Raw genomic sequence first — 57,082 nt, 5'->3', positions numbered from 1 at the left:
GGGCGTCCCGGTCAAGCTCATCGGCCTCGGCGAGGGCGCGGACGACCTGGCGCCGTTCGAGCCGGAGGCGTTCGTTGACGCCCTCATCGGAGAATGACCCGCTCTTAACACCAGCGAGAAGCGCCCGCCCCCAGGTGCAGTGGGAGCGGGCGCTTCGCTGTGTACGGCCGTCTCGTACGGCTATGCGCGGGAGCGGTGTGCCACGTACGCCAGGGTGCCCAGCAGCAGCCGGGCCTCCGGGGGACGGGTGGCGGAGTCCAGGGCCGGGGGGCGCAGCCAGTGGACCGGGCCGAGGCCGCCGCGGTCGGAGGGCGGGGCCGTGACGTACGTACCGGGGCCGAGGCCGCGCAGGTCGAGGGCGGCCGGGTCGTCCCAGCCCATGCGGTAGAGGAGGCCGGTCAGTCCGGCGGCGGCGCCGGGGGCGACGAAGAACTGCGTGCGGCCCTCGGGGGTGGCGGTGACCGGACCGAGCGGCAGGCCCATGCGCTCCAGCCGGACCAGGGCGCGGCGCCCGGCGGGCCCGGCGACCTCGATCACGTCGAAGGCGCGCCCGACCGGCAGCATCACCGCGGCGCCCGGGAACTCCGCCCAGGCCCGTGTCACGTCGTCGAGGGTGGCGCCGGCCGGGACCGGGGCGGCGAACTCCAGGGGGTGGGCGCCGGGTGCGCGGCAGCCGGGGCGGCCGCAGGAGCAGACGCCGGCCGCGGCCCGGGCGCCCGGTACGACGTCCCAGCCCCACAGCCCTGTGAACTCGGCGACGGCGGTGCACTCGGACGAGCGACCGCGCCTGCGCGTGCCGGAGCGGATCTCGCGGATGCCGCCGATCGTGAAGCCCATGCCCCCTCCAACGGGTGTGCGGCGCCGGTGGTTACGTAACGGTCGCATGTCGTGACTCTGCGTGCTTTCGCTGCCCGTGGGCCGCCCGTCGCAGACGGCTTCCGGAAGCACGCCGGGTGGTGTGGTCGGCGACGCGCGCCCCTGAGTGCTTCCCTCCGCTCACCCCCACCCGTCCTGTGTCAAGTGAATCGCCTACGGGCCATCGGTAGTTCATTCGAAGGGGTGGCGAATGGTGGCGTTTCCGGGATCCTCGTGGCTGGGTCCGTGATCGTAGGATTACTTTGAGTGTGCGGGTCCTGGAGGCACATGCGTTTGCGGGTATGCCGGAGGCAAGTCGACTTTCCGTTCGAAGGGTGACAACTACCGGACGAGGGGCCGTATTTACCGGCATTCTGATAAGGCTTGGCGCACTCAGTGACAAGTGGTCTCAGGGATGGGGGCGTTCCAGTGAGCGGCAACGACGGAAGCGGGAGTAACGCTTCGCATGCGGACAAGCGCCCGAACGAGCTGCTCACCTCCTGGTTCGTGCGCAGCGGCTGGTCGAAGGGCGAACTGGCCCGGCAAGTCAACCGTCGTGCACGCCAGTTGGGCGCCAACCACATCTCCACGGACACCTCCCGCGTGCGCCGCTGGCTGGACGGCGAGAACCCCCGCGAGCCGATCCCCAGGATCCTCTCCGAGCTGTTCTCCGAGCGGTTCGGCTGTGTCGTCTCGATCGAGGACCTCGGTCTGCGCGCCACCCGCCAGGCACCCTCCGCGACCGGAGTCGACCTGCCCTGGACGGGACCGCAGGCGGTGGCCCTGCTCAGCGAGTTCTCGCGCAGCGACCTGATGCTGGCGCGGCGCGGCTTCCTCGGCACCTCGCTGGCGCTGTCCGCGGGCCCGTCCCTGATCGAGCCGATGCAGCGCTGGCTCGTCCCCACCCCGCCCGCCCCGCTCACGGAACCGGAGGCCGTGCCCACCAGCCGGGCCCGCGGCCGGCTCTCCAGGCCCGAGCTGGACCTGCTGGAGTCCACCACGGTGATGTTCCGCCAGTGGGACGCCCAGTGCGGCGGCGGACTGCGCCGCAAGGCCGTCGTCGGCCAGCTGCACGAGGTGACCGACCTCCTCCAGGAACCCCAGCCCGAGGCGACCTCCCGCAAGCTGTTCAAGGTCGCCGCCGAGCTGGCCGAACTCGCCGGCTGGATGAGCTACGACGTCGGGCTCCAGCCGACCGCCCAGAAGTACTTCGTGCTCGCCCTGCACGCCGCCAAGGAGGCCGGCGACCGGCCGCTCGGCTCGTACGTCCTGTCCAGCATGAGCCGCCAGATGATCCACCTGGGACGGCCCGAGGACGCGCTGGAGCTGATCCACCTCGCGCAGTACGGCAGCCGGGACTGCGCGAGCCCGCGCACCCAGTCCATGCTGTATGCGATGGAGGCCCGCGCCTACGCCAACATGGGCCAGCCGGGCCGGTGCAAACGGGCCGTGCGGATGGCCGAGGACACCTTCGCCGACGCCGACGACTGGGACGAGCCGGACCCCGACTGGATCCGCTTCTTCTCCGAGGCCGAGCTGTACGGCGAGAACAGCCACTCCTTCCGCGACCTCGCCTATGTCGCCGGCCGCAGCCCCGCCTACGCCTCCCTCGCCGAACCCCTGATGCAGAAGGCCGTACGCCTGTTCGCGGACGACGCCGACCACAAGCGGTCGTACGTGCTGAACCTCATCGGCATGGCCACCGTGCACCTGCTGCGCCAGGAGCCCGAGCAGAGCGCCACCCTGGCCGCCCAGGCCATGCAGGAGGCCAAGAAGGTCCGCTCCGAGCGGGTCAACACTCGTATTCGAAAGACCGTCGACAGCGCCGTCCGCGAGTTCGGCGACCTGACCGAGGTCGTGGACCTCACCGAGCGGCTCGCCATGGAGCTGCCGGAGACGGCCGAGGCCGTCTGACCCCCCGATCCACCCCTGATCCACCCCCCGAACCACTCGGCGAAACCCATGAACCCCGGCCGCGGCCGGCCTTCCCGAAGTGCCCGACTCGGCTCCCCCATGCCAGGTCATCGGAAGGCCGTCCGCGGCCGGTTTCCCTCCCCGAGGGAAGGTTGCGCCACGATAACGATCCGCTCGGCGAACATCAGCCAGTTCATCGACGCGTAACGCACCAGGCGCCTTCGTCACGGCGGCGAAACAACGAGGGGCTTCGACCGAAACCGCGCTGCGTCAATCTCATGGCGCATAACCGGCCCACCCCTCTTTTCCGCTCTGGCTTCCCGCACGGGGCCGTACTACCGACGAGGAGACGCCGATGGCACCAGCCATCACGCTTGCCGCAGACAAGCTGTCTGTGGCCAACACAGGTTTCATGCTCATCTGTTCCGCCCTGGTGCTGATCATGACCCCGGGCCTCGCCTTCTTCTACGGAGGCATGGTCCGCGTCAAGAGCACCCTCAACATGCTGATGATGAGCTTCATCAGCATGGGCATCGTCACGATCCTGTGGGTGCTGTACGGCTTCTCCATGGCGTTCGGTACGGACCACGGCTCGCTGATCGGCTGGGAGTCCGACTTCGTCGGATGGGCCGGCATCGACAAGGCGGACATCTGGTCCGGGTACACGATCCCGGTCTTCGCCTTCGCCGTCTTCCAGATGATGTTCGCGATCATCACCCCCGCCCTGATCAGCGGCGCCATCGCCGACCGCGTGAAGTTCTCCGCCTGGTCGATCTTCGTCGTCCTGTGGGCCACGGTCGTGTACTTCCCGGTCGCCCACTGGGTCTGGGGCACCGGCGGCTGGGCCTTCGACCTCGGCGTGATCGACTTCGCCGGTGGTACCGCGGTCCACATCAACGCGGGTGCCGCGGCGCTCGGCGTGATCCTGGTCATCGGCAAGCGCGTCGGCTTCAAGAAGGACCCGATGCGCCCGCACAGCCTCCCGCTGGTCATGCTCGGCGCCGGTCTGCTGTGGTTCGGCTGGTTCGGCTTCAACGCCGGCTCGTGGCTCGGCAACGACGACGGCGTCGGCTCCCTGATGTTCGTCAACACCCAGATCGCCACCGCCGCCGCCATGCTCGCCTGGCTCGTCTACGAGAAGATCCGCCACGGCGCGTTCACCACGCTGGGCGCCGCCTCCGGTGCGGTCGCCGGTCTGGTCGCCATCACCCCGTCCGGCGGCGCGGTCACCCCGATCGGCGCCATCGCGGTCGGCGCCGTCGCCGGTGTCCTGTGCGCCATGGCCGTCGGCCTGAAGTACAAGTTCGGCTACGACGACTCGCTCGACGTCGTCGGCGTCCACATGGTCGGCGGTGTCATCGGCTCCCTGCTGATCGGCTTCTTCGCCAGCGGCAAGGGCCAGTCCGACGTCAAGGGCCTCTTCTACGGCGGCGGCCTGGACCAGTTCTGGAAGCAGTGCGCCGGTGTCTTCGCCGTCCTCGCCTACTCCCTGATCGCCTCCGCGGTGCTCGCCTTCCTCCTCGACAAGACCATCGGCATGCGGGTCGACGAGGACGAGGAGATCTCCGGCATCGACCAGGCCGAGCACGCCGAGACCGCCTACGACTTCAGCGGTGCCGGTGGCGGTGCCGCCCGGGCCGCCGCGCCGACCGCCGTCGGTTCCGCGAGCAGCAAGAAGGTGGACGCATGAAGCTCATCACCGCCGTCGTCAAGCCCCACCGGCTCGACGAGATCAAGGAAGCCCTCCAGGCCTTCGGCGTGCACGGCCTGACGGTCACCGAGGCGAGCGGTTACGGTCGTCAGCGGGGACACACCGAGGTCTACCGCGGCGCCGAGTACACGGTCGACCTGGTCCCCAAGATCCGTATCGAGGTGCTGGCCGAGGACGACGACGCCGAGCAGCTGATCGACGTCATCGTCAAGGCGGCCCGCACCGGCAAGATCGGTGACGGCAAGGTCTGGTCCCTCCCGGTCGAGACGGCCGTCAGGGTCCGCACCGGCGAGCGCGGCCCGGACGCGCTCTGACCGCAGAACAGAACAGGAGTCGCTGGGTGACGGGCACGGACGTGCGAAACGAAACAGAGGACTCGGGACCCAGCGGCTATGCGGCGGCCCGGCTGCGCCTCCTCACCGAGGAGGCGCGGTCCGGGCCGCCGCGCCGTGCCGCCCTCTCCGCGCTCACGGACGACTGGCTGGCCGGACTGTTCACCGCGGCGGCCGAAGGGCTGGGCGGCGTCTCCCTGGTCGCCGTCGGCGGCTACGGCCGCGGCGAACTCTCCCCCCGCAGCGATCTCGACCTGCTGCTCCTGCACGACGGGAGCGACCCCAAGGCCGTCGCCGCCCTCGCCGACCGCCTCTGGTACCCGGTCTGGGACCTCGGCCTCGCCCTCGACCACTCGGTGCGCACCCCCGCCGAGGCCCGCAAGACCGCCGGGGAGGACCTCAAGGTCCACCTCGGTCTCCTCGACGCCCGCCATCTCGCCGGCGACCTCGCGCTGACCTCCGGACTGCGGACGACCGTCCTCGCCGACTGGCGCAACCAGGCCCCCAGACGCCTGCCCGAACTCCAGGAACTCTGCGCCGAGCGCGCCGAACGCCAGGGCGAGCTCCAGTACCTCCTGGAACCCGACCTCAAGGAGGCCCGCGGCGGCCTCAGGGACGCCACCGCGCTGCGTGCCGTCGCCGCCTCCTGGCTCGCCGACGCACCCCGCGAGGGCCTCGACGACGCCCGCAGCCGCCTCCTCGACGTCCGCGACGCCCTCCACCTGGCCACCGGCCGCGCCACCGACCGCCTCGCCCTCCAGGAACAGGACCAGGTCGCCGCCGGACTCGGCCTCCTCGACGCCGACACCCTCCTGCGGCAGGTCTACGAGGCCGCCCGCGTCATCTCGTACGCCAGCGACGTCACCTGGCGCGAAGTGGCTCGCGTGCTGCGCTCGCGCGCCGTACGGCCGCGGCTGCGCGCCATGCTCGGCGGCGGGAAGCCCGTCCCCGAGCGGTCCCCGCTAGCCGAGGGCGTCGTCGAACAGGACGGCGAGGTGGTGCTCGCCCGCGCCGCCCGCCCCGAACGCGACCCCGTCCTGCCGCTGCGCGCCGCGGCCGCCGCCGCCCAGGCCGGCCTCCCGCTCTCCCTGCACGCCGTACGGCGCCTCGCCGCCACCGTGCGCGCCCTGCCGACCCCCTGGCCGGCCGAGGCCCGCGAACAGCTGGTCACCCTGCTCGGCTCCGGCCGGCCCACCGTCGAGGTCTGGGAGGCGCTGGAGGCCGAGGGCCTGATCACCCGGCTGCTGCCCGACTGGGAGCGGGTGCGCTGCCGGCCGCAGCGCAACGCCGTACACATCTGGACCGTCGACCGGCACCTCATCGAGACCGCCGTCCGCGCCTCCGAGTTCACCCGCCGCGTCAGCCGCCCCGACCTCCTCCTGGTCTCCGCGCTGCTGCACGACATCGGCAAGGGCTGGCCCGGCGACCACTCGGTCGCGGGCGAGATCATCGTCAAGGACGTCGCCGCCCGCATCGGCTTCGACCGCGCGGACGTGGCCGTGCTCTCCTCCCTCGTACGGCACCACCTGCTGCTCGTGGAGACGGCGACCCGGCGCGACCTGGAGGACCCGGCCACGGTCCGCTCGGTCGCCGAGGCCGTCGGCACGCAGAGCACGCTCGAACTGCTGCACGCGCTCACCGAGGCGGACGCGCTGGCCACCGGGCCCGCCGCCTGGTCCTCCTGGCGGGGTTCGCTCGTGGCGGACCTGGTCAAGCGGGTCGGGGCGGTCCTCGCCGGGGACGAACCCGAGGAGCCGGACACCGCCGCGCCCACCGCCGAGCAGGAGCGGCTCGCCATCGAGGCGGTCGCCACCGGCAGCCCCGTACTGGCCCTGCGCGCCCAGACCGAACCGCCGGCCGACGCGGGGGAGCAGCCGGCCGGCGACCCCGAGCCGCTCGGCGTGGAACTGCTCATCGCCGTACCGGACCAGGAGGGCGTGCTGCCCGCGGTGGCCGGGGTGCTCGCCGTGCACCGGCTGACCGTGCGCACCGCCGAGCTGCGCGCCCTGGACCTGCCGGACGGCGTCGAGGGCTCCGTGCTGCTGCTGAACTGGCGGGTCGCCGCCGAGTACGGCTCGCTGCCCCAGGCCGCCCGGCTGCGCGCCGACCTCGTGCGCGCCCTCGACGGCTCCCTGGACATCGCGGGACGGCTCGCCGAGCGCGACGCGGCCTACCCCCGGCGCCGGGGCGTGGTCGCGCCACCGCCCCGGGTGACGGTCGCCCCGGCTGCCTCCCGGCACGCCACCGTCATCGAGGTCCGCGCCCAGGACGCGCCGGGACTGCTGTTCCGGATCGGCTCGGCCCTGGAGGACGCGGCGGTACGGGTGCGCAGCATGCACGTCAGCACCCTGGGCGCCAACGCCGTCGACGCCTTCTACGTCACCGGCGCGCAGGGGGCGCCGCTGCCGGTCGACGAGGCGGCGGCGGTGTCCCGCAAGCTGGAGGAGACCCTGCGGGGCTGACTCCGGCACACCCGCCGGACCGGGTCGCGGCACGACCGTGACCCGGTCTTGCCCGTCCGGGATACCCTTGAAGACGCTCCTACCGCCCCCGACCCCGAGGACCGACGCCGCCGTGTTCGATACTCTCTCCGATCGCCTCTCAGCGACTTTCAAGAACCTGCGCGGCAAGGGACGGCTCTCCGAGGCGGACATCGACGCCACCGCGCGCGAGATCCGCATCGCGCTCCTCGAGGCGGACGTGGCCCTCCCTGTCGTCCGCACCTTCATCAAGAACGTGAAGGAGCGCGCTCTCGAGGTCTCGGCCTCCCGGGCGCTGAACCCCGCCCAGCAGGTCCTGAAGATCGTCAACGAGGAACTCGTCACGATCCTCGGCGGGGAGACCCGACGGCTGCGCTTCGCCAAGCAGCCGCCCACCGTGATCATGCTGGCCGGTCTCCAGGGCGCCGGTAAGACCACTCTCGCGGGCAAGCTCGGCCGCTGGCTGAAGGAGCAGGGCCACTCGCCGCTGCTCGTCGCCTGCGACCTCCAGCGCCCCAACGCCGTCAACCAGCTCAGCGTCGTCGCCGAGCGCGCGGGCGTCGCGGTCTACGCGCCCCAGCCGGGCAACGGCGTCGGTGACCCCGTCCAGGTCGCCAAGGACTCCATCGAGTTCGCGAAGGCCAAGGTCCACGACATCGTGATCGTGGACACCGCCGGCCGCCTCGGCATCGACCAGGAGCTGATGCAGCAGGCCGCGGACATCCGCGACGCCGTCTCGCCCGACGAGATCCTCTTCGTCGTCGACGCGATGATCGGTCAGGACGCCGTCAACACCGCCGAGGCCTTCCGCGACGGCGTCGGCTTCGACGGCGTGGTGCTCTCCAAGCTCGACGGCGACGCCCGCGGCGGTGCGGCCCTGTCGATCCGCCAGGTCACCGGCAAGCCGATCATGTTCGCGTCGAACGGCGAGAAGCTCGACGACTTCGACGCCTTCCATCCGGACCGGATGGCCTCCCGCATCCTCGACATGGGTGACCTGCTCACCCTGATCGAGCAGGCGGAGAAGACGTTCAGTCAGGAAGAGGCCGAGAAGATGGCCTCCAAGCTGGCGTCGAAGAAGGGCCAGGACTTCACCCTGGACGACTTCCTGTCCCAGATGGAGCAGGTCAGGAAGATGGGCAGCATCAGCAAGCTGCTCGGCATGCTGCCCGGCATGGGGCAGATCAAGGACCAGATCAACAACCTCGACGAGCGGGACGTCGACCGCACCGCCGCGATCATCAAGTCGATGACCCCGGCCGAGCGCCAGGACCCCACGATCATCAACGGCTCGCGCCGCGCCCGTATCGCCAAGGGCTCCGGCGTCGAGGTCAGCGCGGTCAAGGGCCTGGTCGAGCGGTTCTTCGAGGCCCGCAAGATGATGTCCCGCATGGCCCAGGGCGGCGGTATGCCCGGCATGCCGGGGATCCCGGGCATGGGCGGCGGCCCCGGCCGGCAGAAGAAGCAGCCGAAGCAGGCCAAGGGCAAGCAGCGCTCCGGCAACCCGATGAAGCGCCGGCAGCAGGAGCTGGAGGAGGCCCAGCGCCGCGAGGCCCAGGCCCAGGGCGGCAACGCGTTCGGGGTGCCGCAGCAGGGCGCCCAGGACTTCGAGCTGCCCGACGAGTTCAAGAAGTTCATGGGCTGACGCCTTTCGGGTGTACGTCGCTGAGGGCGCCCTTCCGCCGGGAAGGGCGCCCTCACCGCATGCCGAGGTCCGGTGTCTGCCGTAACGTCCAGATATGAGCAATGCCGCTCCGCCGCGCAGGGCCCCCGACCAGCCATGGCGCTCCGAGGGCACCCCGGACGAGGGAACCCCGCCCCCCGGCGGCCCCGGTGGCAGACGCCCCCGGGGCCGCTGGTGGGGCCTCGCCGTCACCGCGGTGATCGTCTTCCTGATCGTCTACGTCGGACTGAACTACCTCGGCCAGGGCAACGAGCCGACCATCTCGTACACCGAGTTCAGCAAACAGGTCGACGAGGGCAACGTCGAGAAGATCTACTCCAAGGGCGACGCGATCCAGGGCGAGCTGAAGAAGGCCCGGGACAACCCCGACGACGACGGCACCTACACCCGGTTCAAGACACAGCGCCCCGCGTTCGCGGACGACGACCTCTGGCAGAACCTGAGCAGCCACGACGTCACGGTCACCGCCCGGCCGGTCGTGCAGCAGCGCAGTCTGCTCTCCAACCTGCTGATCTCGCTGATCCCGATCGTGCTGCTGGTCGCGGTGTGGGTCTTCTTCGCCCGCAGGTTCACCGGCGGCCTCGGCGGGGCCGGCGGCATGCTCGGCCGCAAGGCGCCGCCCAAACCCGTCGAGCTGCGGCCCGGCACCCAGCGCACCACCTTCGCCGACGTGGCCGGCATCGACGAGGTCAAGGGCGAGCTGGACGACGTCGTAGACTTCCTCGAACACCCGGACGCCTACCGCAGGATGGGCGCCAAGATGCCCCGAGGGGTGCTGCTCGCGGGCTCGCCCGGCACCGGCAAGACCCTGCTGGCCCGCGCGGTGGCCGGCGAGGCCGGGGTGCCGTTCTTCTCGGCCTCCGCGTCCGAGTTCATCGAGATGATCGTGGGCGTCGGCGCCTCCCGGGTCCGGGAACTGTTCGCCGAGGCCCGCAAGGTGGCCCCGTCGATCATCTTCATCGACGAGATCGACACCATCGGCCGGGTCCGCAGCGGCGGCGCGTCGGTGAGCGGTCACGACGAGCGCGAGCAGACGCTGAACCAGATCCTCACCGAGATGGACGGCTTCTCCGGTTCCGAGGGCGTGATCGTCATCGCGGCCACCAACCGCGCCGACATCCTGGACCCGGCGCTCACCCGGCCCGGCCGCTTCGACCGGGTCGTCAACGTCTCCCCGCCGGACCGCGGCGGACGCGAGGCGATCCTGCGCATCCACACCCGGGGGATCCCGCTCGCCCCGGACGTGGACCTGACCCAGGTGGCCCGCACCACCCCCGGTATGACAGGGGCGGATCTGGCCAATCTCGCCAACGAGGCCGCCCTCCTCGCCGTCAAGCGCAAACAGAGCCAGGTCACCCCGGCGCACCTGTCGGAAGCCCTGGAGAAGGTGCAGCTCGGAGCCGAACGCACCCTCGTGATGCCCGAGGAGGACCGCCGCCGCACCGCCTACCACGAGAGCGGCCACGCCCTCCTCGGCATGCTCCAGCCGGGCGCCGACCCGGTCCGCAAGGTCACCATCGTGCCGCGCGGCCGCGCCCTCGGCGTGACCATGTCGACCCCGGAGGTCGAGCGGTACGCGCACTCCGAGCAGTATCTGCGCGGCCGCATCATCGGCGCCCTCGGCGGGATGGCGGCCGAGGAGGTGATCTACGGGGTCGTCACGACCGGCGCCGAGAACGACCTCGAACAGGTCACCAACATCGCGCGCGGGATGGTCGCGCGCTGGGGCATGAGCGACCGGGTCGGCCGGCTCTCCGCCCTGCCCAGCGACGCGCAGCAGGCCTACGGCCTCGCCGCCGCACCCGCCACCCTCGACGTCATCGACGACGAGATGCGCCGGATCGTCGACGAGTGCTACGAGGAGGCGCTGACCAAACTCCGCGACCACCGCGGTCAGTTGGACGCCCTCGCCGAGGCGCTCCTGGAGCACGAGACCCTGGAGGAGGCCGACGCCTACCGCATCGCGGGGATCACCCGGCTGACGAAGGAGTCCGACGCCTAGGCATTCCGAAGCCTGGGCACAGGGAATTCACGCAGATCAGGGCGTCCGGGCGATCAGGTACCGGAACACGTTCGGCATCCACACCGTGCCGTCCCGCCGGCGGTAGGGGTGCAGCGCCTCGGCCAGTTCCTTGCCGACCTGGTCCTGGTCGGTCGCCGCGACCGCCGTGTCGAACAGCCCCGTCGACAGCAGGCCCCTGACGGCGCTGTCCACCCCGGCGTACCCGAAGGGACAGGCCACCCGGCCGGAGCCGTCGAGCACCAGCCCCGCCCGCTGCGCGGCCTCCTCCAGGTCGTCCCGCAGGGTGTGCCGCAGCCGGCCGGTGCCGCCGTCGCCGGTGGCCCCGCGCGTCAGGGCGTCCGGTCCGGCCACCGTGCGCAGCACGTCCCAGGTCGCGCAGCGCTCCGGCGGGCCCCAGCCGACGAGCACCACCGGTGCGCCCCGCTCGGCGAGCGGGACCGCCGCCGCGAGCAGCGCGGCCAGCGCCTCCGCGTCGCCCGCGAGCGCGCCGATCGGCTCGAAGGCGGTCACCAGGGTGTACGCGGGCGTCTCCGCGTCGGCCGCCTCCCCCGGTGACCGGCCGGTCAGCCGGACGTCCCCGCGCGCGTGCCCCTCCCCGGCCGGGGGCAGCAGCCGCTCGCGGGCGAGGGCCAGCCGCTCGGGGGAGCCGGGCTCCGTCCCGGTGAGGGACGCGCCCCGGGAGGCTGCCATCAGCAGGGCGAGCCCGGAGCCGCAGCCGAGGCCGAGCAGCCGGGTGCCGGGGCCCACTTCCAGCCGCTCGTAGACGGCCTCGTAGAGCGGGACCAGCATCCGTTCCTGGATCTCGGACCAGTCACGCGCGCGTGCACCCGGGTCCGTGCGGGGCACCGGCCCCGCGGTGGGAAGGTGCTGCCGCACGAGCACAGGTGTCATGAACAAGCGCCCCATTCCGCCGAGAATTTGCCGCAGTACCGATCAGGTGACCCCCGTGCAGTGCCTTCGCACCGCTCCCGTATGCCAGGTAACTCCCCCTCTGCGGCCGCGTCCAGGGGTCTCGGGGCCCCGCTTGTGGACGCGCGGGAGGAGTGGCGAGAATTCACATTCCGGCAACGTGGGCCCGTAGCATCGCGTCATGGCCAAGGCACCCGTTCTCACGCCGCGGGCGGACGACTTCCCCCGGTGGTACCAGGATCTGATCAACAAGGCCGAACTGGCCGACAACGGTCCGGTGCGCGGCACCATGGTCATCCGACCGTACGGGTACGGGCTGTGGGAGCGGATGCAGGCCGAGATGGACGCCCGCATCAAGGAGACGGGTACCCAGAACGCGTACTTCCCGCTGCTGATCCCGCAGTCGTACCTCACCCGCGAGGCCGACCACGTCGAGGGGTTCGCCCCGGAGCTGGCGGTGGTCACGCACGGCGGCGGCAAGGAGCTGGAGGAGCCGGCGGTGGTCCGCCCCACCTCCGAGATGATCATCAACGAGTACTTCTCGAAGTGGGTGCAGAGCTACCGCGATCTGCCCCTGCTCATCAACCAGTGGGCGAACGTCGTCCGCTGGGAGCTGCGCCCGCGGCTGTTCCTGCGGACGACCGAGTTCCTCTGGCAGGAGGGGCACACCGCGCACGCGACCTACGAGGACGCCCGCGACTTCGCCGCGCACATCCACCGGCGGGTCTACGAGGACTTCATGGTGAACGTCCTCGCGATGGACGTGGTGGCCGGCCGCAAGACCACCCGGGAACGGTTCGCCGGAGCCGTCAACACCCTCACCCTCGAAGGGATGATGGGCGACGGCAAGGCGCTCCAGATGGCCACCAGCCATGAACTCGGCCAGAACTTCGCCAAGGCCTTCGACACCACCTACCTGTCGAAGGACGGCACGCAGGAACTGGTCTGGCAGACGTCCTGGGGCTCGACGACCCGCATGATCGGCGCCCTGGTGATGATGCACGGCGACGACGACGGACTGCGCGTGCCGCCCCGGCTGGCGCAGATCCAGGCCGTGGTCCTCGCGATCAAGGGCGACGAGGCGGTTCTGGCCAAGGTCCGCGAGCTGGGCGACCGGCTGCGGGCGGCCGGCATCCGGGTGCACGTCGACGACCGGACCGACGTGCCCTTCGGGCGGCGCGCGGTCGACTGGGAGCTGAAAGGTGTGCCGGTCCGCGTCGAGATCGGGCCGCGCGACCTGGAGAACGGCACGGCGATGCTGGCCCGCCGCATCCCGGGAGGCAAGGAGCCGGTGGCCGTCGACAGCCTCGTACAGCTGCTGCCGTCTGTGCTGGAGGAGGACCAGGCGCTGCTGCTGACGCAGTCCCTCCAGCGGCGCGAGGCGCGGACGGTGGAGGCGGCCACGGTGGGGGAGGCCGTCGAGGCGGCCACGGCCGGCCGCTGGGCGCGCGTCCCCTGGGCGGTCCTCGGCGCGCAGGGCGAGGCCGCCCTCGCCGAGCACGCCGTGACCGTACGGTGTCTGGTCGCCGAGGACGGGTCGGTGCCGGACACCGAGGACGCGCCGGGTAACGTCGCGGTCGTCGCGCGCGCTTACTGAGACGGCGCGCTCCGGCGGGCAGAGCGACCGAAACGCCTCTTGCGCCCCGCCGTACACCTGTTCCCCGGCGTGCGGACAGCGGCTACGCGCCGGGGCGTACGGCGAACTACGCACCAGCTTGGGGGGAGCTGTGAGGCTTCTCCGCAGATCAGCGCACCCGCCCTCGTCTCCACGCATCAGCGGCAACTGACGGGTACGTGCAAATTATTTGGGATGCCCCGGAATAGGAACACAGCGGCACCCCCGCTCGTTGTCATTACGTGAGCACGACACAGACACCACCTGTTCTCGCCGCAGAGCTGGCACAGGCGTGGGCCGACATTCAGCGGTACCACCCCGAGCTGCCGGACCTTGCCGCGCCAGAGTCCCTGATCGGGGAGTCGTCGTCCGCCTGCGGTCACGAGCTCTCCTTCGAGCGACTGCTCCATGAGGCAGTCCATGGCATCGCCGCCGCCCGCGGCGTTCGCGACACCTCCCGCGCCGGCCGCTACCACAACCGCAGATTCCTCGCCATCGCCGAGGAGCTGGGCCTGGACCACCCCGAGGAACCGCATCCGAGCAGCGGTTTCTCGCTGGTCACGCTCAACCCCGAGGCCAAGCGCCGCTACCGTCCGACGATCGAGCGCCTCCAGCGGGCCCTCAAGGCCCACACGGCGGCCACCTCCGCCGACAGCACCACCCGCAGCTTCCGCGGCCCCGCCGCCCGGCACGGCTCCTCCGGCGGCGGCGTCCGGGTCAAGGCCGTCTGCGACTGCGGTCGCAACGTCCGGGTGGTCCCGTCGGTCCTGGCCCAGGCCCCGATCGTGTGCGGAGGCTGCGGCAAGCCGTTCCGCATCCCCGAGATCGCGGGCGCCGCGTAAGCCGTACGGCGGTCATGCACCGGCATCTCGTGGCTGCCGGTTCAGCGTGGGGCGGGGAGCCGTGGTTCCAAGGGCTCCCCGCCGAGCGCCGGGCGCTGCCGAGGCATGCCCGCACCCACCCTCGGGACGAGGCGACCCGCGGGGTGTGGCACAATGGCTAGCTGTACTCGACAGCCGCACAGGACCCCTCTCTCCTCCGGCTGACGCGTCCATCGGGCACTCGGGTACCGCAACCCCACGCGGCTCTCTCGCCGTGCCCAACCACGTCAAAACCAGGAGAGTCCACTCCCGTGGCAGTCAAGATCAAGCTGAAGCGTCTGGGCAAGATCCGTTCGCCTCACTACCGCATCGTCATCGCCGACTCCCGCACCCGCCGTGACGGCCGTGCGATCGAGGAGATCGGCAAGTACCAGCCGACGTACAACCCGTCGATCATCGAGGTCGACGCGGACCGCGTCGCGTACTGGCTGGGTGTCGGCGCGCAGCCGACCGAGCCCGTGCTCGCCATCCTGAAGAAGACCGGCGACTGGCAGAAGTTCAAGGGCGAGCCCGCCCCGGCTCCGCTGCTCGTGGCCGCGCCCAAGAAGGCGCGCCCCTCGTTCGAGGCCCTGGGTGGCGACGACGAGGGCAAGGGTGAGGCGATCACCCAGAAGAAGAAGGCCGAGAAGAAGGACGAGGCCGCCGCTGAGTCCGAGTCGACCGAGGCCTGAGCATGCTCGAGGAGGCTCTCGAGCACCTCGTGAAGGGCATCGTCGACAACCCTGACGAAGTGCAGGTCGCGTCGCGCAACCTGCGCCGCGGGCGCGTTCTCGAGGTCCGGGTCCACCCCGACGACCTCGGCAAGGTGATCGGCCGCAACGGCCGCACCGCACGCGCTCTGCGTACCGTCGTGGGCGCAATCGGCGGCCGCGGAGTCCGTGTCGACCTCGTCGACGTGGATCACGTCCGCTGACGTATCGCAGCACCGGCTCGGGCCGGGGAGGGCCATGGGGCCGTCCCCGGCCCGTAGTCGTACTACAGGGAGAACAAGCACAGTGCAGCTGGTAGTCGCTCGCGTAGGCCGCGCCCACGGCATCAAGGGCGAGGTCACCGTCGAGGTCCGCACCGACGAGCCGGAACTCAGACTCGGCCCGGGCGCCGTCCTGGCCACCGACCCGGCCTCCGCCGGACCGCTCACCATCGAGACCGGACGGGTGCACAGCGGCCGGCTCCTCCTGCGCTTCGAGGGCGTCCGCGACCGCAACGGTGCCGAGGCCCTGCGCAACACGCTCCTGATCGCCGAGATCGACCCGGAGCAGCTGCCGGAGGAAGAGGACGAGTACTACGACCACCAGCTGATCGACCTCGACGTGGTCACCGAGGACGGCACGGAGGTCGGCCGCATCACCGAGATCTCCCACCTGCCCTCCCAGGACCTCTTCATCGTCGAACGCCCCGACGGCACCGAGGCGATGATCCCGTTCGTCTCGGAGATCGTCGTCGAGATCGACCTGGAGGAGCAGCGGGCCGTCATCGCGCCGCCGCCCGGTCTGATCGACGACCGCGCGGAGATCGCCTCCAGCCGGGACGACGCCCCTGCCGGGGACGACACCCCTGCCGGGGACGACGCCGCCACCGGGGACGCGTCGTAATGCGCCTCGACGTCGTCACGATCTTCCCCGAGTACCTCGACCCGCTGAACGTCTCCCTCGTCGGCAAGGCACGCGCGCGCGGACAGCTCGACGTACGCGTGCACGACCTGCGGGAGTGGACCCGCGACCGGCACAACACCGTCGACGACACCCCGTACGGCGGCGGGCCCGGCATGGTCATGAAGACCGAGCCCTGGGGCGAGGCCCTGGACACGATCCTCGCCGACGGCTACGAGACCGGCTCGACGCTCCCCGCGATCGTCGTCCCCACCCCCAGCGGCCGCCCCTTCACCCAGGAACTCGCCGTCGAACTCTCCGAGCGGCCCTGGCTGGTCTTCACCCCGGCCCGCTACGAGGGCATCGACCGGCGGGTCGTCGACGAGTACGCCACCCGTGTCCCCGTGTACGAGGTCTCCATCGGCGACTACGTCCTCGCCGGCGGCGAGGCGGCCGTCCTCGTCATCACCGAGGCCGTGGCCCGGCTGCTGCCCGGGGTGCTCGGCAACGCCGAGTCCCACCGCGACGACTCCTTCGCCCCCGGCGCCATGGCGAGCCTCCTGGAGGGTCCCGTCTACACCAAGCCGCCCGTCTGGCGCGACCGGGAGATCCCGGACGTGCTGCTCAGCGGCCACCACGGGAAGATCGCCCGCTGGCGCCGAGACGAGGCACTGCGCCGTACGACGGCCCACCGGCCCGACCTGGTCGAGCGCTGCGCGCCCGCGGCCTTCGACAAGAAGGACCGCGAGATGCTCTCCATCCTGGGCTGGGCCCCCGACCCGGAGGGCGAGCCGTACGGCCGATTTTGGCGCAGGCCCGAGGCCGTGGAAGAATAGGTCGCTGTTGTGCGCCGTCCGGCGTGCGCCCCTGCCGCAGGGGGACACGACGCCCGCCCTGACGCCGCCGGCAGACCTCTTGGAAACTAGCTCCCGCTGATGACCTGTGGCATCGGCGAAGAAAGCAGACGAAATGTCTCACCTGCTCGACACCGTCGACGCCGCGTCGCTGCGCAGCGACGTCCCGGCCTTCCGCCCGGGCGACACCGTCAACGTCCACGTCCGCGTCATCGAGGGCAACCGCTCTCGTGTGCAGCAGTTCAAGGGCGTCGTCATCCGCCGCCAGGGCGCCGGTGTCCGCGAGACCTTCACGGTCCGCAAGGTCTCGTTCTCCGTCGGCGTCGAGCGCACCTTCCCGGTGCACACCCCGATCGTCGAGAAGATCGAGCTCGTCACCCGCGGTGACGTCCGTCGCGCCAAGCTGTACTACCTCCGTGAGCTGCGCGGCAAGGCCGCGAAGATCAAGGAGAAGCGCGACAAGTGAGCCCGCACAGTGGATCCACTGGCGATCCACTGAGCGCACCCGGGTGATCCACAGAGGGGCCGGATAGCATCTGGCCCCGATGGACACCGAAGCTCAGCCGACGACGGAGCGCGACCGCTCCTCCCGCCCCCCTCGGGGGGCCGTGGAGGGACGGTCGCGTTTCTCGTTGGCCTGGATCGCCGAGCGGCTGCCGGGTGGCCGCATCAGCCTCACCCTGCTGATCTGCCTGGTGTTTTTGCTGCTCCTCAACGCTTTCGTGGTCCAACCATTCCGGATTCCCAGCGGATCCATGGAAAACGGATTGAGGATCGGCGACCGCGTTCTCGTAAATAAGTTGGCGTACCGTTTCGGTGCCGGGCCGCGGCGCGGCGATGTCGTCGTGTTCGACGGCACCGAGTACTTCGGGAACTCCGACTACGTCAAACGCGTCGTGGGGGTAGGCGGTGACCACGTGGTCTGCTGCGACAAGGAGGGGAGGATCCGGGTGAACGGCCGGTCGGTCGACGAGTCGTCGTTCCTGTATCCAGGCGACAGCCCGTCCACGGTGGACTTCGACGTCAAGGTTCCCGAGGGCACCCTGTTCGTCCTCGGCGACCACCGCAGCGCCTCCAGCGACTCCCGCGACCACCTGGGCTCACCGGGCGGCGGCATGATCCCCGTGGACCGGGTGATCGGCCGCGCCGACTGGCTCGTCCGGCCGTACGCCCGTCTCACCCGGCTGTCCCGCCCGAGCGCCTACGCGCGCGTGCCCGCCGCGAGCGCCCAGGGGGCGAGCGGCACACGGACGGCGGCGGGTGTCCATGGGTAACCGAGGCAAACCCCGCGGCATCCCCACCTCGCCCGTGGACCAGCTCCTGCCCACCGGCGCCCGGCGCGCCTCCAGCCCGTCCGGTGGCCGCACCCGCGCGGAACGGCGCAAACTCCAGCGCAAGGTCAAGCGCAAGCGCAGGCGGTCCGCCGTCCGCGAGGTGCCGCTGCTGGTCGGGGTGGCCGTCCTGATAGCGCTGGTCCTGAAGACCTTCCTGGTGCAGGCCTTCGTGATCCCCTCGGGGTCCATGGAGCAGACGATCCGCATCGGCGACCGCGTCCTGGTGGACAAGTTCACCCCCTGGTTCGGCTCCAAGCCGCAGCGCGGGGACGTGGTCGTGTTCAAGGATCCCGGCGGCTGGCTCAACGACGAGACGACCACGACGAAGAAAGAGGACCCCGTCGTCGTCAAGCAGGTCAAGGAAGGGCTCACCTTCATCGGCCTGCTGCCGTCCGACAACGAGAAGGACCTCATCAAGCGGGTCGTCGGCGTGGGCGGCGACCACGTCAAGTGCTGTGACACGGAAGGGCGAGTCACCGTCAACGGCGTTCCCCTGCAAGAGGGAAGCTACCTCTACCCCGGGAACAACCCCTCCGACGCCGCCTTCGACATCACCGTTCCCCAGGGCCGGCTCTGGGTGATGGGCGACCACCGGGCCAACTCCGCCGACTCCCGCTCCCACCAGAACACGGACTACGGCGGCACGGTCGCCGAGGACGAGGTGGTCGGCCGCGCCATGGTGATCGCCTGGCCGTTCGGACACTGGGTCCGTCTCAAGGAACCGCAAACTTTCTCTTCCGTCACCGCCTCGGCCGCGACGGCGGCGTCCGTCGACCGGCTGTCGCATAGGGTTGCCCAGGACGATCCGAACGGAACGATCCAACAGCTCCCGACCCCTGCGGAACTCCCGCTCGTTATGGGAGTGGTGGGCCTGCGCCGAGCATGGGGCAGGCGGCGGCACGGAGTGAGGAGTTGGCGTGGGGGATGTGGCGGTTGGCGCACGGTCCGGGCACGAAGGCGAGGAGCACCGCGGACGTCCCGTGGACACTGCCGACCCGGCTGGGGACGGCGCCGTGACCTCCGGGAATGACCCGGCGGCGGGCGGCGAGGGCCCGCCGGCGGACGAGCCCCCCAGGGGCGGCGGCGACGGTCCGGGCGACCCGACCCCGAACGCGAAGAAGCCGCGCTCCTTCTGGAAGGAGCTGCCGATCCTGATCCTGATCGCGCTGGTCCTCGCGCTGATCATCAAGACCTTCCTCGTACAGGCGTTCTCGATCCCGTCCGCGTCGATGGAGAACACCCTGCGGATCGGCGACCGGGTGCTCGTCGACAAGCTGACCCCGTGGTTCGGCTCCGAGCCCGAGCGCGGCGAGGTCGTGGTCTTCCACGACCCCGACAACTGGCTGGCGGGCGAGGCGACGACCGAGCCGAACGCCGTGCAGACCTTCCTCAGCTGGATCGGCCTGATGCCGTCCGCGGAGGAGAAGGACCTGATCAAGCGGGTCATCGGCGTCGGCGGCGACACCGTCTCCTGCAAGGGGACGGGCCCGCTGAAGGTCAACGGCAAGGCCCTGGACGAGCCGTACGTCTACCCGGGGAACACCCCGTGCAGCCAGGACGACCAGGGCGGCCAGTTCACGGTGAAGGTCCCCAAGGGCTATGTCTGGGTCATGGGCGACCACCGGCAGAACTCGCGGGACTCCCGCTACAACCAGTCGGACAAGAACCACGGCATGGTCCCCGTCGACCAGGTCGTCGGCCGCGCCATCGTCAAGGCCTGGCCGATCACCCGCTGGGGCACGCTGCCGGTGCCGGACACCTTCGACCAGTCCGGCCTGAACGACCGGTCGGCGGCCTCCGCGGCTCTGACGGTCGCCCCCGAGGGCCTCGCGCTCGTCGGCGCGGTCCCGGTCGTCCTCTGGCGCCGCCGCCGCGCGACGTCCGAGAACGGCTGATCTTCGCGGCCCGGTCCGTAAACCCTTTCCCAAGCTTGTGACCATGGCTGGGGAGGAAGGGCTGACCCGGTTCGGTACCGCCGGGTAGGGTGCGGACCCATGGGCGGCGAGAGCACGACACGTACGGCCCCGCGCAGCGGCGGTGGCACCAGCAGTGGCCCGGCGGGCAGCCGGACCGGACAGCGACTGTCCGGCCTGGTCGTCGCGCTGGGCCTCGCGCTGTTCCTGGGCGGTTTCGGCTGGGCGGCCCTCGTCTACCGGCCCTACACCGTGCCCACCAGCTCCATGAGCCCCACGATCGAGGGCGGCTCGCGGGTGCTGGCCCAGAAGGTCGACGGCGACGAGGTGCGCCGCGGTGACGTCGTCGTGTTCAGCGACAAGGAGTGGGTCAGCAACGCCCTCGTGGTCAAGCGCGTGGTCGCGGTCGGCGGCGACACCGTCGCCTGCTGCACCGACGGCAAGCTGACCGTCAACGGCAAGCAGATCGAGGAACCGTATCTGCCCGAGGGCAGCCTGGCCGAGATCAAGGACTTCCCGACCGTGAAGGTCCCCGCGGGCCGGCTCTTCCTGCTCGGCGACGAGCGGCGGGGCTCCCTGGACTCCACCGCCCACCTCACGGACGCGGCCCAGGGCACGGTGGCACGCAGCGCGGTCCAGGCGCGGGTGGACGCCGTCGTCTTCCCCTGGAAGGGCATGCTCAAGAACCCCACGGGCTTCGAGGCGCTCGGCACCCTCTCCCGGCCAGGTCCGCTGCGGTTGGTCCTCTGGATGATCGTCGGCGGGACCGTGCTGATCTTCGGCGGCGCGGCGTACGGCCCGATCGCCAAGCGGGCCTCGGCCCGCCGCCCGCGCCCCCAGCCGGAGCCGGCCGGTGCCCGCTGAGACGACGGAGGGGCCGCAGGACGCCTCCGGGACCGGGCTGCGCAAGGTCGCCCGGGTCGTGCTCCTCGATCCCCGGGACCGCATCCTGCTCCTGCACGGGCACGAGCCGGACGATCCCTCCGACGACTGGTGGTTCACACCCGGCGGCGGGGTGGAGGGCGACGAGACCCGTGAGCAGGCCGCGCTGCGGGAACTCGTGGAGGAGACCGGCATCACCGAGGTCGAACTCGGCCCGGTGCTGTGGCGCCGGACCTGCTCCTTCCCGTTCGCCGGCCGCCGCTGGGACCAGGACGAGTGGTACTACCTGGCCCGTACGACGGTGACGAGGACCCGGGCCACGGCCCTGACCGAGCTGGAGCGGCGCAGCGTCGCCGGAGCGCGCTGGTGGACGTGTCAGGAACTGGACCGGGCGCATGAGACGGTGTATCCGACCAGACTCGCCGAACTGCTGGGCAGGCTGCTAGACGAAGGCCCTCCGGCCAGACCCGTAACCCTCGACACGGAAATCGTCTAGAGGCCCGCGGGACTGGCGCACAATGGGGGGATCGCACGGCTGAAGGGGAACATGCCATGAGCGCCGAGGACCTCGAGAAGTACGAGACCGAGATGGAGCTGAAGCTCTACCGGGAGTACCGCGATGTCGTCGGTCTGTTCAAATACGTGATCGAGACCGAGCGGCGCTTCTACCTGACCAACGACTACGAGATGCAGGTGCACTCGGTCCAGGGCGAGGTGTTCTTCGAGGTCTCGATGGCCGACGCCTGGGTGTGGGACATGTACCGGCCGGCGCGGTTCGTGAAGCAGGTGCGGGTGCTCACGTTCAAGGACGTGAACATCGAGGAGCTGAACAAGAGCGACCTGGAGTTGCCGGGCAGCTGATGTTTCCCGCTTGTGGGTGACCGGGTTGTCCACAAGGGGCGACTCATCCACCAAGATCCACTTCTGTGGGGCGGGTGCGTGAGTGTGGGCGCCGGAGGTGGTGCCCGCATGAACGCACGAGGTGCGATGGGACGGTACGGCGAGGACATGGCCGCGAGGCGGCTGTCCGAGGCCGGAATGACGATCGTGGAGCGCAACTGGCGCTGCGGCAGGACGGGCGAGATCGACATCGTCGCCCGGGACGGGGACGTCCTGGTCGTCTGCGAGGTGAAGACCCGCCGCGGTGGTGCTTTCCAGCACCCCATGGCAGCGGTGACACCGCAGAAGGCGGAGCGGCTGCGGGGGCTGGCCGAGCGATGGGTCCAGGGCCACGGAGGAGCCCCACCGGGCGGCGTCCGGATCGATCTGGTGGGCGTGCTCGTGCCCCTGCGCGGAGCTCCCGTCGTCGAGCATGTGCGGGGGGTGGCCTGAGATGGGCTTCGCGCGGACGTGTTCGGTGGCACTGGTCGGCGTCGAGGGCGTCGTCGTCGAGGTCCAGGCGGACCTGGAACCCGGGGTGGCGGCGTTCACCCTGGTGGGCCTGCCCGACAAGAGCCTGACGGAGAGCAGGGACCGGGTACGGGCGGCGGTGGTGAACTCGGGAGCCGAGTGGCCGCAGAAGAAACTCACCGTCGGACTCAGCCCGGCGTCGGTGCCGAAGGCCGGCAGCGGCTTCGACCTGGCCGTCGCCTGCGCGGTGCTGGGCGCGTCGGAACGGATCGACCCCCGGGTCCTCGCCGACATCGTGATGATCGGGGAGCTCGGGCTGGACGGCCGGGTCCGCCCGGTCCGGGGCATCCTGCCCGCCGTGCTGGCCGCGGCGGAGGCGGGGTACGAACAGGTCGTCGTCCCCGAGTGCGCGGCCGCCGAGGCCTCGCTGGTGCCGGGCGTCTCCGTGCTCGGGGTGCGCAGCCTGCGCCAGCTGATCGCGGTCCTCGCGGACGAGCCCGTCCCCGAGGAGGAACCGGACGACCTGGGCCGCCCGGACCCCCTCCTCGCCGGTCTCCGCATGCCCGGCACGGGCGCGGCCACGGGCATGCACAGCCTCGGCGCCGCCCAGCACGACCAGGGACACGATCTCGCCGACGTGGTGGGCCAGCGCTCGGCACGGACCGCGGTGGAGGTCGCCGCGGCCGGCGGGCACCACCTCTTCCTGGAGGGGCCGCCGGGTGCGGGCAAGACCATGCTCGCGGAGCGGCTGCCGGCCGTCCTGCCCGGGCTGACCCGGGAGGATTCCCTCGAGGTCACGGCGGTCCACTCGATCGCCGGGCTCCTGCCCCCGGGCAAACCGCTGATCGACGTGGCCCCGTACTGCGCCCCGCACCACTCGGCCACGATGCAGTCGCTGGTCGGCGGCGGACCGGGGATCGCCCGTCCCGGCGCCGTCTCACTCGCCCATCGCGGGGTGCTGTTCCTGGACGAGGCCCCCGAATTCAGCACACAGACCCTCGACGCCCTGCGCCAGCCCCTGGAGGCGGGCCATGTCGTGATCGCCCGCAGTGCGGGGGTGGTGCGCTTCCCGGCGCGGTTCCTGATGGTGCTCGCCGCCAACCCCTGTCCCTGCGGCCGCTTCTCGCAGCGCGACACCCTGTGCGAGTGCCCGCCCTCGGCGATCCGCCGGTACCAGAGCCGGCTCTCCGGACCACTCCTCGACCGGGTCGACCTGCGGGTCGAGGTGGACCCCGTCGGGCGGCACGAGCTCGCCCACCGCGGCCCCGGGGGCGAGTCCACGGCGACGGTCGCCGACCGGGTGCGGGCCGCGCGCGAGCGGGCGGCGGCCCGGCTCGTCGACACCCCCTGGCGGACCAACAGCGAGGTGCCCGGACGCGAGCTGCGCAGCCGCTGGCACGCGCGGTCCGGCGCGATGGACGAGGCCGAGCGGAACCTGGAGCGGGGTGTGCTCACCGCCCGCGGGCTCGATCGTGTCCTGCGGGTCGCCTGGACCGTCGCGGACCTCGTCGGCCACGACCGGCCCGACGCCACCGACGTCGCCCTCGCCCTGCAACTGCGGACCGGGGTCCCGCGGGGTGTGCCGATGGCTCTCGGGGCCCTGGCGTGAAGCGCACCGGCGAGCCGGACTCCGGCCGGCTCGCCCGGGTCTTTCTCTGTCGGGTGTTCGAGCCCGGGGACGAGACCGGGGGGCGGTGGGTGCGGGAGTGGGGGTGTGCGGAGGTGGTGCGGCGGTTGCGGGAGGACCGGGAGCCGCCCGCGGGGGTCAGCGAGCGGCGGTGGGAAGGGCTCGGGGCGCGGGCCGCGGCGGCGGAGCCGGAGCGGGATCTGGCGGTGGCCGAGGCCGCCGGGGTCCGGTTCCTGTGCCCCGGCGACACGGAGTGGCCCGGCACCCTGGACGACCTCGGGGACGCCCGTCCGCTCGGCCTGTGGGTGCGGGGCCGGCCCAGCCTGCGGATATGGGGCCTGCGCTCGGTCGCCGTCGTCGGCGCCCGCGCCTGCACCGAGTACGGCGCCCACATGGCCACCACCCTCGCCGCCGGCCTCGCGGAGCGCGGCTGGGTCGTCGTCTCCGGCGGCGCCTACGGCGTGGACGGCGCCGCCCACCGGGGCGCCCTCGGCGCCGGCGGCGCCACCGTGGCCGTCCTGGCCTGCGGGGTCGACCGGCCCTACCCGCGCGGCCACACCGAGCTGATCCACCGGATCGCCGAGCAGGGACTGGTCGTGGGGGAGCTCCCGCCGGGAGACCATCCGACGCCCAGCAGATTCGTCCTGCGCAACCGGGTCATCGCCGCGCTCACCCGCGGCACCGTGGTCGTCGAGGCCGCCCACCGCAGCGGCTCCCTCGTCACCGCCCGGGCGGCCCAGCGGCTCGGCCGGCACACCATGGGTGTCCCCGGCCCGGCCACCAGCGGACTCTCCGCCGGGGTGCACGAACTGCTGCGCGGCGGGGCCGAACTCGTCACCGACGCCGCGGAAGTCGTCGAACTCGTCGGCGACATGGGCGAACTCGCCCCGGCCCGGCGCGGCCCGGTCCTCCCGCGCGACCTCCTGGAACCCGGCGCCCGCCGCGTCCTCGCGGCGCTCCCCGGCCGCCGCCCCGCCCGCGCCGAGGAGATCGCCCGCGGCGCCGGGACCACCCCGGACGACGCGATCGCGAGGCTGTACGAACTCAGAGCACTCGGTTACGTCGAACGACACGGCGACGGCTGGAAGTTGACACGCCAGGCGATCGTCTCCGTTCGAGGGGCTCCCGGGCCGTGCTGACCGAGCGTGTTCGGCCGTCCGGGGGAACGCCGAACACCTTGGGATTTCCCGTAGTTGACGCCCGCGGCGGGCACCCGGCGCGACCGCCGCGACCCGGTGGGACGGTCAGCGGAACGTATCTGCGTACCCGCGCGGACACGTCCTTCGCGCACCGCGACACTCCAGTCACGCTACGCTCACGAGGATTCCGGTACAGAACGGCAGCAGAGCGACTTCAGACCAGCAGGACACCCAGGTACCCCCGACTCCACGTACTTCACGGCAGAACGGCACAAGGCGACGAATGCCCCAGCACACCTCCGGGTCCGACCGGGCGGCGGTCCCCCCAGCCGCCCGCGACGGTGGCAGCGAGCGGCCCCCCGCTCCCTCGACGCTCGACGAGCTGTGGCGGTCGTACAAGGCGACGGGGGACGAGCGGCTGCGGGAGCAGCTGATCCTGCACTACTCGCCGCTGGTGAAGTACGTGGCCGGCCGGGTGAGCGTCGGTCTGCCGCCCAACGTGGAGCAGGCCGACTTCGTCTCCTCGGGGATCTTCGGGCTGATCGACGCGATCGAGAAGTTCGACCTCGACCGGGAGATCAAGTTCGAGACGTACGCGATCACCCGCATCCGGGGCGCCATGATCGACGAGCTGCGGGCGCTCGACTGGATTCCGAGGTCGGTGCGCCAGAAGGCGCGCAACGTCGAGCGGGCGTACGCGACGCTGGAGGCGCGGCTGCGGCGGACCCCGACGGAGTGCGAGGTCGCCGCCGAGATGGGCATCGGCGTCGACGAGCTGCACGCGGTCTTCAGCCAGCTCTCGCTCGCCAACGTGGTCGCCCTGGAGGAACTGCTGCACGTCGGCGACGAGGGCGGCGACGGGCTGAGCTTCATGGACACCCTGGAGGACACCACCGCGGACAACCCCGTGGAGGTGGCCGAGGACCGCGAGCTGCGACGGTTCCTGGCCCGGGCGATCAACACCCTGCCCGACCGGGAGAAGACCGTCGTCACGCTCTACTACTACGAGGGCCTGACCCTCGCGGAGATCGGGAACGTGCTCGGGGTGACCGAGAGCCGGGTCAGCCAGATCCACACCAAGTCGGTGCTCCAGCTGCGCGCGAAACTGGCGAGCTTCGGTCGCTGACCGGCTCTTCGGGCGGCGGAGCGGGCGCAGTCACTCCCGTACGGCGGGGAGCGTCCGTAAAGTGGTCGACGTGCCAAGGATTCGAGCGGCCTCCGTGGCCGAGCACCGGTCGATGCAGCGTGCCGCCCTGCTGGACGCGGCACGCTCCCTGCTGTCCGAGGGCGGTACGGAGGCGCTGACCTTCCCCGCCCTCGCCGAGCGGACGGGACTCGCCCGCTCCTCCGTGTACGAGTACTTCCGCTCCCGGGCGGCCGTGGTCGAGGAGCTGTGCGAGGTCGACTTCCCCGTGTGGGCGGCGGAGGTCGAGGCGGCGATGGCCGCCGCCGACGGGCCGCAGGCCCAGGTCGAGGCGTATGTGCGGCGGCAGCTGGCGCTGGTCGGGGACCGGCGGCACCGGGCCGTGGTGGCGATCTCGGCCAGCGAACTGGACGCCGGCGCCCGGGAGAAGATCCGGGCCGCGCACGGCGGGCTGGTGGCGATGATCGTGGAGGCGCTGGCGGAGATGGGGCACGCGGAGCCCCGGCTGGCGGCGATGCTGGTGCAGGGTGTCGTGGACTCGGCGGTGCGCAGGATCGAGCTGGGCGCGGCGGAGGCACCCGAGGCGATCACCGAGGCCACCGTGCGGATGGTCCTGCGGGGCGTCCGCGGCTGAGCCGCGAGCGGGAGCAGCCGTGCCGGGCCTCTCCGCAGGAGCCGGGGCGGCAGCAGGTCGAGAGGGTTCAGGTAGGCCCGGGCCCGCCGCAGGCCCCAGTGCAGACAGGTCGTCGTGCAGTGGGAGCCCGCGGGCTCCAGTTCGGCGATCACCTCGCCGGCGGTCACCTCGGCGCCCTTGCGGACGAGGGGCCGTACCGGCTCGTACGTCGTTCTGAGGTCCGTGCCCGTCAGTTCCACGGACACCACGCCCCGTCCCGCTACCCGCCCCGCGTACGACACGCGGCCCGCCGCCACCGCTCGTACCGGTGCGCCGGATGCGGACGCCAGGTCGACTCCACGATGGCCGCGGGCGTAGGGCGTCGCCGGCGGCTCCCAGCCGCGGAGCACCGGCGGGCGGGTGCCCACCGGCCAGGTCCGGGCCACCCGCGGGACCCGCGGCGGCGGGTCGGGAGGCGCGGGCGGAGGATCCGCCCAGGCCAGTGCCGTCGTCAGGGCGAGCAGCAGGAGCAGCAGCAGACAGGTGCGGAGCGGCGCGTTCATGGGAGAACCGTCCCGCGCCCGCGCCGATCACGTCCGGGCCTGTGGACAACCCGCCGGTTGTGGAGAGCGGCGTTACCCGGTGCTCCGCCGGTCCCGTACACTTCTTCTGGCGATCCGGGTCACCGGGTCGACTTCGCACGCCCCGGTATCGGGAGTCCGGCCCAGGTCGGTCCTCCGGTATCCGCGCCCCTCGGTCCTTTGTGGCTCGGCGCACCGCGGGCGTCAGGCGCGGGAGCCGTCCGGCCCCTGCGGCACAACCGAGAAACCCAAGGAGAGCGGCCATGGCCGTCGTCACGATGCGGGAGCTGCTGGAGAGCGGCGTCCACTTCGGTCACCAGACCCGTCGCTGGAACCCGAAGATGAAGCGCTTCATCTTCACCGAGCGCAACGGCATCTACATCATCGACCTGCTCCAGTCGCTGTCGTACATCGACCGCGCCTTCGAGTTCGTCAAGCAGACCGTCGCCCACGGCGGCACGGTCATGTTCGTCGGCACGAAGAAGCAGGCGCAGGAGGCCATCGCCGAGCAGGCCACCCGCGTCGGCATGCCCTACGTCAACCAGCGCTGGCTGGGCGGCATGCTCACCAACTTCTCGACCGTCTACAAGCGTCTGCAGCGCCTCAAGGAGCTCGAGCAGATCGACTTCGAGGACGTCGCCGCGTCCGGTCTGACCAAGAAGGAGCTTCTCGTGCTCTCGCGCGAGAAGACCAAGCTGGAGAAGACCCTCGGTGGTATCCGCGAGATGTCCAAGGTTCCCAGCGCCGTCTGGATCGTGGACACCAAGAAGGAGCACATCGCGGTCGGCGAGGCCCGGAAGCTGAACATCCCGGTCGTCGCCATCCTCGACACGAACTGCGACCCCGACGAGGTCGACTACAAGATCCCGGGCAACGACGACGCGATCCGCTCCGTCACCCTGCTCACCCGCGTGATCGCCGACGCCGTCGCCGAGGGCCTCATCGCCCGCTCCGGCGTCGCCACCGGCGACAAGGGTGAGAAGGCCGCGGGCGAGCCGCTCGCCGAGTGGGAGCGCGACCTGCTCGAGGGCGAGAAGAAGGCCGACGAGGCCCCCGCCGCCGAGGCTCCGGCCGCTGAGGCCCCCGCCGAGGCCCCCGTCGAGGCTCCCGCTGCCGAGGCCCCCGCCGCCGAGGCCGCTGAGGCCCCCGCCGAGGCTCCGGCCGAGGCCCCGGCCGCGGACGCCGAGCAGGCCTGACCGTCCAGCGTCACGGTTGACGGCGGGGGCGGCGACATCAAGTCCGCCCCCGCCGTTCACCCGTAGGTCGGCACAGCGTCGGAGAGCTACCGCCAACTGGTGTTCCCAGACCGTGCAGATCTTCGATCTTCCAGACTTCGAGAAAGATTCACAGACTCATGGCGAACTACACCGCCGCCGACGTCAAGAAGCTCCGTGAGCTCACCGGCGCCGGCATGATGGACTGCAAGAAGGCGCTGGACGAGGCCGAGGGCAACGTCGAGAAGGCCGTCGAGGCGCTCCGTATCAAGGGCCAGAAGGGCGTCGCCAAGCGCGAGGGCCGTTCCGCCGAGAACGGCGCCGTCGTCGCGATCATCGCCGACGACAACGCCTCCGGCGTCCTGGTCGAGCTGAAGTGCGAGACGGACTTCGTCGCCAAGGGCGAGAAGTTCCAGAGCGTCGCCAAGGCCATCGCCGAGCACGTCGCCGCGACCTCCCCGGCCGACCTCGCCGCGCTCCTCGCCTCCGAGATCGAGGCCGGCAAGACCGTCCAGGCATTCGTGGACGAGGCCAACGCCAACCTCGGCGAGAAGATCGTCCTGGACCGCTTCGCGCAGTTCGGCGACGGCTTCGTCACCGCGTACCTGCACCGCACGATGCCCGACCTGCCCCCGCAGATCGGTGTCCTCGTCGAGCTGGACAAGCCGAACGCCGAGGTCGCCCGCGGTGTCGCCCAGCACATCGCCGCCTTCGCGCCGAAGTACCTGGCCAAGGACGACGTGCCGGCCGAGGTCGTCGAGTCCGAGCGCCGCATCGCCGAGGAGACCACCCGCGCCGAGGGCAAGCCCGAGGCCGCGATCGCCAAGATCGTCGAGGGTCGCCTCAACGGCTTCTTCAAGGACGCGACGCTGCTCGGTCAGCCGTACGCGCTCGACAACAAGAAGTCCGTCCAGAAGGTCCTGGACGAGGCCGGTGTCACCCTGAAGCGCTTCTCGCGCATCAAGGTCGGCATCTGAGTCCGTACCGCGACGGACGCCCGCTCCCTATAGGGTCGTAGGCAGTCGTCCCGGTACGCCGTCACGCGCGCGTGCGTGACGGACGACAGCAGATCTGACGAGGAGGCCATTGCCGCGCACGGGTTGCGAACGACACCCCACCGGCAATGGCCTTCTTCGTATGTGCACCACGTGAAAGAGGCGGGATCTCCCAATGACCACCAAGGCCCAGAAGAGCGACGACGGCACAGTACACGGCCGGTTTCTGCTGAAGCTGTCCGGTGAGGCATTCTCCGGCGGTGGGGGCCTGGGCGTGGACCCCGACGTGGTGCACAAGATCGCCCGTGAGATCGCGGCCGTGGTGCGGGACGGCGCCGAGATCGCCGTCGTCATCGGCGGCGGCAACTTCTTCCGCGGCGCCGAGCTCCAGCAGCGCGGCATGGACCGGGCCCGCTCGGACTACATGGGCATGCTCGGCACGGTCATGAACTGCCTCGCCCTCCAGGACTTCCTGGAGAAGGAGGGCATCGACAGCCGCGTGCAGACCGCCATCACCATGGGGCAGGTCGCCGAGCCGTACATCCCGCTGCGGGCCGTGCGCCACCTGGAGAAGGGCCGCGTGGTCATCTTCGGCGCCGGTATGGGCATGCCGTACTTCTCCACCGACACCACCGCCGCCCAGCGCGCCCTGGAGATCGACGCCCAGGCGCTGCTCATGGGCAAGAACGGGGTGGACGGCGTCTACGACTCCGACCCCAAGACCAACCCCGCGGCCGTCAAGTTCGACGCCCTCGGCTACGGCGAGGTCATCACGCGTGACCTCAAGGTCGCCGACGCCACCGCCATCACGCTGTGCCGCGACAACAAGCTCCCCATCCTCGTCTTCGAGCTTCTGGCGGAGGGCAATATCGCCCGCGCCGTCAAGGGTGAGAAGATCGGCACGCTGGTGGGTGAGCAGAGCAGCCGGGGCTGACCGGGAAGATCCCCGGGTTCGTACGACAACACCTGACCGGGGGACGGACCCCGGTCGGAGGATGGACAATGTCCTGCCGGACGGTAACCGTGCAGGAAGAAGACGCGACGCAGCCGGCCGCCGCCACCGACAGTGAACTGCAGCCGGGCCTTACTCAAGACACGCAGGAGCAAGTGGTGATCGAAGAGACCCTCCTCGAGGCCGAGGAGAAGATGGAGAAGGCCGTCGTGGTCGCCAAGGAGGACTTCGCCGCGATCCGCACCGGCCGTGCGCACCCGGCGATGTTCAACAAGATCGTGGCCGACTACTACGGCGCGCTGACGCCGATCAACCAGCTGGCCTCGTTCTCCGTGCCGGAGCCGCGCATGGCGGTCGTGACCCCGTTCGACAAGACGGCGCTGCGCAACATCGAGCAGGCCATCCGCGACTCGGACCTGGGGGTCAACCCCAGCAACGACGGCAACATCATCCGGGTGGTGTTCCCCGAGCTCACCGAGGAGCGCCGCCGCGACTACATCAAGGTCGCCAAGGGCAAGGCCGAGGACTCCCGGGTGTCCATCCGTTCCGTGCGCCGCAAGGCCAAGGACGCGATCGACAAGCTCGTCAAGGACGGCGAGGTCGGCGAGGACGAGGGCCGCCGTGCGGAGAAGGAGCTCGACGACACCACCGCGAAGTACGTCGCTCAGGTGGACGAGCTCCTCAAGCACAAGGAAGCGGAGCTGCTCGAGGTCTGATGAACGACTCTTCCTGGGGCTCTCCGCCGCCAGCCGGGACACAGGCCGGGTACTGGGGGCCCACCGACCAGGGGGCCTACCAGGGGCCTGTCCAGGGGGCCGCCCCGGCGGGTCCCACGTACGATGCGCCTGAGGCGCAGCAGACTCGCCCCATGCCCATCGTCCCCGACGTACCCGCGCACGGCGGACACCAGGATGACGACCCGGGGGCCGCCCGGCGGGGCGGCCCCTCGTTCCGCGACGAGGCGTACCGCCCGATGGCGCCCGACCAGGCGTCCTTCGGTGCGGAGACGTTCCGCCACGAGACCCCGTCGGCACCGCCCCATGCGGCGGTGCCGCAGAATCCGGAGCCCATGCCCGCAGCCCCACAGCCCGCGCCCGCACCGCAGAAGAAGAGTGCGGGCCGAGACCTGGGCGCGGCCATAGGAGTCGCGGTCGGGCTCGGTGTGGTGATCGTCGCGTCGCTGTTCATCGTCAAGGCCGTGTTCGTCGGCGTGATAGCGGTCGCCGTCGTCGTCGGGCTGTGGGAGCTGACCAGCAGGCTGCAGGAGCGCAAGCAGATCAAGGCACCGCTGGTGCCGCTCGCGATCGGCGGCGCCGCGATGGTCGTCGCCGGGTATGTGCGGGGACCCGAGGGCGCCTGGGTCGCCATGGCCCTGACCGCGCTGGCGGTCCTGGTCTGGCGGATGACGGAACCGCCCGAGGGCTACCTCAGGGATGTCACGGCGGGGGTCTTCGCCGCCTTCTACGTCCCCTTCCTGGCCACGTTCGTCGCCCTGATGCTCACCGCGGACGACGGCGCGCAGCGCGTCCTGGCGTTCTTCCTCCTCACGGTCGTCAGCGACACCGGTGCGTACGCCGTCGGCTGGCGGTTCGGCAAGCACAAGCTCGCCCCGCGCATCAGCCCCGGCAAGACCCGTGAGGGCCTGCTGGGCGCGGTGTCGTTCGCGATGGTCGTGGGCGCGCTGTGCATGCAGTTCCTGATCGACGACGGCCAGTGGTGGCAGGGGCTGCTGCTGGGCCTCGCGGTCGCGGCCAGCGCCACGCTCGGCGACCTCGGCGAGTCCATGATCAAGCGGGACCTGGGCATCAAGGACATGGGCACGCTGCTGCCGGGGCACGGCGGCATCATGGACCGTCTGGACTCGCTGCTGCCGACGGCTCCGGTCGTCTGGCTGCTGCTCGTGCTGTTCGTCGGATCGGGCTGACCGGCGCCGGCCCGTCCACCTTGCCCGCCGGCCCCCGTCCTGATCCCTCAGGACGGGGGCCCGCGGCCTTTACCGGACCGCCCACATAGTGGGACGATTTCCTCTGAAGACCCTTTTCATGGGCAATAACCCCGAGAGGGGGCAGGTGTCATGTCCGGCTTCCGTGAATCGATCGACGTGGACCGCAGCCCCGACGACGTGTGGGCGTACCTCATCGACCCGTCGCATCTGCCCGAGTGGCAGGCGAGCGCGGTGTCGGCCGAACAGCTGGACCCCGGCCCGATCCAGGTCGGCTCCCGGCTGCGCATCACCCGGCACGTGGGCCGCCGGGAGATCCCGATGACCATGGAGTACACCGAGTACGACCCGCCGCACGCCTGGGGCCTGCAAGGCGTCGACGGCCCCGTCCGCGGCCACGTCCACGGCGAGATCACCCCGCTCGACGACGGCCGTCGCTCCCGCGTGACGATGGAACTCGACTTCGAGGGCAAGGGCGTGGGCAAGGTCCTCCTCCCCCTGGTCGTCCGCCCCCAGGTCCGCAAGGAACTACCGATCAACGAACGGCTCCTGAAGAGCCACCTGGAACAGCCGACGCCGTAGGCCTTCCCGCCGCGCGACCGGGGCACCGGATTCGATCTGCGACACTGGTTGGGCCATGCCTAAGCCCGGAGAACTTACTTTTGTCGCGCCGCGCGGAGCCAAGAAGCCGCCGCGGCATCTTGCCGATCTTTCGCCTGCGGAGCGGAAGGACGCCGTCGCGGAGATCGGTGAGAAGCCGTTCCGTGCCAAGCAGCTCTCGCAGCACTACTTCGCGCGGTACGCGCACGACCCGGTGGAGTGGACCGACATCCCCGCCGGTGCGCGGGAGAAGCTGCGGGAGGCGCTGCTGCCCGAGCTGATGACCGTCGTACGGCATCTGTCGACCGACGAGGGAACCACCCGCAAGACGCTGTGGCGGCTGTTCGACGGCACGCTCGTCGAGTCGGTGCTGATGCGGTACCCGGACCGGGTGACGATGTGCATCAGCTCGCAGGCGGGCTGCGGGATGAACTGCCCGTTCTGTGCGACCGGGCAGGCCGGGCTCGACCGGAACCTGTCCAGTGCCGAGATCGTGCACCAGATCGTGGACGGGATGCGGGCGCTCAGGGACGGGGACGTCCCGGGCGGGCCGGCGCGGCTGTCCAACATCGTCTTCATGGGGATGGGCGAGCCGCTCGCCAACTACAAGCGGGTCGTCACCGCGATCCGGGCGCTCACCGATCCCGCTCCGGACGGCCTCGGGCTGTCGCAGCGCGGGATCACCGTCTCGACGGTCGGGCTCGTGCCCGCCATCCACCGGTTCGCCGACGAGGGCTTCAAGTGCCGGCTCGCGATCTCCCTGCACGCGCCGGACGACGAGCTGCGCGACACCCTCGTCCCCGTGAACACGCGCTGGAAGGTGCGTGAGGTGCTCGACGCCGGATTCGACTACGTGGAGAAGTCCGGGCGGCGGCTGTCCATCGAGTACGCCCTGATCCGTGACATCAACGATCAGGCGTGGCGCGGTGACCGGCTCGGGCGACTGCTCCGCGGCAAGCCCGTGCACGTCAACCTCATCCCGCTGAACCCGACCCCGGGCTCGAAGTGGACGGCCTCGCGGCCCGAGGACGAGAAGGCGTTCGTCGAGGCCATCGCGGCGCACGGGGTGCCCGTCACCGTCCGGGACACCCGTGGCCAGGAGATCGACGGAGCCTGTGGTCAGCTGGCGGCCACCGAGCGGTAAAATCTGGCCACGGCATCACGCCATATCGTCATACTCGCGTCTTCATCACACCCACATCTTCATATTCCGACAGGGGAGCGCCACAGCGCTGAGAGTGCGGCAATCGGGCCGCAGACCCTCTGAACCTCGCCCAGGTCATTCTGGGTAGGAAGTTCGGTCATCGCTCAAGCTGTTGTGCCCTGCCCGGGTGTCCCCGGGCGGGGCCGCGTTCTTCCTGGCCAACCCCAGGAGGACATCCAGTGCAACATCCCGTGCACCTCAAGACCCTCGTGGCGGCGACGGTCGGCCTCGGCCTCGTCACGCTGTCCGCATGCGGTGCGGAGTCGTCCGGCACCAAGAGCGCGTCGGACACCAAGACCGTCACCCTCGTCAGCCATGACTCGTGGGCCGTCTCCAAGAGCGTGCTCGCCGACTTCGAGAAGCAGTCCGGCTACCGGGTGAAGGTCCTCACGGACGGCGACGCGGGCCAGGCCGTCAACAAGGCCATCCTGACCAAGGACAACCCGCAGGGGGACGTCTTCTTCGGCGTCGACAACACCCTGCTGTCGCGTGCGCTCGACAACGGTCTGTTCCAGTCGTACGAGGCCAAGGGGCTCGACCAGGTCGGCAGCGCCTACCAGCTGGACTCGGGCAAGCACCGGGTCACGCCGATCGACTACGGCGACATCTGCGTCAACTACGACAAGAAGTACTTCGCCGACCACAAGCTGGCCCCGCCGACGTCGTACGACGATCTGATCAAGCCCGCCTACAAGAACCTCCTCGTCACCGAGAACGCCTCCACCTCCTCCCCGGGCCTCGGCTTCCTGCTCGGCACGGCCGCACGGTACGGCGACGACGGCTGGCAGGGCTACTGGAAGAAGCTCAAGGCCAACGGCGTGAAGGTCGTCGACGGCTGGGAGCAGGCGTACAACGAGGAGTTCTCGGGGTCCGCCGGCGGCAAGAAGGCCGGGGCCGACCACCCGCTCGTCGTGTCGTACGCCTCGTCCCCGCCCGCCGAGGTGATCTACGGCGACCCCAAGCCCAGCACCGCCCCGACCGGCGTCGCGACCGGGACCTGCTTCCGGCAGATCGAGTTCGCGGGGCTGCTGGGCAACGCGAGGAACAGCGCGGGCGGCAAGGCGCTCATCGACTTCCTGATCTCCAAGGAGTTCCAGGAGGACATGCCGCTCAACATGTTCGTCTACCCGGTGGTCGAGGGGGCGAGCGTGCCCGCCGAGTTCACGAAGTACGGGCCCGCCGCCAAGGACCCCGAGACCATGGACCCGGCGAAGATCGCCCAGAACCGCGACCAGTGGGTCACGTCGTGGACCTCGCTCGTACTGAAGTGACCAAGGCGGCCGGACGGCCTTCCGGGAGCGCGGCGCGGCTCGGCCTGATGGCCCTGCCCGTCGCGTTCTTCGGGCTGTTCTTCGCCTATCCCGTCGCCGCGATCGTCGCCCGTGGGCTGAAGGTCGACGGGACATGGGAGTTCGGGCGGATCGTCGACGTCCTGGGCCGGTCGGACATCCGGCACGTCCTGTGGTTCACCACCTGGCAGGCGGTCGCCTCCACCGTGCTCACCCTGGCGGTCGCGCTGCCGGGCGCGTATGTCCTCGCCCGGCTGGACTTCCCGGGCAAGCAGGTGCTGCGGGCCGTGGTGACGGTGCCGTTCGTGCTGCCGACGGTGGTCGTCGGCAGCGCGTTCCTCGCGCTCGTCGGGCGCGGCGGTCTGCTGGACGACCTGTGGGGCGTACGGCTGGACACGACGGTGTGGGCGATCCTGCTGGCGCATGTCTTCTTCAACTACGCCGTCGTCGTACGGACCGTCGGCGGGCTGTGGGCGCAGCTCGACCCCCGCCAGGAGGAGGCCGCGCGGATGCTGGGCGCGTCCCGGCTGCGGGCCTGGCGCACGGTGACCCTGCCCGCGCTCGGACCGGCCGTGGCCGCCGCCGCGCTGATGGTCTTCCTGTTCACCTTCACCTCCTTCGGTGTGGTCCAGATCCTCGGTGGGCCCACCTTCTCCACCCTGGAGGTGGAGATCTACCGCCAGACCTCCGAGATCTTCGATCTCTCCACGGCGGCCGTCCTGACGATCGTGCAGTTCGCGGCGGTCGGCGCGATCCTCGTCGTACACGCCTGGACGGTACGGCGGCGGGAGACCGCCCTGCGGCTGGTGGACGCGGGTACGACCGCCCGGCGGCCACGCGGGGCCGGGCAGTGGATGCTGCTGGCCGGGGTGCTCGCGAGCATCGCGCTGCTGCTCGTGCTGCCGCTCGCCGTGCTCGTGCAGCGGTCCCTGGACGCACCGGACTTCGCCTACTACCGGGCGCTGACCAGCGAGGAAGGCAATGTCTTCCTGGTGCCGCCGATCGAGGCGATCGGCAACTCGCTGGAGTACGCGGTCGCCGCGACCGCGATCGCGGTGCTGATCGGCGGGCTGGCCGCCGCGGCGCTCACCCGCCGCGACGCGGGCCGGCTGGTACGGGGCTTCGACGCGCTGCTGATGCTGCCGCTGGGCGTGTCGGCGGTGACCGTCGGCTTCGGGTTCCTGATCACCCTGGACGAGCCCCCGCTGGATCTGCGCGCCAGCTGGATCCTCGTCCCGCTGGCCCAGGCGCTGGTCGGCGTCCCCTTCGTCGTACGGACCATGCTGCCCGTGCTGCGGGCGGTGGACCACCGGCTGCGGGAGGCGGCGGCGGTACTGGGGGCGTCGCCGTGGCGGGTGTGGCGGGAGGTGGACCTGCCGATGGTGCGGCGGGCGCTGCTGGTCGCGGCCGGGTTCGCCTTCGCGGTGTCGCTGGGGGAGTTCGGGGCGACCGTGTTCATCGCGCGGCCGGACCGTCCGACCCTGCCGGTGGCGGTGGCGCGGCTGCTGGGCCGGGCCGGTGAGCTCAACTACGGGCAGGCGATGGCCCTGTCGACGATTCTGATGCTGGTGTGCGCGGTGGCCCTGCTGGTGCTGGAGCGGCTGCGGACCGACCGGACGGGGGAGTTCTGATGATGCTGCTGGGGCTTGAGGGCGTCACCGTGCGGTTCGGCGGGCGGGCGGTGCTCGACGCGGTGGACCTGGCGGTCGGTGAACACGAGGTGGTGTGCGTCCTCGGGCCGAGCGGGAGCGGCAAGTCCACGCTGCTGCGGGCGGTCGCCGGTCTCCAGCCCCTCGACTCCGGGCGGGTGCTGCTGGACGGGCGAGACCAGAGCGGGGTGCCCGCGCACAGGCGGGAGCTGGGGCTGATGTTCCAGGACCATCAGCTGTTCCCGCAGCGGGACGTCGGCGGCAATGTGGCGTTCGGGCTGCGCATGCACGGTGCGTCGCGGAAGGAACAGGACGAGCGGGTCCGGGAGTTGCTCGACCTGGTCGGTCTCCCGGGCGCGGGTCGCCGGGCGGTCGCCGCGCTCTCCGGCGGCGAGCAGCAGCGCGTCGCGCTCGCCAGGGCCCTCGCGCCCCGCCCCCGGCTGCTGATGCTGGACGAGCCGCTCGGTCAGCTGGACCGCTCGCTGCGGGAGCGGCTGGTGGTGGAACTCCGGGAGCTCTTCGGCCGCTTGGGCACCACCGTCCTCGCGGTCACCCACGATCAGGGCGAGGCGTTCGCGCTCGCCGACCGGGTGGTGGTGATGCGGGACGGGCGGATCGCCCAGTCCGGTACGCCTCTCGAGGTGTGGCAGCGGCCGGCGGACGCGTTCGTCGCGCGGTTCCTCGGCTTCGAGAACGTCGTGGAGGCGAACGTCACCGGTGAGGTCGCGGTGACGCCCTGGGGCAAGGTGCCGGTGCCGGAGGGCTCCCCGCAGGGGGCGCGCACGCTCCTCGTCCGCCCCGCCGGAGTCCGTCTCGTCCCCGCCGACGAGGGCCTGCGCTGCACGGTCGCCGCCCGGACCTTCAAGGGCACCCATGTCGCCGTACACCTCCAGCCGGAGGGCGCGCCGCGCCTGGAGGCGGCGTGCGCGCTGCGGGAGGCGCCGGCGGCCGGGGACACGGTCGGGGTGGCCTTCGACGCGACGGAGACGGCGGTGCTGGACTGAGAAGGGTACGGCCCGCCCCGGGGGAGGGACGGGCCGTGGTGGTGCGGGGGTGCGTCAGCGGTTGCTGGAGCCCCGGCGGCGCATGCCGAAGAAGACCGCGCCGCCGCCGATGACGACGAGCAGGGCGGCGATGCCGGCGATCAGGCCGGTGTTGGAGGCACCGGTCTCGGCGAGGTTGGACTCCTGGACCGCGGGCGAGGGGGCGTTGTCCGTGGAGGGCACGGTGCTGTCGTCCGACGACGATTCCGAGGGGCTCGGGGTGGCGGTGTCGGCCGGGGTGGACGGGGTGCTCGACGGCGTCCCGGACTCCGACTCGGAGGCGCTCGGGGACGGCGAGGCGGTGTCGTCGTCCCCCTTGCAGGCCTCGGCCGGGGTGGTCAGGTTGCCCGCGATGTCCTCGTCGACGAGGATCTTCTCGTTCTTGACGGCCTTGACGTGGATCCGGTACACCGCGTTCGGCGCCCAGTCCTCGGCGAAGGTGATGACGGCGCCCTTCTTGGAGCCCTCGACCGTCTGCTCGCCGACCTGGCGGAGGTCGGCGCCGTTGTTCTCCAGGAAGACGGTGACGACGGCGGGCACGCCCGAGGCGTCCTTGTCGGTGACCGTGATGACGCCCTTGGCGCCGTCGCATCCGGCAGCCGCGGAGAAGTCACCTATCTCGCAGGCCAGCGCGCTGCCCGCGGCGCCGAGCGCGAGGGCGGCGGAGGCCGCGGTGACACCGAGGAAACGCACCGAACGAGCGGCGGTACGGCGGGAAAGGGACACGTTTGTCCTTAAGGGGAAGCGCAACTGCGGGGGGTGGAGGGGGAGATGGCGCCCCCGGTGATGCCGAGTGCGTCACCATCCCCAGCAGACTCACAGGTCTATAAGCGTTCCATAAGAAGTGTCAATGCGGGGACCGCTCCCAGCGATCGGCTTTGCCCGCTCATTACCCGGCGAGACGTTTCAATGCCGCCGGAGCCTCCTCGATCCGGTCAACGAGGGCGATACGGGACTCCATCGACCGCTCCCGGGCGAGTGAGCACAACAACGGCCACGCCGGCAGCCGTTCCGTCCAGTGCTCCCGGTCCACCAGCACCATCGGCGTCGGCTCGCCGCGCGACTCGTAGTAGTTGGGCGTCGCGTTGTCGAAGATCTCCTGTACGGTCCCGGCGGCGCCCGGCAGGAAGACCACACCGGCGTTGCAGCGGGCCAACAGGCCGTCCTCGCGGGTGGCGTTGGAGAAGTACTTGGCGAGGTGCGCGGCGAACGGGTTCGGCGGCTCGTGGCCGTAGAACCAGGTCGGTATGCCCACCGAGGGGCCGCCGCCCGGCCAGGTGGCGCGGACCTCGAAGGCGGCCCGCGCCCAGTCGGTGACCGAGGGCGTGAACGTGGGCGCCTTGGCGAGCAGCCGCAGGGCGTCGGTGAGCATCGCGGCGTCGAACGGGGCGGCGTACGCGCCGAGGTTGGCCGCCTCCATCGCGCCGGGCCCGCCGCCGGTGGCCACCATGAGCCCCTCGCGGGCGAGTTCACGGCCGAGACGGGCCGCGCCGGCGTACGCGTCCGTGCCGCGCGCCATGGCGTGGCCGCCCATCACGCCCACCACCCGCGCGCCGACGAGGAGTTCGTCGAGCGCGTCGGACACGGCGTCGTCGTGGAGCGAGCGGAGCATCGAGCCGAAGATGTCGCCGTCGGACCTGGTCCGCTGGAACCAGGCGTAGGTACGGGCGTCTGGGGTGGCCTCGTAGCCCTCGTCGAGGGAGTCGAACAGCTCCTCGGGGGTGTAGACGAAGCCGCGGTACGGATCGAACGAGAGGCCCGGTACGGGCGGGAAGACCAGGGCGCCGGAGGCGCGGGCCTTGGCCGCCGCGTCCGGCGCCATCGGGCAGCCCAGGAACAGGGCGGCCGAGGTGTCGAGGGCGAGCAGGACGTCCGTACGGTCCGTCAGGTCGACGGACTGGACCCGGAAGTGGTGGAGGGTGCCGAAGTCGCGGACCACCTCGTCGAATTCGGCGAGGGATTCGATCTCACGATCGTGGGAACCGTCGAACGGCTGGGCGGGTGTCGTCGGATGCACCCGCCCATGCTAGGCACCGCCCGTGCGGTCCGGGGGATCAGCCCTCGACGGCCGCCGGGTCCATCCAGATGATCTCCCAGGTGTGCCCGTCGAGGTCGTCGAAGGAACGGCCGTACATGAAGCCCATGTCCTGCGTCTCGCCGCTGGGGGTGGCGCCGAGGGAGAGCGCGCGGTCGACCAGCTCGTCGACCTTCGCGCGGCTCTCGGCGCTGAGCGCGACGAGGACCTCGCTGGTCGTCGTGGCGTCCGCGATCTCCTTCTTGGTGAAGGTCGCGTAGAACGGCTTGGTGAGCAGCATCGCGACGATCGTGTCGCTGATCACCACCGAGGCCGCGTTGTCGTCGCTGAACTGGGGGTTGATCGAGTAGCCGAGCCCGGTGAAGAACGTCTTCGAGGCGTCGAGGTCGGACACGGGCAGGTTGACGAAGATCATCTGCTGGTAGGCCGGGGCGGTCATCGGTCTCTCCCGTCGAGGGTGCGTGCGGTGGGGGTGGTGCGTGCTGTTCGGTGGGGTAGACCGGGGGGCCGCGCGGAACTCATCGCCGGGCGCGATCTTTTTTTCGTACGGGTCTCAGTGGGCCAGGGGGAGGGAGGCCAGCTCCGCCACCATGAGGGTCAGGGGGACGAAGAGGCTCAGGAGGGCGCCGGCGCGCAGGGCGGCGGCGGTGCGCAGGGTCTTGCCGGGGGCGCCCAGGCGGAGCAGGGCGGCGGTGGTGTCGGCGCGGGCCTGCCTCGCCTCGACGGCGGTCGTGAGGAGCGTGGCGACCGTGCAGCACGCCACGACCGCGGCGCCGAGGGTGGTGAGGGGGCCGGAGGAGGGGTCGGCGGGGTCGTACAGGGCGGCCACCGCGTACGCGCCCGAGGCCACCGCGCAGACCACGCCCAGGGGGCGGCCGATCCGGGCGGCCTCCTGCATCAGGCCGCGGCCCGCGAGGAGGCGGAGGGCGCCGGGGCGGGCGGTCTGGAGGAGACGGCCGCACAGGTGGGTGAGGCCGGGGCCGGCGAGGGCCAGACCGACCGCCGTGAGGGTCCAGCCGAGGAGGACCGCGGTGGGGGCGGTGGGCAGGCCGGTGGGGAGGGGGAGCGCGGCGCCGGTGGAGGTACGGCTGGCGTAGCCCTCCACGGCGAGACCGGTGGCCAGGAGGGCGGCGCCCCAGGGGAGGGCGGTGGGGTCGGGGAGGTGGCCGGGGGCGTCCGCGGCGCCGTCCGCCGGGGGCGGGGGGTGGGGTGCGTCGCCCGGCTGTGCCTCATCCGCGGCCCGCGGGCCCGCGGGCATGCGGGGTGGCCGAGCCGGGCGGATTCCGGCGGCCGAGCGGGCCGCCACGAGGGTGTCCCGGGGGCAGAGCATCAGGGCCACCGAGGCGGAGGCCGTGGCCGGGACCAGGGAGAGCAGGGTGAGGGCCGCCGGCAGGGGCAGGGGGTGGTCCGCGGCCAGGAAGTCGGTCGCCGCCCCGTCGAAGGGCATGCCGGTGAGGTCGCCGCGGAGGTGCAGGAAGAGGAGGAGGGCCAGCATCGAGCCGAGCAGGGTCGACAGGGCCGTGGTGGTCGCGGAGACGGCCATCAGCCGGGCCGGGCCCAGGCCGATGGCCGCGAGGCCCGGGCGGGGGCGGGTGCCGGGGTCGGTGCGGGCGACCGCGAGGGCGAGATGGACGGTGGCGGCCAGCGGGACCGCGCACCAGGCGAGGCGGAGCAGGGAGCCGGGGGAGGCCTCGGGGTGGGTCAGGGCGTGGCCGAGGGTGGAGAGGAGGAGGAAACCGGTGGCCGCCGAGGCCGCCGCGACCAGGAGGCGGCGCGCCTGTACGGCGGGATGCGCGCTGCGGGTCAGACGGAGAGCGAGCACGCGGCCCCCCGCCCTTCCGCCTCACCCCGACCACCCGACGCCCCAGGCCCACCCGCCGACCGCTCCGGATCACCCGGATCACCCGGGCCGTCCTGAGCCCCGCGCCCCGGCGCCGGGCGTGCGGGTTCACCTGGGCCGTCCGGTGCTCCGTGCCCGCGCGCCGGGCGTGCGGGTTCACCCGAGCCGCCCTGGGCCCCACGCCCCGCCGCCGGGCGTTCGAGTCCACCCGGGCCTCCGTCCAGTGCCCCGTGCCCGCGTGCCGGGCCTGCGAGTTCACCCGAGCTGTCCGGTGCTCCGTGTCCGCGCGCCGGGCCTTCGCGTTCACCTCGGCCGCCGTGGGCCGCCTGCGTACCGGCCCGAGGCTCTCGTTCACCCGGCCCGTGCTGTGCCGACCCGGGGTCGTCCGACGGTGTACCGGCCTCCGGCTCACCGGGATCCGCACGGTGCCCGCGGCCGTCCGGCGTCGCCCGGGGCTCCGGGGGCGGGGGCAGGTGGAGGGTGGTGACCTGGCGGCCGTCCAGGAGGGTGATGCGGCGGTCCGCCAGGGAGGCGGTCTCCGGGTCGTGGGTGGCGAGGACCACGGTGATGCCGTGGGAGCGGGCCGCGGTGGTGAGGGTGCGCAGGACGTGCGCGCGGTCGGAGCGGTGCAGCGGGGCCGTCGGTTCGTCCGCGAAGAGGATGGAGGGGGCGGGGGCGAGCGCCCGGGTGATGCAGACACGCTGGCGTTCCGCCTGGGTCAGCTCGTGCGGCCGGCTGCGGGCCTTCGAGCCGACGTCGAGGCGCTCCAGCCACTCCAGCGCGGCGGCCTTCGCCCGGCGGCGGCTGGTGCCGCGCAGCATCAGCGGGAGGGCCGCGTTCTCCCACACGTTCAGCTCGGGGACGAGCACCGGGACCGGGTCGATCCAGCCGAAGCGGTCGCGGCGCAGCCGCTCGCGGGCCATCGGGCCCATGGTGTGCACGGGGACGCTGTTGAACCAGACCTCGCCGCGCTGGGCGGGCACCAGGCCGGACAGACAGTGCAGCAGGGTCGTCTTGCCGCTGCCGCGCGGCCCGCTGACGGCGAGGATCTCGCCCTCCCGGACGCCCAGCGAGACCCCGCCGAGCGCCGGTGATCCGTCGCGGTGCGTGAAGTGCAGCGAGCGTGCCCAGAGCACGTCGTTGTCCGGCGGGGCCTCCATGGGCGTACACCTCGGTTCAGATCCGTGAGTTCCCTGGGGTATCCCCCGTCCGGGGGAACGAAGGGGGAACGAAGGCAGGGCCGATCGGTCACGAGCACGCTAAGGAGGTCGCGGCGGGCTTGGGGACAGCACACGGCCCCGGTACGCCGTTTCTCACTCGCACGGCGGACACCGGGGCCGGTGTTGATCACAGGGTCAGTTGATCACAGCTTCGTCCAGGCCTCCGTCAGCGTGGCGCGCAGGATCTGCTCGATCTCGTCGAAGGTCTCCTGGTTGGAGATCAGCGGCGGGGCGAGCTGGACGACCGGGTCGCCGCGGTCGTCGGCACGGCAGTACAGGCCGTTCTCGAAGAGGGCCTTGGAGAGGAAGCCGTACAGGACGCGCTCGGTCTCGGCCTCGTCGAAGGACTGCTTGGTCGCCTTGTCCTTGACCAGCTCGATGCCGTAGAAGAAGCCGTTGCCGCGGACGTCGCCGACGATCGGCAGGTCGTGCAGCTTCTCCAGGGTCGCGCGGAACGCGGACTCGTTGTCGAGGACGTGCTGGTTCAGCCCCTCGCGCTCGAACAGGTCGAGGTTGGCGAGACCGACCGCCGCCGACACCGGGTGGCCGCCGAAGGTGTAGCCGTGCAGGAACGTGTTGTCGCCCTTGTAGAACGGCTCGGCGAGCCGGTCGGAGATGATGCACGCGCCGATGGGGGAGTACCCGGAGGTCATTCCCTTGGCGCAGGTGATCATGTCCGGTACGTAGCCGAACTTGTCGCAGGCGAACATCGTGCCGAGGCGGCCGAAGGCGCAGATGACCTCGTCGGAGACGAGCAGCACGTCGTACTGGTCGCAGATCTCGCGGACCCGCTGGAAGTAGCCGGGCGGGGGCGGGAAGCAGCCGCCCGCGTTCTGGACCGGCTCCAGGAACACCGCGGCGACGGTGTCCGGGCCCTCGAAGAGGATCTGCTGCTCGATCTGGTCGGCGGCCCAGCGGCCGAAGGCCTCGGGGTCGTCGCCGAAGATCGGGGCGCGGTAGATGTTGGTGTTGGGCACCTTGTGGGCGCCGGGCACGAGCGGCTCGAAGGGCGCCTTCAGGGCCGGCAGGCCGGTGATGGACAGGGCGCCCTGCGGGGTGCCGTGGTAGGCGACCGCGCGGGAGATGACCTTGTGCTTGGTCGGCTTGCCCGTGAGCTTGAAGTACTGCTTGGCCAGCTTCCACGCGGTCTCGACGGCCTCGCCGCCGCCCGTGGTGAAGAAGACCTTGTTCAGGTCGCCCGGCGCGTGGTGGGCGAGGCGCTCCGCCAGCTCGACGGCCTTCGGGTGGGCGTAGGACCAGACCGGGAAGAACGCCAGTTCCTGTGCCTGCTTGAAGGCGGTCTCGGCCAGCTCCGTGCGGCCGTGGCCGGCCTGGACCACGAACAGGCCGGCGAGGCCGTCGAGGTAGCGCTTGCCCTTGTCGTCGTAGATGTGGGTGCCCTCGCCCCGGACGATGGTCGGTACGGGCGAGTTCTCGTACGAGGACATGCGGGTGAAGTGCATCCACAAGTGGTCGTACGCGGTGCGGCTGAGGTCCTTCTCGGTCACGGTTATCGGGTTCCCCACATGTAGGTCTGCTTCTTCAGCTTCAGGTAGACGAAGCTCTCGGTGGAGCGCACGCCGGGCAGGGCACGCATGCGTTTGTTGATGACGTCCAGCAGGTGGTCGTCGTCCTCGCAGACGATCTCCGCGAGGATGTCGAACGAGCCCGCGGTCATCACCACGTACTCGACCTCGGCCATGTCGGTGAGCGCCTCGGCTATGGACTCCACATCTCCCTCGACGTGCAGCCCGACCATCGCCTGCCGCCGGAAACCCACGGTGAGCGGGTCCGTGACGGCGACGATCTGCATCACGCCCTGGTCGAGCAGCTTCTGCACGCGCTGGCGCACGGCGGCCTCGGACAGGCCGACGGCCTTGCCGATGGCGGCGTACGGCCGGCGGCCGTCCTCCTGGAGCTGCTCGATGATGCCGAGGCTGACGGCATCCAGGTGAGGGGTGCCGTTCCTGGACTCGCGGGAGCTCCCGCCGTCCCTGTGCTCTGCGCTTCGACTGGCCACGGCCTCACTGTGCACGACGTCTCGACAGTTCCGCAAGGCCACGGCGATGAAATTCGTTGTTTACGCGACCGAGATCTGCGGATTCCGCAGTCATCGTGGGATCGGGGGTGTTGAAAACGTGGGTGGGCGGATTACTGTGGGTGTCTCAGTCAATGGACATCCGAACTGGAGGGCCGGTCAGTGAGCACCGAGCTGCGTCGTCTGCGCAACTACATCGACGGTGAGTTCCGGGACGCCGCCGACGGACGGACCACCGAGGTGGTCAACCCGGCGACGGGCGAGGCGTACGCGACCGCGCCGCTGTCCGGTGCCGCGGACGTGGACGCCGCGATGGCCGCCGCCGCCGCGGCCTTCCCGGGCTGGCGGGACACCACCCCGTCCGAGCGGCAGAAGGCCCTGCTGAAGATCGCGGACGCCTTCGAGGAGCGCGCCGAGGAACTGATCGCGGCCGAGGTGGAGAACACGGGCAAGCCCATCGGGCTGACCCGCTCCGAGGAGATCCCGCCGATGGTCGACCAGATCCGCTTCTTCGCGGGCGCGGCCCGGATGCTGGAGGGCCGCAGCGCGGGCGAGTACATGGACGGCATGACCTCCATCGTCCGCCGTGAGCCGGTCGGCGTCTGCGCGCAGGTCGCGCCGTGGAACTACCCGATGATGATGGCCGTGTGGAAGTTCGCCCCGGCGATCGCGGCCGGCAACACGGTCGTCCTGAAGCCCTCGGACACCACGCCCGCCTCCACGGTCCTGATCGCCGAGATCCTCGGCTCGATCCTGCCCAAGGGCGTCTTCAACGTCGTCACGGGCGACCGTGACACCGGCCGGCTGATGGTCGAGCACCCCACCCCGGCGATGGCCTCCATCACCGGCTCGGTGCGCGCCGGCATGTCGGTCGCCGAGTCCGCGGCCAAGGACGTCAAGCGCGTCCACCTGGAGCTGGGCGGCAAGGCGCCGGTCGTCGTCTTCGAGGACACCGACATCCCGAAGGCCGTCGAGGACATCTCCGTGGCGGGCTTCTTCAACGCCGGCCAGGACTGTACGGCGGCCACCCGCGTCCTCGTCCAGGAGTCGATCCACGACGAGTTCGTCGCCGCGCTCGCCAAGGCCGCGGCCGAGACGAAGACCGGGCAGCCCGACGACGAGGACGTCCTGTACGGCCCCCTGAACAACCCCAACCAGCTCAAGCAGGTCACCGGCTTCATCGAGCGGCTGCCCGCGCACGCCAAGGTCGAGGCCGGCGGCCACCAGGTCGGCGACAAGGGCTACTTCTACGCGCCGACCGTCGTCTCGGGGCTGAAGCAGGACGACGAGATCATCCAGAAGGAGGTCTTCGGCCCGGTCATCACCGTGCAGTCCTTCTCGGACGAGGAGCAGGCCGTGACCTGGGCCAACGGCGTCGAGTACGCCCTCGCCTCCTCGGTGTGGACCAAGGACCACGGCCGCGCGATGCGCATGTCCAAGAAGCTCGACTTCGGCTGCGTGTGGATCAACACCCACATCCCGCTGGTCGCGGAGATGCCGCACGGCGGCTTCAAGAAGTCCGGCTACGGCAAGGACCTTTCGGGATACGGCTTCGACGACTACACGCGCATCAAGCACGTGATGACGTCACTGGAGGCGTAGTTGGCGGGCCACCGCCGGGAGGGGCGTGCCGTGCGCACGCCCCTCCCCTCCCGCCGCTCCCTCCTTCGCTCCCTCGGTTCCACCGCCGCGCTCGGCGCCCTCGCGGGCTGCGGGGTGCGGGCCGCCTATGTGCAGCCCGGCGAGCGGGCCGGGGCCGATGTGTCCGCCAGTGACAAGCGGCTGACGTGGGCGAACTGGCCGTTGTACATCGACACGGACGACGACGACCCGACGGACCGGCCGACCCTGGACGCCTTCACGAAGCGCACCGGGATATCCGTCGACTACGTCGAGGAGATCAACGACAACGACGAGTTCTTCGGGAAGATCAGCCCTTCCCTGATGAACCATCAGCAGACCGGCCGGGACCTGATCGTCATCAGCGACTGGATGTGCGCCCGGTTCGTACGGCTGGGCTGGGTCCAGGAGATGGACCGCGACCGTCAGCCGAACGTGGCGGAGTACCTGGACCCGCTGCTGCGTTCCCCCGCCTTCGACCCGGGCCGCCGATACACCGTGCCCTACCAGTCGGGCATCACCGGCATCGCCTACGACCGGCGCAGGCTGGGCCGCGACATCCGGGCCGTCTCCGACCTGTGGGCGAGCGACCTCAAGGGCCGGGTCACCCTGCTCTCCGGGCTGGACGAGGCCTTCGCGCTGCTGATGCAGGGCAACGGCGTCGACATCACCCGGTGGACGGCCGACGACTTCCGCACCGTGTGCGAGCAGGTGGAGCAGCAGGTCGGGAAGGGCCAGATCCGCCGCTTCACCGGCAACGACTACACCAAGGACCTGGTCAGCGGTGACGTCCTGGCCTGCCAGGCGTACTCCGGCGATGTCATCCAGCTCCAGGCGGACAACCCCGACATCCGCTTCGTCGTCCCCGAGGAGGGCGGCGAGCTGTGGTCGGACTCCCTGATGATCCCCGACCTCGCCCGCCACAAGACCAGCGCCGAGCGGCTCGTCGACCACTACTACGAGCCCGGGACCGCCGCCGAGCTCGCGGCCTGGGTCAACTACGTCTGCCCCGTGCCCGCCGCCCAGGCGGTCCTCGCCGACTCCGCCGACGAGGAGACGGCCGCCCTCGCCGGCAACCCGCTGATCTTCCCCGACAAGGAGATGCGCGCCCGTCTCGCCATCGCCCGCGACATCACCTCCACGGAACGGCTGGAGTTCACCCGGAGCTGGAACGCGATCGTCGGGCTGTGACCCGGGGGCGGGGTCACCGCCCCGCGGTCAGGTACTCGGTGATCTTCTCGCGCATGAACACCGAGGATTCGCGGGCCCGCTCCTCCCAGGCGAAGACACAGGCGGTGAGGGTGCCGTCGAAGCCGTTCGCGCGCAGCTCGCGGAAGAGTTCGCCGAAGTCGACCTCGCCCTCGCCGATGTCCAGATGCTGGTGGATGCGGGCGGTGGTGCCGGGCGGGTTGAGGATGTAGCGGTTGCCCGAGGACGCCGTGTGGTCGTAGGCGTCGGCGAGGTGGACATGGGTGAGGAGATCGCCCGCGTGCCGGATGATGCCGGGGGCGTCGTTGCCGATGTGGAAGGTGTGCGGGGCGCAGTACAGGAAGCTGACGTTGGGGTGGTTGATGCCCCGGATCAGGTTGACCGCGTCGTAGCCGTTCTCGATGAAGTCGTCCGGGTGCGGCTCCAGGGTCAGCTTGATGCCCTCGCGCTCGAAGACGGGCAGCAGTTCGTCCAGCGACCTCCAGAACTGTGCCTCGCTGCGGTCGGGGTCCTCCGGGCGGCCGTTGAACTCGGAGATCATGCTGTCGACGCCCAGGTCGGCGGCGATCTGAATCGAGCGCTTCCAGTAGCGTACGGCGGCCTGACGGGCGTCCTCGTCCGGTCCCGACCAGCGGAACAGCGGCAGCATCGAGGAGATCCCGACGCCCGCCGCGTCGAGTGCCTTGCGGAAGTTGGCGACGGTGGCGTCGTCGACGCGCGGGTGGCGGAAGAAGGGGACGAAGTCCTCGCGCGGCGAGAGCTCGATCCATTCGTAGCCCAGTTCGGCCACCACGGCGGGCAGTTCGAGCAGCGGCACGTTGCGGATCATGTACGGGTCGAGGGCGATCCTCATGGGGGTACTCCTTGGTGTCACAGGGGGCGGGGTGTGCCGCTGGAGGCGCTGGTGCCGCCGTCGACCGGGAGCACGGCCCCCGTGATGTATCCGGCGTCGGGGCTCGCGAGGAAGAGCACGGCGCGCGCGATGTCCTCGGGCCGGGCGACCCGGTCGAGGGCCACGCGGTCGAGGAGCCGTGCCGTGAACTCCGGGTCGTCCAGGCGCTCCTGGGTGAGCCGGGAGACGGTGAAGGCGGGCGCGACGGCGTTGACCCGCACCCCGTCCCGGCCGAGGTCCAGGGCGAGGCTCTGCACGAGGGCGTTGACCGCCGCCTTGGTGGCGTTGTAGGCGAACTGGCTCCAGTCGCCGCGCAGTCCGGCGATGGAGGAGACGGCGACGAGATTTCCGTGCGCGGCGCGCAGCGGCGGGGCGGTCAGCCGGGCGAGGCGGACGACGGAGTCGAGGTTCACCGACCGCAGGCGCTCCCAGGCGTCGTCGTCGAAGGTGTCGATACGGCTGGGTTCACTGGTGCCGGCGTTGGCCACGACGACGTCGAGGCGGCCGAACCGCTCGACGACGGCGGCCACCGCGCGCTCCTGCGCCCCGGCGTCCGTGACGTCGGCGGCGATCACCTGCACGCGTGCGGTGCCGAAACCGGCCACGGTCTCGTGCAGCGGTTCCGGGCGGCGGCCGAGGACCGCGACGCCCGCTCCCTGTTCGAGGAAGGCGCGTGCGGTCGCCCGGCCGATGCCGCTGCCTGCGCCCGTGACGAGGACGACGCGGCCCCGGTACGGGTAGGAGGCCCAGGCGATCACGACGTCAGGCTCTCCTGGAGCGCCGCGTCGGCGGCCTTGAGGACCTCGGCCGCCGCGGCGACGCCCTCGACGGGGCCCAGTTCGGTGTCCTCGTGCTCGATGTTGACGAGCATGCCCGGGTCGACCTCGTGCAGGGCGCGCAGGAACTCGGTCCAGTAGGCGACGTCGTGGCCCTTGCCGAGGGCGACGAAGTCCCAGGCGGAGTTCCGGGGCCACTCGTTGGCCCACTCGTCGCCGCCGAGGTTGGTGCGCGGCTCGTCGGGGGACAGGCGGCGGAAGCTGTTGTCGAGGACGCCGTAGAGGGCGGCGTGCTCGGCGTTGACGCGGACGTCCTTGGCGGCGGCGTGGAAGACGAGGCCGCCGAGGTGGCGGACGACCGCGACCGGGTCCATCTGCTGCCAGAACAGGTGGGAGGCGTCCAGTTCGACGCCGACGTGGGTGGCGCCGGTGAGGTCGATCAGCTGGTGCACGTCGGCGGAGTTGAACACCAGGTTCTGCGGGTGCAGTTCGAGGGCGACCTTCACGTCGTGGTCACGGGCGAGGCGGTCGGTCTCGCGCCAGAAGTCCGCGGCGATCTCCCACTGGTGGTCCAGCACGTCCAGGGCGGCGGAGTTCCAGGCGTTGACGATCCAGTTCGGGCGCCGCGCGCCCGGTTCGCCGCCGGGCAGACCGGACATGGTCACCAGGCGGTGCTGCCCGAGGCGTTCGGCGAGGCGGATGGAGCGGCGGATGTCCTCGGCGTGCCTCTCGCCGATGACGGGGTTCGGGTGCAGCGGGTTGCCGTTGGCGTTGAGGCCGGCGATCGAGACGCCGGTGCCCTCGAAGAGGCCGAGGAAGTCGTCGCGGGCGGTGTCGCTGACCAGGATCTCGTCGAAGGTCGGCACATGGACCGCCGGGAGGAAGCCGCCGGTGTTGATCTCCAGGCCGGTCAGGCCCAGCCCGGCGACGACCTTGATCGCCTCCGGGAGCGGACGGTCGTGCAGGATCGCGTTGTAGAGGCCCAGTTTCATCGTGTGGTTCCTCGGTCCTTGTCGAAGGGGGCGGTGCGGGTGGGGAGGGGGCCTTGGGTCACGGGACGGTGACCGCCGTGCCGCCCGCCGCGGCGGAGGCGACGATCGCGTCGATCACGCGCAGGTTGTGCAGCCCGTCGGCGAGGGTGGGGCAGGCCGGCAGCCGGTCCAGGCCCGCGATCTGCTCCAGGAAGGCCCGGGCCTGCCAGACGAAGAACTCGTGCTGGCCGTGGCCGACGCTGGGGAAGTCCATGGGCAGACCGCCGGCGATGTAGGGGTGGCCGGGGCCGACCACGACCCGCCGGTAGCCGTCCACCGGGTCGGAGGCCGCCCCGTCGGCGAGGGTGAACTCCGCCGCCCGCGACAGCTCGAAGGTGGCCGCCCCGCCCTGGGTGAACACCTCGAAGCCCAGCGAGTTGGCAAGGCCCCGGGCGATGCGCGAGACGGAGAAGGTGCCGACGGCACCGGAGGCGAACGTGGCGGTGAAGGTGGCGATGTCGTCGTTCTCGACGCGCCCGCGCTCCTGGCTCACCGCCACGTCGGCCGAGTGCCCCACGGCGGTGCCCAGCGGCAGGGGCCGCTCGTGCACCTGCGTGGACAGCACGGCGCCCTGGACGCTGCTCACGGGACCGCAGAAGTACTCGCCGAGGTCGATGAGGTGGCTGCCGATGTCGGACAGCGCCCCCGAGCCGGGTCCGCCCCGGTAGCGCCAGCTGAGGGGGGCGTCCGGGTTGTGCCCGTAGTCGCACCAGTAGTGCCCGTTGAAGTGCTGCACCGGCCCGAGGGAGCCCTCCCGCACCTGCTGCCGGACGGCGTTGATCGCGGGGGAGCGGCGGAAGGTGAAGCCGGTCGCGGCCACCAGCCCGGTCCCCTCGGCGGCCTTCACCATGGCCTCGGCGTCGGCCACGGACGGCGCGAGCGGCTTCTCGCACAGCACGTGCTTGCCCGCCGCCAGCAGGGCCTCGACGATCTCGCGGTGCAGGTGGTTGGCGACCACGACGCTCACCGCGTCGATGTCCTCGGCCGCCACGATCGCCCGCCAGTCGGTCTCGGCCCGCTCGAAGCCGTAGCGGCGGGCGGCGTCGAGGGCGAAGGGTTCATGGGCGTCGGCGACGGCGACCAGGCGCACCTCGGGCAGTCCCGCGCCGTACAGGGTCGCGGCCTGCCGGTAGCCGTTGAGGTGGGCGCGGCCCGCCATTCCGGCCCCGATGACCGCCACCCCGATCGGTCGTGTGCTCATGGTGCTTCCTCTCCGGCGCACCGATGCGCCGCGGCTAGGGGGAAGAGGGGACCGAGCGCCGGGGTCCCGGTTCAGCTCCGGCGACGGCCGGGGACCAGGACCCGCTTAAAGCGCTTTAAGTGCTGGTACTATCAGCGGCGTCACCAACAGATGTCAAGGGCGTTGCCACAAAACCGCGGGAGGTCGTGTGGACGAGCTCGGTTCCGCTGCCCCTGCGGGCGCCAACGGCGCGACCCCGCGCCCGCGGCTGGAGGACGTCGCCGCGCGCGTGGGTCTGTCCACGGCGTCGGTGTCCCTGGTGCTGCGCGGTGTGCCGGGCCCCAGTGAGCGCACCCGGCAGCGGGTCCTCAAGGCGGCCGCGGACCTCGGCTACCGTCCGGACCGTACGGCCAGCGCCCTGGCCAGCAAGCGCAGCCGGCTGCTCGGCGTCATGATCGACGTCCACAGCCCCTTCCAGGCCGAGCTGGTCGAGCATCTGCACACCGCGGCGGAGGAGGTCGGCTACGACCTCGTCCTGAGCACGCAGACCCGCACCCGCGACGAGAACACCGCCGTCGAGACGCTGCTGGCCTTCCGCTGCGAGGCGCTGATCCTCCTGGGCCCGGTGGCCCCCGCCGCCGTCCTCGCCGAGCTGGACCGCAGGGCGCCCGTCGTCTCGGTGGGGCGCCGGATCACCGGCGCCGCTCTCGATGTCGTACGGTCCGCCGACGACGCCGGGGTCGGGCAGGTCGTCGACCATCTGGTGGGCCTCGGGCACCGCGCGATCGTCTGCGTCGACGGGGGCAAGGGGATCATCGCCACCGACCGGCGCCGCGGCTACCGGGCGGCCATGCGCCGGCACGGCCTCGACGAGCGGATCCGGGTCCTGCACGGGGACCTCACCGAGGAGGCCGGTGACCGGGTCGGCCGGCAGCTGCTCGACGACGGCGAGCTGCCGACCGCCGTGGTGACGTTCAACGACCGCAGCGCCATCGGTGTGCTCACCGCCCTGCGGGGGGCCGGGGTCGAGGTCCCCGGCGATGTCTCCGTGGTGGGCTACGACGACGACACCCTGTCCCGGCTGACCTGCTTCGATCTGACCACGGTCAGCCAGAACGCCGAGGAGCAGGCCCGGCAGGCCGTCCTGGCCGTCGTCGAACGGCTGGACCAGGGGCGTACCGAGCCCCGCGAGATCGTCCTCGCCCCGTCCCTCGTCGTCCGGGGCACGACGGCCGCACCGCGCTGACCTGGCCGAACCGCCCCGCCCCCGCCGCCAACTGCATGGGTAATGCATCTTTTATCGGCAGATAACGGAACGGTGTGCATTTCCCGAACGGTGTCTTGACACCTTTCCGAAACACAAGCATGCTCTGGCCACCTCTTAAAGCGATTTAAAAGGTTGCTCGTGACGAGCCGTTCTCCTCATCGCCGACCCTCCGCGCCCGACCGAGCGAGACCCCTGGGATCCCGACGGCGCCGGCCCTCCCCGCGCTTTCGAGCGACCCGGATCGCACGCACCACCTCAGCCCGAGCCATGCCCGGCCCCGCGCACGCACCGCCCGGCATCACACGAAGGAGCACCCCCGCACATGGAACGCACACAGACTCGCCGGCCGGCCGGCCGCCGTCTCTCCAGAAGGGGCCTGACCGTGGTGAGCCTGCTCGCCCTGTCGGCCACCGCGCTGACCGGGTGCGCCAGCGGCAAGGCCACCGGCGGTGACACGGGCCGGGCGACGGCCACCTCCGGCGGATCGACGACCGGTGTGAAGAACAACGGCAAGAACTCGATCTACGTCATCGGCGGCAAGTCCGACGACCCGTTCTGGTCCACGGTCAAGCGCGGTGTCGACGACGCGGCGAAGCTGGTGAAGGCGGGCGGCGGCTCGGTCACCTATCTCGGCCCGGCGAACTACGACAACCTCGGCCCGGACGTCGCGAAGCTGACGCTGACCGCGATCTCGCAGAACCCGTCGGCGATCCTCGTGCCCGACTGGGTGCCCGACAACCAGGACGCGGCCATCAAGCAGGCGGTGGCCAAGGGCATCCTCGTCCTCACCTACAACGCGGGTGGCACCGAGGCCGCCCAGAACGTCGGCGCGCTGAAGTACGTCGGGTCGGACGACTACGAGGCGGGCAAGGCGGGCGGCGTCAAGTTCGCCGAGGACGGCGCCAAGAACATCCTGTGCGTCAACACCGTGCCCGGCTCCGCCAACCAGGAGGCCCGCTGCAAGGGCGTCAAGGACGGCGCCACCGGCAAGGGCTCCTCCTCCAAGCAGCTCCCGCTGCCCTCGTCCAACTTCGGCAACCCCTCCGCGGTCACCCAGGCGATCAAGGGCGCCCTGCTGAAGGACACCAGCATCGACGCCGTCGTGACCATCGGTGTCGGCGACGCCGACAGCGCCGCCGCCGCGATCAAGCAGGCGAAGGCCGCCGACAAGGTGAAGCTGGGCACCTTCGACCTCTCGGAGAGCCAGCTCACCCGGATCAAGGCCGGCGAGCAGACGTTCGCCATCGACCAGCAGCCGTACCTCCAGGGCTTCTACGTCGTGTCGATGGCCGACCAGTACCTCTCCTACGGCGTCCTGCCGCCGCAGAACCCGATCCTGACCGGCCCGCTGCTGGTCACCAAGGACAACGTCGACGCGGCGATCGCCGGCACCAAGGCCGGCGTGCGCTGACCCACCCCGGGTGCCGGGCCCCGCACGGGCCCGGCACCCCATCTCCGAGTCCTGCCTGCCCGCACCACACCCGGATCCACGAAGGTGACCACTCCGATGACAACCTCACTTCCCGACACCACGGCCGAGCAGGCGACCGCCGCCGCCCCGCCGAAGCAGTCCGAGAGCCCGCTGGGGCGGCTGTGGCACCGTCCTGAGGCGGGTGCGCTGATCGGGACGCTCAGTGTGTTCGTCTTCTTCGCGATCTTCGGCGGGGCGAAGTTCCTGGCTCCCGCGGGTGCGGCGAGCTGGCTGAACATCGGCGCCGAGCTGGGCATCATCGCGATCCCGGTCGGACTGCTGATGATCGCCGGAGAGCTCGACGTCTCGGTCGGCTCGGTCCTGGCGGGCTCCTCGATGACCCTGGCCATCGTCTCCGGCCACTGGGGCGCCCCCATGATCGTCGGGATCGTCCTCGCCCTCGGCCTCGGCCTGCTGGTCGGCCTCCTCAACGGCATCCTGGTGACGCGTACGAACGTGCCTTCGCTGGTGATCACCCTGGCCACGCTGTCCGGCATGGCGGGCCTGACGCTGGGCCTGTCGAGGGTGACGACCGGCACCACCAGCGTCCCCGTCAACCCCGACCCGCTCTCCAAGGCCCTGTTCGGACACCTGATCGCCGGACAGTTCGAGGTCGCCGTCTTCTGGTGGCTGGGCCTGGCCGCCGTCGTCGCGGTCGTCCTCCAGGCCATGAAGTACGGCAACTGGGTCTTCGCCATCGGCGGCGACAAGGAGAGCGCCCGCGCCACCGGCATCCCCGTCGACCGCGTCAAGATCGCCCTCTACATGGCCTCCGGCCTCGGCGCCGCCCTGGTCGGCGTCATCCAGACCATCCTCTACAACGGCGCCCAGGTCGCCAACGGCCAGTCCTTCGTCTTCAACTCCATCATCGCCGTCGTCGTCGGCGGCGTGCTCCTCACCGGCGGCTACGGCTCCGTCTTCGGCATCGTGCTGGGCACCCTGACCTTCGCCATCGTCAACCAGGGCATCTACTACACCGGCTGGAACTCCGACTGGGCCAGCCTCATCCTCGGCATCCTCATCCTCGCCGCGGTCCTGATGAACAACACCTTCCGCCGCCTCGCCCTGTCCTACAAGCCCCGCACCGCGAAGAAGGCCTGACCCATGACCGACCCCACCACCCCACTGCTGCGCCTGACCGGGGTGAACAAGTCCTTCCTGGGCACCCACGCCCTCGCCGACATCTCCCTCGAGGTCGACGCCGGCAAGGTCCTGTGCCTGCTCGGCGACAACGGCGCCGGCAAGTCCACCCTCATCAAGATCCTCTCCGGGTTCCACAAGCCGACCTCCGGCACCATCGAGGTCAACGGCCGCCCGGTGGACTTCGACAGCCCCCGCGACGCCTCCGCCCAGGGCATCGCCACCGTCCACCAGTTCGGCGGCACCTTCCCCCTCATGGGCGTCGGCCGCTGCTTCTTCGTCGGCGCCGAACCCACCAAGGGCTTCGGCCCCTTCAAACTCTTCGACAAGAAACTCGCCGGCGAGATCGCCGTCCGCGAGATGCAGTCCCTGGGCATCACCCGCGTCACCGACGGCGAACGCCTCGTCGGCAGCCTCTCCGGCGGCGAACGCCAGGCCCTCGCCATCGCCCGCGCCGTCTACTTCGGCGCCAACGTCCTCATCCTCGACGAGCCCACCGCCGCCCTCGGCGTCAAGGAAGCCGCCCACGTCCTGCGCATCGTCATGCAGGCCCGCGCCAAGGGCGTCGCCGTCATCCTCGTCACCCACAACGTCCGCCACGCCATGATGGTCGGCGACCACTTCGCCGTCCTCATCCGCGGCCAGAAGGCCGACGACTTCCGCAAGGGCGAACGCACCCGCGAAGAGATCACCGACCTCATGGCCGGCGGCGAAGCCATGGCCGACCTCGAAGCCGAACTCGCCCAACTCCAGGCCGACGCCTGATCGCCGACCGCTCGGTCACCTTCCGCTCAGGCAGGAAAGCCGTGGGCCGTCCACTCCTCGGAGCGGACGGCCCACGGCTTTCCTGTCGACTCCTACGGGGTGTCGCCGCCGTAGAAGGCGGGTCGCGGCTTCATGTCCGTGGTCACGACGCGGCCCGACCGCCGTGCCTCGACCGTCGCGGTGGAGATGACGGTGGCGGCGTAGCCGTCCCAGGCGGAGGGCCCGGTGGGCTCGTCGCCGGCGGCGATGCCGGCGATCCATTCGCGGAACTCGGTGTCGA

General features: G+C 71.2%; 53 protein-coding genes, 3 pseudogenes and 1 riboswitch (1 of these 57 cut by a window edge). Of the genes and pseudogenes, 41 read left to right on the top strand and 15 right to left on the bottom strand.

The annotated features are described in order from the left end of the window. A protein-coding gene (ftsY, locus tag ABZ490_RS18865; RefSeq protein WP_358991093.1) for a signal recognition particle-docking protein FtsY crosses the window boundary here: on the top strand, nucleotides 1–97 show its 3' end. 1,109 nt of this gene lie to the left of the window's left edge; the window shows 97 of its 1,206 coding nt (coding positions 1,110–1,206); its start codon lies beyond the left edge, outside the window; its stop codon occupies nucleotides 95–97. Nucleotides 98–180: 83 nt separating this feature from the next. On the opposite strand, the gene ABZ490_RS18860 is transcribed toward ftsY, so the two are convergent. Continuing rightward, nucleotides 181–837, bottom strand: a complete 657-nt coding sequence (locus ABZ490_RS18860) for a bifunctional DNA primase/polymerase (RefSeq protein WP_358991089.1) — start codon at nucleotides 835–837, stop codon at nucleotides 181–183. A 447-nt stretch (nucleotides 838–1,284) separates the two neighbouring features. Between ABZ490_RS18860 and ABZ490_RS18855 the strand changes: the two genes are divergently transcribed. The 6 genes from ABZ490_RS18855 to ftsH all read left to right on the top strand — a co-directional run bounded on the left by ABZ490_RS18855 (nucleotide 1,285) and on the right by ftsH (nucleotide 10,978). Then, nucleotides 1,285–2,769, top strand: coding sequence for a hypothetical protein (locus tag ABZ490_RS18855; protein WP_358991086.1), 1,485 nt, complete (start codon nucleotides 1,285–1,287; stop codon nucleotides 2,767–2,769). 355 nt (nucleotides 2,770–3,124) lie between these two features. Beyond that, nucleotides 3,125–4,459 carry an ammonium transporter gene (locus ABZ490_RS18850; protein ID WP_358991083.1) on the top strand — a complete coding sequence of 445 codons (1,335 nt, stop codon included), beginning with the start codon at nucleotides 3,125–3,127 and terminating at the stop codon, nucleotides 4,457–4,459. After that, on the top strand, nucleotides 4,456–4,794 hold the full coding sequence (locus tag ABZ490_RS18845) for a P-II family nitrogen regulator (RefSeq protein ID WP_003997576.1): 339 nt from the start codon (nucleotides 4,456–4,458) through the stop codon (nucleotides 4,792–4,794). The genes ABZ490_RS18850 and ABZ490_RS18845 overlap by 4 nt, the downstream gene beginning before the upstream one ends. A 26-nt stretch (nucleotides 4,795–4,820) precedes the next feature. Continuing rightward, nucleotides 4,821–7,274, top strand: coding sequence for a [protein-PII] uridylyltransferase (locus ABZ490_RS18840; RefSeq protein ID WP_358991080.1), 2,454 nt, complete (start codon nucleotides 4,821–4,823; stop codon nucleotides 7,272–7,274). 112 nt (nucleotides 7,275–7,386) lie between these two features. Beyond that, on the top strand, nucleotides 7,387–8,937 hold the full coding sequence (gene ffh, locus ABZ490_RS18835; RefSeq protein ID WP_358991077.1) for a signal recognition particle protein: 1,551 nt from the start codon (nucleotides 7,387–7,389) through the stop codon (nucleotides 8,935–8,937). 94 nt (nucleotides 8,938–9,031) lie between these two features. Beyond that, nucleotides 9,032–10,978, top strand: coding sequence for an ATP-dependent zinc metalloprotease FtsH (ftsH, locus tag ABZ490_RS18830; protein WP_358991074.1), 1,947 nt, complete (start codon nucleotides 9,032–9,034; stop codon nucleotides 10,976–10,978). A gap of 36 nt (nucleotides 10,979–11,014) precedes the next feature. On the opposite strand, the gene ABZ490_RS18825 is transcribed toward ftsH, so the two are convergent. Next, nucleotides 11,015–11,890, bottom strand: a complete 876-nt coding sequence (locus tag ABZ490_RS18825) for an SAM-dependent methyltransferase (protein ID WP_358991071.1) — start codon at nucleotides 11,888–11,890, stop codon at nucleotides 11,015–11,017. A gap of 199 nt (nucleotides 11,891–12,089) precedes the next feature. Here ABZ490_RS18825 and proS point away from each other — a divergent pair, with 199 nt between their 5' ends. From proS to ABZ490_RS18735, 18 genes are all read left to right on the top strand, one after another. Continuing rightward, nucleotides 12,090–13,505 (top strand): proline--tRNA ligase, encoded by a 1,416-nt coding sequence (gene proS / locus ABZ490_RS18820; RefSeq protein ID WP_358991068.1) that lies wholly within the window; start codon nucleotides 12,090–12,092, stop codon nucleotides 13,503–13,505. A gap of 260 nt (nucleotides 13,506–13,765) precedes the next feature. After that, entirely contained in the window at nucleotides 13,766–14,365 is a 600-nt protein-coding gene (locus ABZ490_RS18815) for a hypothetical protein (RefSeq protein ID WP_358991066.1), read from the top strand. Nucleotides 14,366–14,655: 290 nt separating this feature from the next. Beyond that, nucleotides 14,656–15,075, top strand: coding sequence for a 30S ribosomal protein S16 (rpsP, locus tag ABZ490_RS18810; RefSeq protein ID WP_340375998.1), 420 nt, complete (start codon nucleotides 14,656–14,658; stop codon nucleotides 15,073–15,075). A gap of 2 nt (nucleotides 15,076–15,077) precedes the next feature. Next, nucleotides 15,078–15,317 (top strand): RNA-binding protein, encoded by a 240-nt coding sequence (locus tag ABZ490_RS18805; RefSeq protein WP_221353916.1) that lies wholly within the window; start codon nucleotides 15,078–15,080, stop codon nucleotides 15,315–15,317. 82 nt (nucleotides 15,318–15,399) lie between these two features. Next, nucleotides 15,400–15,996 carry a ribosome maturation factor RimM gene (gene rimM, locus ABZ490_RS18800; protein ID WP_358991062.1) on the top strand — a complete coding sequence of 199 codons (597 nt, stop codon included), beginning with the start codon at nucleotides 15,400–15,402 and terminating at the stop codon, nucleotides 15,994–15,996. Next, a complete protein-coding gene (trmD, locus tag ABZ490_RS18795) occupies nucleotides 15,996–16,829 on the top strand; it encodes a tRNA (guanosine(37)-N1)-methyltransferase TrmD (protein ID WP_358991060.1) in 834 nt (277 codons plus the stop codon). The genes rimM and trmD overlap by 1 nt, the downstream gene beginning before the upstream one ends. 133 nt (nucleotides 16,830–16,962) lie before the next feature. Further along, a complete protein-coding gene (gene rplS, locus ABZ490_RS18790) occupies nucleotides 16,963–17,313 on the top strand; it encodes a 50S ribosomal protein L19 (protein ID WP_358991058.1) in 351 nt (116 codons plus the stop codon). A gap of 79 nt (nucleotides 17,314–17,392) precedes the next feature. Next, nucleotides 17,393–18,121 (top strand): signal peptidase I, encoded by a 729-nt coding sequence (lepB, locus tag ABZ490_RS18785; protein WP_358991055.1) that lies wholly within the window; start codon nucleotides 17,393–17,395, stop codon nucleotides 18,119–18,121. Then, nucleotides 18,114–19,211 carry a signal peptidase I gene (gene lepB, locus ABZ490_RS18780; RefSeq protein ID WP_358991053.1) on the top strand — a complete coding sequence of 366 codons (1,098 nt, stop codon included), beginning with the start codon at nucleotides 18,114–18,116 and terminating at the stop codon, nucleotides 19,209–19,211. The genes lepB (ABZ490_RS18785) and lepB (ABZ490_RS18780) overlap by 8 nt, the downstream gene beginning before the upstream one ends. After that, entirely contained in the window at nucleotides 19,099–20,076 is a 978-nt protein-coding gene (lepB, locus tag ABZ490_RS18775; RefSeq protein WP_358991050.1) for a signal peptidase I, read from the top strand. The genes lepB (ABZ490_RS18780) and lepB (ABZ490_RS18775) overlap by 113 nt, the downstream gene beginning before the upstream one ends. Nucleotides 20,077–20,175: 99 nt before the next feature. After that, entirely contained in the window at nucleotides 20,176–20,958 is a 783-nt protein-coding gene (gene lepB, locus ABZ490_RS18770; protein ID WP_358991047.1) for a signal peptidase I, read from the top strand. Beyond that, complete coding sequence (locus ABZ490_RS18765) at nucleotides 20,948–21,472, top strand: NUDIX hydrolase (RefSeq protein WP_358991044.1); 525 nt, start codon at nucleotides 20,948–20,950, stop codon at nucleotides 21,470–21,472. Before lepB (ABZ490_RS18770) ends, ABZ490_RS18765 begins: the two co-directional genes overlap by 11 nt. Nucleotides 21,473–21,528: 56 nt before the next feature. Next, a complete protein-coding gene (locus tag ABZ490_RS18760; RefSeq protein WP_005311352.1) occupies nucleotides 21,529–21,837 on the top strand; it encodes a DUF2469 domain-containing protein in 309 nt (102 codons plus the stop codon). Between the two features lie 78 nt (nucleotides 21,838–21,915). Continuing rightward, nucleotides 21,916–22,308 (top strand): YraN family protein, encoded by a 393-nt coding sequence (locus tag ABZ490_RS18755; protein ID WP_358991041.1) that lies wholly within the window; start codon nucleotides 21,916–21,918, stop codon nucleotides 22,306–22,308. A gap of 1 nt (nucleotide 22,309) precedes the next feature. Next, nucleotides 22,310–23,935 (top strand): YifB family Mg chelatase-like AAA ATPase, encoded by a 1,626-nt coding sequence (locus ABZ490_RS18750; protein WP_358991038.1) that lies wholly within the window; start codon nucleotides 22,310–22,312, stop codon nucleotides 23,933–23,935. Then, nucleotides 23,932–25,092, top strand: a complete 1,161-nt coding sequence (gene dprA, locus ABZ490_RS18745; RefSeq protein WP_358991035.1) for a DNA-processing protein DprA — start codon at nucleotides 23,932–23,934, stop codon at nucleotides 25,090–25,092. The genes ABZ490_RS18750 and dprA overlap by 4 nt, the downstream gene beginning before the upstream one ends. Nucleotides 25,093–25,375: 283 nt before the next feature. Beyond that, complete coding sequence (whiG, locus tag ABZ490_RS18740) at nucleotides 25,376–26,218, top strand: RNA polymerase sigma factor WhiG (protein ID WP_358991032.1); 843 nt, start codon at nucleotides 25,376–25,378, stop codon at nucleotides 26,216–26,218. 94 nt (nucleotides 26,219–26,312) lie between these two features. Continuing rightward, the gene (locus ABZ490_RS18735; RefSeq protein ID WP_358991413.1) at nucleotides 26,313–26,870 is read left to right on the top strand and encodes a helix-turn-helix domain-containing protein; all 558 of its coding nucleotides are present in this window, start codon (nucleotides 26,313–26,315) and stop codon (nucleotides 26,868–26,870) included. Nucleotides 26,871–26,875: 5 nt separating this feature from the next. On the opposite strand, the pseudogene ABZ490_RS18730 reads toward ABZ490_RS18735, so the two are convergent. Beyond that, nucleotides 26,876–27,412: pseudogene (locus ABZ490_RS18730) on the bottom strand (M23 family metallopeptidase); the annotation flags it as partial. Nucleotides 27,413–27,693: 281 nt separating this feature from the next. On the opposite strand from ABZ490_RS18730, the gene rpsB reads away from it, so the two are divergent. From rpsB to ABZ490_RS18680, 10 genes are all read left to right on the top strand, one after another. Next, entirely contained in the window at nucleotides 27,694–28,626 is a 933-nt protein-coding gene (gene rpsB / locus ABZ490_RS18725; protein ID WP_358991029.1) for a 30S ribosomal protein S2, read from the top strand. Nucleotides 28,627–28,784: 158 nt separating this feature from the next. After that, nucleotides 28,785–29,621: a translation elongation factor Ts gene (gene tsf / locus ABZ490_RS18720; RefSeq protein WP_358991026.1), complete on the top strand. Its 837-nt coding sequence runs from the start codon at nucleotides 28,785–28,787 to the stop codon at nucleotides 29,619–29,621. Nucleotides 29,622–29,814: 193 nt separating this feature from the next. After that, a complete protein-coding gene (gene pyrH / locus ABZ490_RS18715) occupies nucleotides 29,815–30,573 on the top strand; it encodes a UMP kinase (RefSeq protein ID WP_358991023.1) in 759 nt (252 codons plus the stop codon). A 176-nt stretch (nucleotides 30,574–30,749) separates the two neighbouring features. Beyond that, nucleotides 30,750–31,307, top strand: a complete 558-nt coding sequence (gene frr / locus ABZ490_RS18710) for a ribosome recycling factor (protein ID WP_055633754.1) — start codon at nucleotides 30,750–30,752, stop codon at nucleotides 31,305–31,307. Next, nucleotides 31,307–32,515, top strand: a complete 1,209-nt coding sequence (locus ABZ490_RS18705) for a phosphatidate cytidylyltransferase (RefSeq protein ID WP_358991019.1) — start codon at nucleotides 31,307–31,309, stop codon at nucleotides 32,513–32,515. The genes frr and ABZ490_RS18705 overlap by 1 nt, the downstream gene beginning before the upstream one ends. 150 nt (nucleotides 32,516–32,665) lie before the next feature. Further along, nucleotides 32,666–33,115: an SRPBCC family protein gene (locus tag ABZ490_RS18700; RefSeq protein WP_358991016.1), complete on the top strand. Its 450-nt coding sequence runs from the start codon at nucleotides 32,666–32,668 to the stop codon at nucleotides 33,113–33,115. Between the two features lie 55 nt (nucleotides 33,116–33,170). Continuing rightward, on the top strand, nucleotides 33,171–34,277 hold the full coding sequence (rlmN, locus tag ABZ490_RS18695; protein ID WP_055633752.1) for a 23S rRNA (adenine(2503)-C(2))-methyltransferase RlmN: 1,107 nt from the start codon (nucleotides 33,171–33,173) through the stop codon (nucleotides 34,275–34,277). A gap of 61 nt (nucleotides 34,278–34,338) precedes the next feature. Further along, nucleotides 34,339–34,446: riboswitch (TPP riboswitch) on the top strand. 82 nt (nucleotides 34,447–34,528) lie between these two features. Further along, entirely contained in the window at nucleotides 34,529–35,608 is a 1,080-nt protein-coding gene (locus tag ABZ490_RS18690; RefSeq protein WP_358991410.1) for a thiamine ABC transporter substrate-binding protein, read from the top strand. A gap of 47 nt (nucleotides 35,609–35,655) precedes the next feature. Next, complete coding sequence (locus ABZ490_RS18685; protein WP_358991407.1) at nucleotides 35,656–37,257, top strand: iron ABC transporter permease; 1,602 nt, start codon at nucleotides 35,656–35,658, stop codon at nucleotides 37,255–37,257. Nucleotides 37,258–37,259: 2 nt separating this feature from the next. Further along, on the top strand, nucleotides 37,260–38,279 hold the full coding sequence (locus ABZ490_RS18680; RefSeq protein WP_358991404.1) for an ABC transporter ATP-binding protein: 1,020 nt from the start codon (nucleotides 37,260–37,262) through the stop codon (nucleotides 38,277–38,279). 54 nt (nucleotides 38,280–38,333) lie between these two features. Here the strand turns inward: ABZ490_RS18680 and ABZ490_RS18675 are convergent, their stop codons facing one another. From ABZ490_RS18675 to ABZ490_RS18645, 7 genes and pseudogenes are all read right to left on the bottom strand, one after another. Next, nucleotides 38,334–39,044 carry an LAETG motif-containing sortase-dependent surface protein gene (locus tag ABZ490_RS18675; protein WP_358991012.1) on the bottom strand — a complete coding sequence of 237 codons (711 nt, stop codon included), beginning with the start codon at nucleotides 39,042–39,044 and terminating at the stop codon, nucleotides 38,334–38,336. Nucleotides 39,045–39,207: 163 nt separating this feature from the next. Continuing rightward, on the bottom strand, nucleotides 39,208–40,335 hold the full coding sequence (locus tag ABZ490_RS18670; protein ID WP_358991009.1) for a Rossmann fold nucleotide-binding protein: 1,128 nt from the start codon (nucleotides 40,333–40,335) through the stop codon (nucleotides 39,208–39,210). A 37-nt stretch (nucleotides 40,336–40,372) separates the two neighbouring features. Continuing rightward, the gene (locus ABZ490_RS18665) at nucleotides 40,373–40,792 is read right to left on the bottom strand and encodes a VOC family protein (RefSeq protein ID WP_358991006.1); all 420 of its coding nucleotides are present in this window, start codon (nucleotides 40,790–40,792) and stop codon (nucleotides 40,373–40,375) included. 114 nt (nucleotides 40,793–40,906) lie between these two features. Continuing rightward, a complete protein-coding gene (locus ABZ490_RS18660; protein ID WP_358991003.1) occupies nucleotides 40,907–42,175 on the bottom strand; it encodes a hypothetical protein in 1,269 nt (422 codons plus the stop codon). A 482-nt stretch (nucleotides 42,176–42,657) separates the two neighbouring features. After that, nucleotides 42,658–43,353: pseudogene (locus ABZ490_RS18655) on the bottom strand (ATP-binding cassette domain-containing protein); the annotation flags it as partial. A gap of 203 nt (nucleotides 43,354–43,556) precedes the next feature. Then, entirely contained in the window at nucleotides 43,557–44,939 is a 1,383-nt protein-coding gene (locus ABZ490_RS18650; protein WP_358991001.1) for an aspartate aminotransferase family protein, read from the bottom strand. Beyond that, nucleotides 44,924–45,448 carry an Lrp/AsnC family transcriptional regulator gene (locus ABZ490_RS18645; protein ID WP_358990998.1) on the bottom strand — a complete coding sequence of 175 codons (525 nt, stop codon included), beginning with the start codon at nucleotides 45,446–45,448 and terminating at the stop codon, nucleotides 44,924–44,926. Before ABZ490_RS18645 ends, ABZ490_RS18650 begins: the two co-directional genes overlap by 16 nt. A gap of 165 nt (nucleotides 45,449–45,613) precedes the next feature. Between ABZ490_RS18645 and ABZ490_RS18640 the strand changes: the two genes are divergently transcribed. After that, nucleotides 45,614–47,053: a gamma-aminobutyraldehyde dehydrogenase gene (locus ABZ490_RS18640; RefSeq protein WP_358990995.1), complete on the top strand. Its 1,440-nt coding sequence runs from the start codon at nucleotides 45,614–45,616 to the stop codon at nucleotides 47,051–47,053. A gap of 30 nt (nucleotides 47,054–47,083) precedes the next feature. After that, nucleotides 47,084–48,262, top strand: a complete 1,179-nt coding sequence (locus ABZ490_RS18635; protein ID WP_358990992.1) for a spermidine/putrescine ABC transporter substrate-binding protein — start codon at nucleotides 47,084–47,086, stop codon at nucleotides 48,260–48,262. A gap of 13 nt (nucleotides 48,263–48,275) precedes the next feature. Here ABZ490_RS18635 and ABZ490_RS18630 read toward each other — a convergent pair whose 3' ends face one another. Genes ABZ490_RS18630 through ABZ490_RS18615 form a run of 4 tightly spaced genes read right to left on the bottom strand, consistent with a single transcriptional unit; the run spans nucleotide 48,276 to nucleotide 52,180 of the window. Further along, nucleotides 48,276–49,133 (bottom strand): sugar phosphate isomerase/epimerase, encoded by an 858-nt coding sequence (locus ABZ490_RS18630; protein ID WP_358990989.1) that lies wholly within the window; start codon nucleotides 49,131–49,133, stop codon nucleotides 48,276–48,278. Between the two features lie 17 nt (nucleotides 49,134–49,150). Continuing rightward, a complete protein-coding gene (locus tag ABZ490_RS18625; protein WP_358990986.1) occupies nucleotides 49,151–49,930 on the bottom strand; it encodes an SDR family oxidoreductase in 780 nt (259 codons plus the stop codon). After that, a complete protein-coding gene (locus ABZ490_RS18620) occupies nucleotides 49,927–50,940 on the bottom strand; it encodes a sugar phosphate isomerase/epimerase (RefSeq protein ID WP_358990983.1) in 1,014 nt (337 codons plus the stop codon). The genes ABZ490_RS18625 and ABZ490_RS18620 overlap by 4 nt, the downstream gene beginning before the upstream one ends. Before the next feature lie 58 nt (nucleotides 50,941–50,998). Continuing rightward, nucleotides 50,999–52,180, bottom strand: a complete 1,182-nt coding sequence (locus ABZ490_RS18615) for a Gfo/Idh/MocA family oxidoreductase (protein ID WP_358990980.1) — start codon at nucleotides 52,178–52,180, stop codon at nucleotides 50,999–51,001. Between the two features lie 187 nt (nucleotides 52,181–52,367). On the opposite strand from ABZ490_RS18615, the gene ABZ490_RS18610 reads away from it, so the two are divergent. The 4 genes from ABZ490_RS18610 (at nucleotide 52,368) to ABZ490_RS18595 (ending at nucleotide 56,802) form a co-directional block, all read left to right on the top strand. Continuing rightward, nucleotides 52,368–53,405 carry a LacI family DNA-binding transcriptional regulator gene (locus tag ABZ490_RS18610; RefSeq protein ID WP_358990977.1) on the top strand — a complete coding sequence of 346 codons (1,038 nt, stop codon included), beginning with the start codon at nucleotides 52,368–52,370 and terminating at the stop codon, nucleotides 53,403–53,405. Nucleotides 53,406–53,748: 343 nt separating this feature from the next. After that, a complete protein-coding gene (locus ABZ490_RS18605; protein ID WP_358990974.1) occupies nucleotides 53,749–54,837 on the top strand; it encodes a sugar ABC transporter substrate-binding protein in 1,089 nt (362 codons plus the stop codon). 96 nt (nucleotides 54,838–54,933) lie between these two features. After that, a complete protein-coding gene (locus ABZ490_RS18600; RefSeq protein WP_358990971.1) occupies nucleotides 54,934–55,998 on the top strand; it encodes an ABC transporter permease in 1,065 nt (354 codons plus the stop codon). 3 nt (nucleotides 55,999–56,001) lie between these two features. Further along, a complete protein-coding gene (locus tag ABZ490_RS18595) occupies nucleotides 56,002–56,802 on the top strand; it encodes an ATP-binding cassette domain-containing protein (protein ID WP_358990968.1) in 801 nt (266 codons plus the stop codon). Between the two features lie 92 nt (nucleotides 56,803–56,894). Here ABZ490_RS18595 and ABZ490_RS18590 read toward each other — a convergent pair. Next, nucleotides 56,895–57,082: pseudogene (locus ABZ490_RS18590) on the bottom strand (inositol 2-dehydrogenase); the annotation flags it as partial.

It is taken from the genome of Streptomyces sp. NPDC005811 (genome assembly GCF_040630405.1).
Classification (GTDB): Bacteria; Actinomycetota; Actinomycetes; order Streptomycetales; family Streptomycetaceae; genus Streptomyces.
Note: the sequence above shows the minus strand (reverse complement) of the source record. Positions and strands in the feature narration are given on the sequence as shown.

Coding starts and splice junctions, on each gene's coding strand:
- ABZ490_RS18860 (WP_358991089.1), bottom strand. CDS start 837: ATGGGCTTCACGATCGGCGGCATCCGCGAGATCCGCTCCGGCACGCGC.
- ABZ490_RS18850 (WP_358991083.1), top strand. CDS start 3,125: ATGGCACCAGCCATCACGCTTGCCGCAGACAAGCTGTCTGTGGCCAAC.
- ABZ490_RS18845 (WP_003997576.1), top strand. CDS start 4,456: ATGAAGCTCATCACCGCCGTCGTCAAGCCCCACCGGCTCGACGAGATC.
- ftsH (WP_358991074.1), top strand. CDS start 9,032: ATGAGCAATGCCGCTCCGCCGCGCAGGGCCCCCGACCAGCCATGGCGC.
- ABZ490_RS18825 (WP_358991071.1), bottom strand. CDS start 11,890: ATGACACCTGTGCTCGTGCGGCAGCACCTTCCCACCGCGGGGCCGGTG.
- proS (WP_358991068.1), top strand. CDS start 12,090: ATGGCCAAGGCACCCGTTCTCACGCCGCGGGCGGACGACTTCCCCCGG.
- ABZ490_RS18805 (WP_221353916.1), top strand. CDS start 15,078: ATGCTCGAGGAGGCTCTCGAGCACCTCGTGAAGGGCATCGTCGACAAC.
- trmD (WP_358991060.1), top strand. CDS start 15,996: ATGCGCCTCGACGTCGTCACGATCTTCCCCGAGTACCTCGACCCGCTG.
- rplS (WP_358991058.1), top strand. CDS start 16,963: ATGTCTCACCTGCTCGACACCGTCGACGCCGCGTCGCTGCGCAGCGAC.
- lepB (WP_358991055.1), top strand. CDS start 17,393: ATGGACACCGAAGCTCAGCCGACGACGGAGCGCGACCGCTCCTCCCGC.
- lepB (WP_358991053.1), top strand. CDS start 18,114: ATGGGTAACCGAGGCAAACCCCGCGGCATCCCCACCTCGCCCGTGGAC.
- lepB (WP_358991047.1), top strand. CDS start 20,176: ATGGGCGGCGAGAGCACGACACGTACGGCCCCGCGCAGCGGCGGTGGC.
- ABZ490_RS18760 (WP_005311352.1), top strand. CDS start 21,529: ATGAGCGCCGAGGACCTCGAGAAGTACGAGACCGAGATGGAGCTGAAG.
- ABZ490_RS18750 (WP_358991038.1), top strand. CDS start 22,310: ATGGGCTTCGCGCGGACGTGTTCGGTGGCACTGGTCGGCGTCGAGGGC.
- whiG (WP_358991032.1), top strand. CDS start 25,376: ATGCCCCAGCACACCTCCGGGTCCGACCGGGCGGCGGTCCCCCCAGCC.
- rpsB (WP_358991029.1), top strand. CDS start 27,694: ATGGCCGTCGTCACGATGCGGGAGCTGCTGGAGAGCGGCGTCCACTTC.
- tsf (WP_358991026.1), top strand. CDS start 28,785: ATGGCGAACTACACCGCCGCCGACGTCAAGAAGCTCCGTGAGCTCACC.
- pyrH (WP_358991023.1), top strand. CDS start 29,815: ATGACCACCAAGGCCCAGAAGAGCGACGACGGCACAGTACACGGCCGG.
- ABZ490_RS18705 (WP_358991019.1), top strand. CDS start 31,307: ATGAACGACTCTTCCTGGGGCTCTCCGCCGCCAGCCGGGACACAGGCC.
- ABZ490_RS18700 (WP_358991016.1), top strand. CDS start 32,666: ATGTCCGGCTTCCGTGAATCGATCGACGTGGACCGCAGCCCCGACGAC.
- rlmN (WP_055633752.1), top strand. CDS start 33,171: ATGCCTAAGCCCGGAGAACTTACTTTTGTCGCGCCGCGCGGAGCCAAG.
- ABZ490_RS18685 (WP_358991407.1), top strand. CDS start 35,656: ATGGCCCTGCCCGTCGCGTTCTTCGGGCTGTTCTTCGCCTATCCCGTC.
- ABZ490_RS18680 (WP_358991404.1), top strand. CDS start 37,260: ATGCTGCTGGGGCTTGAGGGCGTCACCGTGCGGTTCGGCGGGCGGGCG.
- ABZ490_RS18665 (WP_358991006.1), bottom strand. CDS start 40,792: ATGACCGCCCCGGCCTACCAGCAGATGATCTTCGTCAACCTGCCCGTG.
- ABZ490_RS18630 (WP_358990989.1), bottom strand. CDS start 49,133: ATGAGGATCGCCCTCGACCCGTACATGATCCGCAACGTGCCGCTGCTC.
- ABZ490_RS18620 (WP_358990983.1), bottom strand. CDS start 50,940: ATGAAACTGGGCCTCTACAACGCGATCCTGCACGACCGTCCGCTCCCG.
- ABZ490_RS18615 (WP_358990980.1), bottom strand. CDS start 52,180: ATGAGCACACGACCGATCGGGGTGGCGGTCATCGGGGCCGGAATGGCG.
- ABZ490_RS18605 (WP_358990974.1), top strand. CDS start 53,749: ATGGAACGCACACAGACTCGCCGGCCGGCCGGCCGCCGTCTCTCCAGA.
- ABZ490_RS18600 (WP_358990971.1), top strand. CDS start 54,934: ATGACAACCTCACTTCCCGACACCACGGCCGAGCAGGCGACCGCCGCC.
- ABZ490_RS18595 (WP_358990968.1), top strand. CDS start 56,002: ATGACCGACCCCACCACCCCACTGCTGCGCCTGACCGGGGTGAACAAG.